At 67.6% G+C, this 57069-nt stretch carries 46 protein-coding genes, 1 pseudogene and 1 riboswitch (1 of these 48 only partly in view); of the genes and pseudogenes, 22 read left to right on the top strand and 25 right to left on the bottom strand.

Annotated elements, in window-relative coordinates; genetic code table 11:
- Positions 1–605: the start of a methyl-accepting chemotaxis protein gene (locus ACM0O9_RS18085; RefSeq protein WP_095378358.1), read on the bottom strand. 1522 nt of this gene lie to the left of the window's left edge; the window shows 605 of its 2127 coding nt (coding positions 1–605); the start codon lies at positions 603–605; its stop codon lies beyond the left edge, outside the window.
- 233 nt (positions 606–838) lie between these two features.
- On the opposite strand from ACM0O9_RS18085, the gene ACM0O9_RS18080 reads away from it, so the two are divergent.
- Both ACM0O9_RS18080 and ACM0O9_RS18075 read left to right on the top strand, forming a co-directional pair.
- Positions 839–1801, top strand: coding sequence for a L,D-transpeptidase family protein (locus ACM0O9_RS18080; RefSeq protein WP_414604048.1), 963 nt, complete (start codon positions 839–841; stop codon positions 1799–1801).
- A 4-nt stretch (positions 1802–1805) separates the two neighbouring features.
- Positions 1806–2486, top strand: a complete 681-nt coding sequence (locus ACM0O9_RS18075; RefSeq protein WP_164093586.1) for a M23 family metallopeptidase — start codon at positions 1806–1808, stop codon at positions 2484–2486.
- Here ACM0O9_RS18075 and ACM0O9_RS18070 read toward each other — a convergent pair.
- The 5 genes from ACM0O9_RS18070 to hflK form a co-directional block, all read right to left on the bottom strand.
- The gene (locus tag ACM0O9_RS18070; protein WP_095378356.1) at positions 2416–3084 is read right to left on the bottom strand and encodes a hypothetical protein; all 669 of its coding nucleotides are present in this window, start codon (positions 3082–3084) and stop codon (positions 2416–2418) included. The genes ACM0O9_RS18075 and ACM0O9_RS18070 overlap by 71 nt on opposite strands.
- 132 nt (positions 3085–3216) lie before the next feature.
- Positions 3217–4509 (bottom strand): adenylosuccinate synthase, encoded by a 1293-nt coding sequence (locus ACM0O9_RS18065; protein ID WP_005418326.1) that lies wholly within the window; start codon positions 4507–4509, stop codon positions 3217–3219.
- A gap of 274 nt (positions 4510–4783) precedes the next feature.
- Positions 4784–4969 carry a DUF2065 domain-containing protein gene (locus ACM0O9_RS18060; protein ID WP_005414170.1) on the bottom strand — a complete coding sequence of 62 codons (186 nt, stop codon included), beginning with the start codon at positions 4967–4969 and terminating at the stop codon, positions 4784–4786.
- Positions 4970–5036: 67 nt separating this feature from the next.
- On the bottom strand, positions 5037–5900 hold the full coding sequence (gene hflC, locus ACM0O9_RS18055) for a protease modulator HflC (protein ID WP_005414169.1): 864 nt from the start codon (positions 5898–5900) through the stop codon (positions 5037–5039).
- Positions 5897–7030, bottom strand: a complete 1134-nt coding sequence (hflK, locus tag ACM0O9_RS18050; RefSeq protein WP_005418335.1) for an FtsH protease activity modulator HflK — start codon at positions 7028–7030, stop codon at positions 5897–5899. The genes hflC and hflK overlap by 4 nt, the downstream gene beginning before the upstream one ends.
- 153 nt (positions 7031–7183) lie before the next feature.
- Between hflK and ACM0O9_RS18045 the strand changes: the two genes are divergently transcribed.
- Positions 7184–8179 (top strand): YhdH/YhfP family quinone oxidoreductase, encoded by a 996-nt coding sequence (locus tag ACM0O9_RS18045; RefSeq protein WP_188239623.1) that lies wholly within the window; start codon positions 7184–7186, stop codon positions 8177–8179.
- An 88-nt stretch (positions 8180–8267) separates the two neighbouring features.
- Positions 8268–8639: a twitching motility response regulator PilH gene (gene pilH / locus ACM0O9_RS18040; RefSeq protein ID WP_005410644.1), complete on the top strand. Its 372-nt coding sequence runs from the start codon at positions 8268–8270 to the stop codon at positions 8637–8639.
- 80 nt (positions 8640–8719) lie between these two features.
- Here the strand turns inward: pilH and ACM0O9_RS18035 are convergent, their stop codons facing one another.
- Positions 8720–9607, bottom strand: a complete 888-nt coding sequence (locus ACM0O9_RS18035; protein WP_005418339.1) for a DnaJ C-terminal domain-containing protein — start codon at positions 9605–9607, stop codon at positions 8720–8722.
- Positions 9608–9868: 261 nt separating this feature from the next.
- On the opposite strand from ACM0O9_RS18035, the gene ACM0O9_RS18030 reads away from it, so the two are divergent.
- Both ACM0O9_RS18030 and ACM0O9_RS18025 read left to right on the top strand, forming a co-directional pair.
- Positions 9869–10351 (top strand): peroxiredoxin, encoded by a 483-nt coding sequence (locus tag ACM0O9_RS18030; protein ID WP_005418341.1) that lies wholly within the window; start codon positions 9869–9871, stop codon positions 10349–10351.
- Between the two features lie 29 nt (positions 10352–10380).
- Entirely contained in the window at positions 10381–10956 is a 576-nt protein-coding gene (locus tag ACM0O9_RS18025; protein WP_065178220.1) for a ferritin-like domain-containing protein, read from the top strand.
- 115 nt (positions 10957–11071) lie between these two features.
- On the opposite strand, the gene pbpC is transcribed toward ACM0O9_RS18025, so the two are convergent.
- The 9 genes from pbpC to prpB form a co-directional block, all read right to left on the bottom strand.
- Positions 11072–13453, bottom strand: coding sequence for a penicillin-binding protein 1C (gene pbpC, locus ACM0O9_RS18020; RefSeq protein ID WP_414604245.1), 2382 nt, complete (start codon positions 13451–13453; stop codon positions 11072–11074).
- A gap of 49 nt (positions 13454–13502) precedes the next feature.
- Positions 13503–18410 (bottom strand): alpha-2-macroglobulin family protein, encoded by a 4908-nt coding sequence (locus ACM0O9_RS18015; protein ID WP_414604246.1) that lies wholly within the window; start codon positions 18408–18410, stop codon positions 13503–13505.
- 160 nt (positions 18411–18570) lie between these two features.
- Positions 18571–20031 carry a bifunctional 2-methylcitrate dehydratase/aconitate hydratase gene (locus ACM0O9_RS18010; protein ID WP_414604247.1) on the bottom strand — a complete coding sequence of 487 codons (1461 nt, stop codon included), beginning with the start codon at positions 20029–20031 and terminating at the stop codon, positions 18571–18573.
- A 124-nt stretch (positions 20032–20155) separates the two neighbouring features.
- Positions 20156–21334 (bottom strand): 2-methylaconitate cis-trans isomerase PrpF, encoded by a 1179-nt coding sequence (prpF, locus tag ACM0O9_RS18005; RefSeq protein WP_065196951.1) that lies wholly within the window; start codon positions 21332–21334, stop codon positions 20156–20158.
- Positions 21335–21337: 3 nt separating this feature from the next.
- Positions 21338–21700, bottom strand: coding sequence for a type II toxin-antitoxin system RelE/ParE family toxin (locus ACM0O9_RS18000; protein WP_164229818.1), 363 nt, complete (start codon positions 21698–21700; stop codon positions 21338–21340).
- Positions 21697–21939: a type II toxin-antitoxin system ParD family antitoxin gene (locus ACM0O9_RS17995; RefSeq protein ID WP_139727505.1), complete on the bottom strand. Its 243-nt coding sequence runs from the start codon at positions 21937–21939 to the stop codon at positions 21697–21699. The genes ACM0O9_RS18000 and ACM0O9_RS17995 overlap by 4 nt, the downstream gene beginning before the upstream one ends.
- A gap of 100 nt (positions 21940–22039) precedes the next feature.
- A complete protein-coding gene (acnD, locus tag ACM0O9_RS17990; RefSeq protein ID WP_065178213.1) occupies positions 22040–24658 on the bottom strand; it encodes a Fe/S-dependent 2-methylisocitrate dehydratase AcnD in 2619 nt (872 codons plus the stop codon).
- Positions 24659–24755: 97 nt separating this feature from the next.
- A complete protein-coding gene (prpC, locus tag ACM0O9_RS17985) occupies positions 24756–25913 on the bottom strand; it encodes a bifunctional 2-methylcitrate synthase/citrate synthase (protein WP_005418357.1) in 1158 nt (385 codons plus the stop codon).
- Positions 25914–25948: 35 nt separating this feature from the next.
- Positions 25949–26842: a methylisocitrate lyase gene (gene prpB, locus ACM0O9_RS17980; RefSeq protein WP_005418360.1), complete on the bottom strand. Its 894-nt coding sequence runs from the start codon at positions 26840–26842 to the stop codon at positions 25949–25951.
- Positions 26843–26996: 154 nt separating this feature from the next.
- Here prpB and prpR point away from each other — a divergent pair, with 154 nt between their 5' ends.
- The gene (gene prpR / locus ACM0O9_RS17975; protein WP_414604248.1) at positions 26997–28580 is read left to right on the top strand and encodes a propionate catabolism operon regulatory protein PrpR; all 1584 of its coding nucleotides are present in this window, start codon (positions 26997–26999) and stop codon (positions 28578–28580) included.
- Positions 28581–28664: 84 nt separating this feature from the next.
- Here the strand turns inward: prpR and pdxH are convergent, their stop codons facing one another.
- On the bottom strand, positions 28665–29264 hold the full coding sequence (pdxH, locus tag ACM0O9_RS17970; RefSeq protein ID WP_414604249.1) for a pyridoxamine 5'-phosphate oxidase: 600 nt from the start codon (positions 29262–29264) through the stop codon (positions 28665–28667).
- A gap of 40 nt (positions 29265–29304) precedes the next feature.
- Here pdxH and ACM0O9_RS17965 point away from each other — a divergent pair, with 40 nt between their 5' ends.
- Complete coding sequence (locus ACM0O9_RS17965; RefSeq protein ID WP_065178209.1) at positions 29305–30132, top strand: kinase; 828 nt, start codon at positions 29305–29307, stop codon at positions 30130–30132.
- 6 nt (positions 30133–30138) lie between these two features.
- On the opposite strand, the gene ACM0O9_RS17960 is transcribed toward ACM0O9_RS17965, so the two are convergent.
- Complete coding sequence (locus ACM0O9_RS17960; RefSeq protein WP_005410663.1) at positions 30139–30342, bottom strand: dodecin family protein; 204 nt, start codon at positions 30340–30342, stop codon at positions 30139–30141.
- A 98-nt stretch (positions 30343–30440) separates the two neighbouring features.
- Between ACM0O9_RS17960 and ACM0O9_RS17955 the strand changes: the two genes are divergently transcribed.
- The 5 genes from ACM0O9_RS17955 (at position 30441) to mdtD (ending at position 35044) form a co-directional block, all read left to right on the top strand.
- Positions 30441–30983: a shikimate kinase gene (locus ACM0O9_RS17955; RefSeq protein ID WP_095378343.1), complete on the top strand. Its 543-nt coding sequence runs from the start codon at positions 30441–30443 to the stop codon at positions 30981–30983.
- Positions 30980–32092, top strand: coding sequence for a 3-dehydroquinate synthase (aroB, locus tag ACM0O9_RS17950; protein WP_005418377.1), 1113 nt, complete (start codon positions 30980–30982; stop codon positions 32090–32092). The genes ACM0O9_RS17955 and aroB overlap by 4 nt, the downstream gene beginning before the upstream one ends.
- Before the next feature lie 102 nt (positions 32093–32194).
- The gene (locus ACM0O9_RS17945; RefSeq protein ID WP_053498927.1) at positions 32195–32434 is read left to right on the top strand and encodes a WGR domain-containing protein; all 240 of its coding nucleotides are present in this window, start codon (positions 32195–32197) and stop codon (positions 32432–32434) included.
- 25 nt (positions 32435–32459) lie between these two features.
- Positions 32460–33542, top strand: a complete 1083-nt coding sequence (gene hemE / locus ACM0O9_RS17940; RefSeq protein WP_032954409.1) for a uroporphyrinogen decarboxylase — start codon at positions 32460–32462, stop codon at positions 33540–33542.
- Positions 33543–33634: 92 nt separating this feature from the next.
- Positions 33635–35044 (top strand): multidrug transporter subunit MdtD, encoded by a 1410-nt coding sequence (gene mdtD, locus ACM0O9_RS17935; protein WP_005418383.1) that lies wholly within the window; start codon positions 33635–33637, stop codon positions 35042–35044.
- A gap of 371 nt (positions 35045–35415) precedes the next feature.
- Here the strand turns inward: mdtD and ACM0O9_RS17930 are convergent, their stop codons facing one another.
- Both ACM0O9_RS17930 and ACM0O9_RS17925 read right to left on the bottom strand, forming a co-directional pair.
- A complete protein-coding gene (locus ACM0O9_RS17930; protein ID WP_065178207.1) occupies positions 35416–38943 on the bottom strand; it encodes a hybrid sensor histidine kinase/response regulator in 3528 nt (1175 codons plus the stop codon).
- Positions 38944–39039: 96 nt separating this feature from the next.
- On the bottom strand, positions 39040–42582 hold the full coding sequence (locus tag ACM0O9_RS17925) for a hybrid sensor histidine kinase/response regulator (RefSeq protein WP_414604260.1): 3543 nt from the start codon (positions 42580–42582) through the stop codon (positions 39040–39042).
- Between the two features lie 164 nt (positions 42583–42746).
- Here ACM0O9_RS17925 and ACM0O9_RS17920 point away from each other — a divergent pair, with 164 nt between their 5' ends.
- From ACM0O9_RS17920 to ACM0O9_RS17910, 3 genes are read left to right on the top strand one after another with little or no spacing between them, the layout of a single operon-like run.
- A complete protein-coding gene (locus ACM0O9_RS17920; protein ID WP_329846121.1) occupies positions 42747–43379 on the top strand; it encodes a YceI family protein in 633 nt (210 codons plus the stop codon).
- A 10-nt stretch (positions 43380–43389) separates the two neighbouring features.
- On the top strand, positions 43390–43962 hold the full coding sequence (locus tag ACM0O9_RS17915) for a cytochrome b (protein ID WP_005418388.1): 573 nt from the start codon (positions 43390–43392) through the stop codon (positions 43960–43962).
- 3 nt (positions 43963–43965) lie between these two features.
- Positions 43966–44538 (top strand): YceI family protein, encoded by a 573-nt coding sequence (locus ACM0O9_RS17910; RefSeq protein ID WP_005418389.1) that lies wholly within the window; start codon positions 43966–43968, stop codon positions 44536–44538.
- 71 nt (positions 44539–44609) lie between these two features.
- Here ACM0O9_RS17910 and ACM0O9_RS17905 read toward each other — a convergent pair whose 3' ends face one another.
- Entirely contained in the window at positions 44610–44840 is a 231-nt protein-coding gene (locus ACM0O9_RS17905) for a glutaredoxin family protein (RefSeq protein WP_032954410.1), read from the bottom strand.
- A gap of 100 nt (positions 44841–44940) precedes the next feature.
- On the opposite strand from ACM0O9_RS17905, the gene ACM0O9_RS17900 reads away from it, so the two are divergent.
- On the top strand, positions 44941–46323 hold the full coding sequence (locus ACM0O9_RS17900) for an L-serine ammonia-lyase (protein WP_235649989.1): 1383 nt from the start codon (positions 44941–44943) through the stop codon (positions 46321–46323).
- Between the two features lie 175 nt (positions 46324–46498).
- Positions 46499–47494, top strand: coding sequence for an alpha/beta fold hydrolase (locus ACM0O9_RS17895; RefSeq protein WP_235649988.1), 996 nt, complete (start codon positions 46499–46501; stop codon positions 47492–47494).
- A 108-nt stretch (positions 47495–47602) separates the two neighbouring features.
- Here the strand turns inward: ACM0O9_RS17895 and ACM0O9_RS17890 are convergent, their stop codons facing one another.
- Genes ACM0O9_RS17890 through metX form a run of 3 tightly spaced genes read right to left on the bottom strand, consistent with a single transcriptional unit; the run spans position 47603 to position 50930 of the window.
- Complete coding sequence (locus tag ACM0O9_RS17890; RefSeq protein WP_235649987.1) at positions 47603–48670, bottom strand: homoserine dehydrogenase family protein; 1068 nt, start codon at positions 48668–48670, stop codon at positions 47603–47605.
- Positions 48667–49902 carry an O-succinylhomoserine (thiol)-lyase gene (locus tag ACM0O9_RS17885; protein WP_005418398.1) on the bottom strand — a complete coding sequence of 412 codons (1236 nt, stop codon included), beginning with the start codon at positions 49900–49902 and terminating at the stop codon, positions 48667–48669. Before ACM0O9_RS17885 ends, ACM0O9_RS17890 begins: the two co-directional genes overlap by 4 nt.
- Positions 49899–50930, bottom strand: coding sequence for a homoserine O-succinyltransferase MetX (metX, locus tag ACM0O9_RS17880; protein ID WP_065185432.1), 1032 nt, complete (start codon positions 50928–50930; stop codon positions 49899–49901). Before metX ends, ACM0O9_RS17885 begins: the two co-directional genes overlap by 4 nt.
- Positions 50931–51006: 76 nt before the next feature.
- A riboswitch (SAM riboswitch) is annotated at positions 51007–51125 on the bottom strand.
- A 147-nt stretch (positions 51126–51272) separates the two neighbouring features.
- Between metX and ACM0O9_RS17875 the strand changes: the two genes are divergently transcribed.
- The 4 genes from ACM0O9_RS17875 (at position 51273) to ACM0O9_RS17860 (ending at position 56735) form a co-directional block, all read left to right on the top strand.
- Positions 51273–52157: a M23 family metallopeptidase gene (locus ACM0O9_RS17875; RefSeq protein WP_005418401.1), complete on the top strand. Its 885-nt coding sequence runs from the start codon at positions 51273–51275 to the stop codon at positions 52155–52157.
- Between the two features lie 66 nt (positions 52158–52223).
- Positions 52224–53828 (top strand): peptide chain release factor 3, encoded by a 1605-nt coding sequence (locus ACM0O9_RS17870; RefSeq protein ID WP_005418402.1) that lies wholly within the window; start codon positions 52224–52226, stop codon positions 53826–53828.
- Positions 53829–54040: 212 nt separating this feature from the next.
- Positions 54041–54679: a PAQR family membrane homeostasis protein TrhA gene (trhA, locus tag ACM0O9_RS17865; RefSeq protein WP_005418403.1), complete on the top strand. Its 639-nt coding sequence runs from the start codon at positions 54041–54043 to the stop codon at positions 54677–54679.
- Between the two features lie 82 nt (positions 54680–54761).
- Positions 54762–56735: an AsmA family protein gene (locus ACM0O9_RS17860; protein ID WP_414604261.1), complete on the top strand. Its 1974-nt coding sequence runs from the start codon at positions 54762–54764 to the stop codon at positions 56733–56735.
- A gap of 187 nt (positions 56736–56922) precedes the next feature.
- On the opposite strand, the pseudogene ACM0O9_RS17855 reads toward ACM0O9_RS17860, so the two are convergent.
- Positions 56923–57069, bottom strand: a pseudogene (locus ACM0O9_RS17855) (IS110 family transposase); the annotation flags it as partial.

Genomic DNA, 57069 nt, shown 5'->3' with positions numbered 1-57069 from the left:
ACCAGCAGCGCGACGCCGCCCAGCACCAGCAGCTGCAGCAGGCTGCGCTCGCCCAGGCGGATCGCCTCGGCGGCAGCCTCACGGCTTTCCTTCTCCTCGAAGTCCACGCCATCGGACAGCGCCTTGTTCCAGCCGTTGGCGGCTTCCTGCACCGGCCCCAGGGTCAGCGCCACGGCGCCCGGGTAGTCGCCCTGCTCCATCAGTTCGCTGGTCTGCTTGTTGAGCGGGCGCGCGATGGCACGCTTGGCCGCGATGGTTTCCGCGATGGCCTTGCCCTCCGCATCGCCTGGCAGTGCCTGGTAGGCGGTCCAGCTGGCCTCATAGCGCTTGACCAGATCGGCAATGCGCTTCTCATCGCTGCCGCGGTCTTCGCCTTGGCGGATCAGCATCTCGCGGCGCACCACCATCATCTGGTTGTTGGCGTCGAGCATCTGCGACAACAGGCGCACCTTGGCCACGCTGACGTCGACCACCTGCTGCATCGCGCGCTTCTGCACGACGCTGGCGGTGGCGCCGGTGGCCACTACGGCGGCAACCAGCAGCAGCAACAGGCCAAAGCCCAGCCCAAGACGCCAGGCAACCCTGACGTTCCTCAAGTAGTTCATGGGGGTATCCAAAACGGGGGGATGTGGCCTTATCGGCGGCACGGCAGGCAATCTTGATCACCGCCCATCGACGGCGTCGGCCACCGTTCACCTTGGTGAGTCCCCGTCCCAGCGGCACCTGCCGGTGCCAGCCGGCGGCAATGACATGCCTGCTCATGCGGGCATCAGATCCCTTTCACGGCGGCCCGGCGCCCCCTGCGGGCAAGGTGGCGGCGTACCTGCTGGAGATCCCAATGCGCTCATCTGTGTCTCGATCCACCCTGCTCGCCATCTCGCTGCTGGCGTCGCCGGCCTTCGCGCAGGCGCCGCCGCCCAACCTGCCCGCCCCCATTGCCGAGAAGGCTGGCCCGGACACCGCAGTGCGCTCCGCACTGCATGCCCAGGTGCTGCTGGATCGTGCGAACTTCTCTCCGGGCCAGATTGATGGTGAGGTAGGCAGCAACCAGCGGCGGGCGGTGTCAGGCTTCCAGACGGCACACGGCCTGACCGTAACGGGTGAGCTGGACGACGCCACCTGGAAGGCTCTGCAGGCCGATACGATCACGCCGCTGGCCAGCTACACGCTGACTGCTGAGGATGTCGCCGGCCCGTTCCAGCCGATACCGAAAGGACCCGCCGCCCAGGCCAAGCTGAAATCGCTGGGCTACAGCAGTGTGGAAGAAGCCCTGGGCGAGCGCTTCCACGCGTCCCCAGAGCTGATGAAGATGCTCAATCCCGGCGTGGATCTGACCAGGGCTGGCAGCCGCATCCAGGTCCCCAACATCGCCCCGGCCGCATTGCCGAAGGCAGCCAAGGTGGTCGTCAACAAATCCGACTCGACCCTGCAACTGCTGGATGCCCAGGGCAAGCTGATCGCGCAGGTGCCTGTCTCATCCGGCAGCCAGCACGACCCGTTGCCGATCGGCGAATGGAAAATCCTGGGCGTGTACCGCGACCCGCCGTTCCACTACAACCCCAAGCTGTTCTGGGATGCCCGCAAGGGGGAAAAGAAAGCCACGCTGCCGCCCGGCCCGAACAATCCGGTCGGCCGGGTCTGGATCGATCTGTCCAAGCCGCATTACGGCTTGCATGGCACGCCTGAACCCGGCCACGTGGGCAAGACCGAGTCGCATGGCTGCGTACGCATGACCAATTGGGATGCACTGCGCGTGGCCGACGCAGTGGACACCTCGGTGCCTGTCGTGATGCAGGAGTGAGTCGATGCGTCTTTCGCAACTGATCGTGCTGGGTGTTCTGCTGGGATTGGGTGCAGGTTGGTGGCTGCACCGCGATATGGATGAGCCGGTGACCGACGCGCTGCCGGAAGCGCCATCGACGGTGGCCGCCGCGCCGGTGACGGAACCGGCAGCGCCAGGCGCAACAGCCCCACCCGCCTCCACCGCGCCGCCGGCCGCCCAGGCTGCCGATGCACCGTCCGGCTTGCTGCTGCCGGTGCAGGGCATCCTGCCCTCGCAGCTGCACGACACCTTCAGCGATGCACGCAGCGAGGGCCGCGTACACGATGCCATCGACATCATGGCCGATGCAGGTACGCCGGTGCTGGCGGTGGCCGATGGCACGGTGGAGAAACTGTTCGACAGCGAGCGCGGTGGCCTGACGATCTACCAGTTCGAGCCCAGCGGGCATTGGTGCTACTACTACGCGCACCTGCAGCGCTACGCCGATGGCCTGGCCGAGAAGCAGGTGATCAAGCGCGGCGAGGTGATCGGCTACGTCGGCAGCACGGGCAACGCCAGCGCCGAGGCCCCACACCTGCATTTCGAGGTGCATGTGCTGGGGCCGGAGAAGCAGTGGTGGAAGGGAGAGTCGATCAATCCCTATCCGCTGCTGAAGTCGGCAGCGATGATGCCCGGCGCTGCCAGCGTCGCAATGCCACAGTAAAGACGGCCAACGCAGCTCCTGGAATCATCAGCAACAGCGCCGCCATCTTCCAGAAGAAGAACGGCCACAGCCAGAGGTAGTCGAGGTCGGTCAGCTTCAGCACGTCCATCGGCGGCAGCAGGTCCACCGAGGCCGCACGGCCGGCCAACGCCGGATCGACCTCCAGCACGGTCAGCCGCAGCGAGGAACGGCCTCGCGGCAGTGCGTCACTGCGGCCGTAGCCGAAGTACGAGGCGGCGAACCGGTCTCGCTCGACCGATTCCAGTGCGCGATGGATCTCCGGATCGGTCACCGCCGAGCGGCTCTCCGCGCGGAACTCGGTGCGATCGGTTGGGGTTTCCGCGCGCAGGCGCAGCTCGGGATCGACCGCCGGATCGGCGCCGTCATCCGCATAACGCAGACGCAGTCGCAGCGGGTCGTCGATGAAGCGGTACACCGTGATCTCGGCGGTCGCGCCCGGCTGCAGCACCAGCGGCAGGGTCTGCGTGCGCGAAGCCAGGTAATTGGCGAGCGCGCCCAGCACCAGCACGATGCAGGCCAGCGTCCACAGGCTCCACAGCAGCCACAGAGTCACCCGTGCGACCGTCTCGCCCTTCATGCCGAAGTCTCCGTCATCGCTGCGCTGCCCTGCCGGCTGTGCCGCCACAGTACCGAAAACGAAAAAGCCCCGCTTGCGCGGGGCTTTTCCTTCAGCAACACCAGGCAGGGCCCAGCGCTACCGGTCTCTCACTCAGGCAAACGGATCCTGCAGGACCATGGTGTGGTCGCGGTCCGGGCCGGTCGAAACGATGCTGATCGGGCAGCCGGCCAGTTCTTCCAGCGAACGCAGGTAGGCGCGTGCCGCCGGCGGCAGCTCGTCCCACTGGGTGATGCCGTGGGTGTTCTCGCTCCAGCCCGGGAACTCCAGGTACACCGGGGTGCACTCTTCCCAGCCCTGCGCATCCAGCGGAGCATATTCGGTGCGCTTGCCGTTGTATTCGTAGGCGATGCAGACCTTCAGCTTTTCCATGCCATCGAGCACGTCCAGCTTGGTGATGCACAGGCCGCTGATGCCGTTGATGGCCACGGCGCGCTTCAGTGCGACGATGTCCATCCAGCCGCAGCGACGCGGGCGGCCGGTCGAGGCACCGTACTCAGCGCCGCGGTCACGAATGCCCTGGCCGACTTCGTCGTCCAGTTCGGTCGGGAACGGGCCACCGCCGACGCGGGTGGCGTAGGCCTTGGCGATGCCCAGCACGTAGTCGATCGAATCGGCGCCAACGCCGGAACCGGCCAGCGCGCCACCGACGGTGGTGTTGGAGCTGGTGACGTACGGGTAGGTGCCGTGGTCGATGTCCAGCAGCGCGCCCTGCGCGCCTTCGAACAGCACGCGCTTACCCTGCTTGCGCAGGTCGTGCAGGATGCCGGCCACGTCGGACTTCATCGGCTGCACGTATTCGCCGAAGGCCAGCGCCTCGTCGAAGGTCTTCTGGAAGTCGACCGCATCGGTGTTCAGATACTTGGTCAGCACGAAGTTGTGGTAATCCAGCGCGGTGCGCAGCAGTTCTTCCAGCTGCTTCGGGTAATGCAGGTCGGCGATGCGGATGCCGCGACGCGCCACCTTGTCTTCGTAGGCCGGGCCGATGCCACGGCCGGTGGTGCCGATCGCCTTGCCACCGGCAGCGCGTTCGCGCGCCTGGTCCAGGGCGATGTGGTACGGCATGATCAGCGGCGCGGCCGGGGAGATCTTCAGGCGCGAACGTACTTCCACGCCGGAGGCTTCCAGCTCGGCGATTTCCTTCTGCAGCGCGGCCGGCGAGATCACCACGCCGTTGCCGATCAGGCACAGCGCGTCGTCACGCAGGATGCCCGACGGGATCAGGTGCAGGACGGTCTTCTTGCCGTTGATGACCAGGGTGTGGCCGGCATTGTGGCCACCCTGGAAGCGCACGACGGCGCCGATTTCCTCAGTGAGCAGATCGACGATCTTGCCCTTGCCTTCATCGCCCCACTGGGCACCCAACACTACGACAGACTGACCCATGACGGGCTCCTCGATTTGTTGCGGCCATCGGGGCCGCGGACGGGTAAACCGTGGCGGGGCTGGCCAGCACCTGGAGGGCGGCTCCAGACGGGGAGCGGCCGGCGATGGAAGGCCCAGACACGGAAAAAGCCGAACGGGGAGGCCCGTCCGGCTTTTGTGCATTATCCGGGTTTCCGGGGTCCGCTGCCACCTTTCCGACGGACGGCTTCACCCACCGGTCAGGGGACCGAAATGGGGTCAGATCCCTTTCCTGCGGAAAGGGATCTGACCCCTGCTAATGCCTCACCCACCACAGCAGGCTCAGGCCGGCCAGCAGCACCAGCCCGCCGAAGCTGCGCAGGGCCGGGCTGGGCAGGTCCAGCAGCCGCTCGGCCATACGCTTCCAGGCGAACGGCGCCACGAACAGGAACAGGCCTTCCAGCACCGCGACCAGGCAGACGGCGGCGAACAGATCTTTCATGGGGAACTCCGGAAAAAGCACGGGGCCCGGCGTCTGGCCGGGCCCCGTGGGGTAGTGCCCTGCGACCTCAGCGGTCGTTCTTCAGGTACTGCAGGAACGGGTCGTTCTTGTCGAGCACGATCACGCCATTGCCGTCGGTCATGGAGCCACGGTAGGCCTCCAGGCTGCGGTAGAACGCATAGAACGACGGATCAGCCGAGCCAGCCTTGCCGTAGATGCGGGCCGCCTCGGCATCGCCTTCACCGCGCAGGCGCTGTGCATCACGCTCGGCCTCGGCGATCAGCACGGTGCTGTCGCGGTCGGCCTGGGCACGGATGGTCAGCGACTGCTCCTCGCCCTCCGCACGCAGCTTGGCCGCTTCCTGCTTGCGCTGGGCGCGCATGCGCTCGTACACGTCGTTGATCACCTGGCTGTCAGTCGGCAGGTCCACCTGCTTGATGCGCAGGTCGATCATCTGCATGCCGAGGCCGGCCACCGCCTCGTTGATCCCCTTCAGCTGCTCGGCGATCAGCTCGCTGCGGTCGCCGGACACCAGCTGCTGCAGGGTGCGCGAGTTGATCTGGTTGCGCAGCGAGTCGGTGATGATCGGTGCCAGGCGGGCATTGGCGATGCGCGGATCGCCGCCGGTGGCACGGAAGTAGTCACCTACGTTGGAGATGTAGCCGATGGCGAAGAAGTCGACGCTGACGTCCTTCTGCTCGGCGGTGAAGTAGCGCGCCGGCGCGGTGTCGAGCACCTGGAAGCGGCGGTCGAAGACCTTCACCGTTTCCACCACCGGCACCTTGAAATGCAGGCCCGGCTTGATGTCCGAACGCACCACCTTGCCCAGGTTCAGCACCATGGCGGTCTGGTCCTCACGGACCACGTACACCGAGCCGAGCAGGCCCAGCACCACCGCCACGATCACGGCGATCCAGATAGGACTCTTCATCGGCTGCCCTCCTCACGGCCGCTCGGTCGCCCGGTCGGGCGGCCCACCGGCCGGCCCGGATCACGGGAAGCTTCCACCGCTGCACCCGGCAGCGACGGCATCACCACGTCCGGGTTCGCCACTGCGGCCGGGGCCGAGGTGGTGGGACGGGTATCGCCGGTCATCGGCACGTAGATCAGCTGGCGGCCATCGCCGCCGATCACCTTGCGGTTCTCGCTAAGCACCTGCTGCACGGTCTCCAGCCACAGGCGCTTGCGGGTCACTTCCGGGGCGTCCTTGTACTGGGCCTGCAACAGGCTGAAGCGCTGCGCGTCACCCTCGGCCTTGGACACCACGGCCTGCTTGTAGCCTTCGGCGGTGGTACGGGCGCGCGAGGCCTGGCCCCGGGCTTCCGGCACGACCTTGGCAGCGTAGGCCTGGGCCTCGTTGATCAGGCGTTCCTTGACCTGCTGGGCACCGTTGACCTCGTCAAAGGCCGGCTTCACTTCTTCCGGCGGACGGGCGTCCTGCAGGGTCAGGCCGGTCACGGTCAGGCCGGTCTTGAACGCCTTCAGCAGTGCCTGCAGGCGCTCCTCGGCGGCCACGGCCAGCGGGCCACGGTTGTTCAGCACGGCGTTGAGGTCGGCACGGCCGACTTCCTCGCGCACCGCGCTCTGCGCCGACTGCTCCAGCACCTGGTTGGCATCGACGGTGCCGAACAGGTACTGCTGCGGGTCGTCGATGCGGTACTGGACGTTCAGCGAGACGTTGACGATGTTCTCGTCGCGGGTGAGCACCGGCACCTGGATCGAGAACGTCTTGATCTCGGTGGCGTTGACCTTGGTGACCGATTCGATCGGCCACGGCAGCTTGAAGTTCGGACCGGGCTGCAGGATGCGCGAGAACTGGCCGAAGCGCAGGACCACGCCACGCTGCTGTTCGCCGATCAACTGGAAGCTGGAGAACAGCACCAGCAGCACCACGGCCGCCACCACCCAACGCACGATGCCGCCGTCGAACAGGTCCTTCAGCGGCCCGGGCAAACCGCCCCAGCCACCACCATTGCCACCGCCGCGTGACCCGAACGGCCCGCGTCGATTGTCCTCGGGGCCTTGTCCGCCCTTGTTGCCGCCGGGTGTATTCCAGGCCATGCACGCTCCATCAAGATGTGGGCTGCGGCGCGGGCCCTTCCCGCGGCGCCAGCCGTGAAACCATTACCGATCATACAAGATGGGGCGGATCGGCAGGATCGAAAGGGGGGCAACGGGGTAAGGTGGCGTTTTCCTCGAAGTCAGGCAATGCCGATGGCCCCCACCCCCCCGTTCACCGCCTTCCGCATCGAAAACGACGACGCCGGTTACCGCAGCGGCCTGGCCCAGCTCAAGGTCGAAGACCTCAGCCCCGGCCAGGTTCTGATCCGCGCCAGCTGGTCCTCGGTCAACTACAAGGACGCCCTGGCCGGCACCGGCAAGGGAAAGATCCTGCGCCGCTTCCCGCTGGTGGGGGGCATCGACGTAGCCGGCACCGTGGTCGCCAGCACCGATCCGGAATGGCGTGAAGGCGACGCGGTGCTGGCCACCGGCTGCGGCCTCAGCGAGACCCGCGACGGCGGCTACAGCCAGTATGTGCGGCTGGAATCGCGTGCGGTGATCGCCCAGCCGACCGGGCTGAGCCCACGCGAGGCGATGGTGCTGGGCACCGCCGGCTTCACCGCGGCGTTGGCGCTGCTGCGCATGCAGGACAACCGGCAGAGCCCGGAACTTGGACCGCTGGCGGTCACCGGCGCCAGTGGCGGCGTCGGCGCGCTGGCACTGTCGATCTTCAGCCGCGCCGGCTACACGGTGCATGCGATCAGCGGCAAACCCGACCAGACCGGTTTCCTGCACGCCATCGGCGCCACCGAGGTGCTGCCGCGTGAGGCCCTGGCCGACACCGGCCCACTGCAATCGGCGCGTTTCGGTGGGGGCCTGGACAATGCCGGCGGCGCCATGCTCGCCAGCCTGCTGGCGCAGACCGCGCCCTACGGCAGCGTGGTCAGTGCCGGCCTGGCGGCCAGCCCGGCGCTGGACATGACCGTGATGCCGTTCATCCTGCGTGGCGTGTCGCTGCTGGGCGTGTCCTCGGCCAATGCGCCACGCGGGCTGCGCGAGGATGTCTGGGCGCGGCTGGGCAACGAATGGAAACCGCAGCACCTGGACCGCATCTGTACCGCCGAGGTTGGCCTTGATGGCCTGCCGGCCGTGTTCGAGCGGATGCTGGCGGGCGGCTCGCTGGGCCGCACCGTGGTGCGGATCGACTGAACGTAGCAGGCAGGCGACGGACGGCAGATGCGCCCCTCCCGCCGGTAATGAGCCCGCACTACACTGCGGGCATTACATGGGGAACAACATGGCACGCATTCTGATCGTCGACGACTCACCGTCGCAGCTGTTGGGGATACAGCGCATCGTCGAGAAGCTCGGGCACCAGATCCTGACCGCCACCGATGGCGCCGCCGGGGTCGAAACCGCCAAGGCCGAGCTGCCCGACCTGGTCCTGATGGACGTGGTGATGCCCAATCTCAACGGCTTCCAGGCCACCCGCACCCTCGCCCGCGACGAGGCAACCCGGCATATTCCCGTGATCCTGGTGACCACCAAGGACCAGGATACCGACCGCATGTGGGGCATGCGCCAAGGCGCCAAGGCCTACATCACCAAGCCGTTCTCGGAAGACGAGCTGTCCGAAGTGCTGGAGCGCGTGTTCGCCGGGCAGGGCTGAGACGCGCGCGGTAGTGCCGGCCGCTGGCCGGCAATGATGTGTGATTGCCGGCCAGCGGCCGGCACTACCGGAAGGCGTGCTCAGATCGTCTCGCCAAACGCCTTGGCCAGGTTCCGGTAGGCCTTCTTCTGCGCCTCGTCGGTCGCGGCCGGGGCCACGATCTCGATCTCGACGATCTGGTCGCCATCCGGATTGCCCGGCAGGCCACGCCCGCGCAGGCGCAGCTTGCGCCCGGCATCGGAGTCGGCCGGGATCTTCAGTTCCACCGCGCCGCCCAGGGTCGGCACGCTGATGCTGGTGCCCAGCGCGGCCTGCCACGGCGTGACCGGCAGGGTGTAGAGGATGTTGCGGCCATCGACCTCGAACTGCGGGTGTGCGGCGTACTCCACTTCCAGCAGCAGGTTGCCGCCATGGTTGCCCTGCCCCGCCAGGCGGATCACCTGGCCCGGACGGATGCCCTTGGGCACGCGCACGTCCAGCTGCTTGCCGTTGACGGTGATGCGCAGGCTGTCGCCGCTGTAGGCCGCTTCCAGCGGTACCGACAGCTTGGCGCGGGTGTCGCGGTTGGGCGCATGGCCCTGGCTGCTGAATCCCGGGCCAGGGCCGGCACCGCCGCGCTGGCGCGCGAACAGGCTTTCGAAGAAGTCGCTGAAGCCGCCGTTGGCGCCACCACCCCCGAACACTTCCTCGAAGTTGAAACCACCGGCGCCGCCGTAGTTCGGCGGCACGTTGAACTCCTCGCCCGGGCGATAGCCCTGCGCGCGCAGCTGGTCGTAGGCCGCACGCTTTTCCGGGTCGCGCAGCGCCTCGTAGGCCTCGTTGACCGCCTTGAACTTGTCTTCGGCCCCGGCCTCCTTGCTGACGTCCGGGTGGTACTTGCGTGCCAGCCGGCGGTAGGCGGTCTTGATCTCCGCCTCGCCCGCGCTCGGTTCCACCCCCAGGGTGGCGTAGTAATCCTTGAATTCCATCCAGCTACCTCGATCTGCTTCGGCCGCGCCGGTGGCGCCGCCCCGGGTTCATTCTACGCGCCGGCGATGCTACGCCGTCGCTCGTGCGGCCCCGGTGAGGCCGACTGATCCTGCGCAATGCGGTTGCCATCGCCCTGCCCCAGGCTATGGCTGGAAGCCCGCTCCGCAAAGCCTGAAGATGGGCCCTGCACGCCGGTTTTCCAATGTCTTGACGTCCCTGTCCCATCCGGCCCACTACGCTGCCCCAGCAAGGAGTTCCCCATGACCATCCATGTCGGCGACCGCATTCCGGAAGTCACCCTCAAGCGCATCCGCGAGGGCATTGAAACGCTCGATACGCATTCGCTGTTCGACGCGCGCAAGGTGGTGCTGTTCGCTGTGCCCGGCGCGTTCACGCCGACGTGCTCGGCCCGCCACCTGCCCGGCTACGTCGAGAAATTCGAGGCCTTCCGCCAGCGCGGCATCGATGTCTACTGCATGGCCGTCAACGACCCGTTCGTGATGAAGGCCTGGGCCGCCGATCAGCACGTGCCCGACGGCCTGCTGATGCTGTCCGACGGCAATGCCGAACTGACCCGTGCGCTCGGCCTGGAGCTCGACGCCAGTGCCTCGGGCATGGGCATCCGCTCGCGCCGTTTCGCCCTGTTCGTGGTCGACGGCGTGGTCCGCGCCGCCTGGGTTGAACAGCCCGGTCAATTCGAAGTGTCTTCGGCCGACTACGTGCTGGAGCACCTGCCCACCTGATCTCCCACCGCAAGAGGAAACGGCCAGCCATGTCCAGCAAGCCAGCCAAAGCCCCCAAGCCCACCGCGCAGATTCCCGGCATCAGCGAGCGCACGGCCCTGCGCCAGCGTGCCCGGCGCAACATCGAGGATGGTGCGATCACCGACAGCTACAGCGCCGACCGCAAGGTGGTGATCAAGCTGCTCAACGACGCACTGGCCACCGAGTACGTGTGCGTGCTGCGCTACTACCGGCACTACTTCATGGCCAAGGGCATGCTGGCCGACGCGGTGAAAGCTGAATTCCTTGAACATGCACAGCAGGAACAGGCGCATGCCGGCAAGCTGGCCGAGCGCATCGTGCAGCTCGGCGGCGAGCCCGACTTCAACCCGGATACGCTGACCGCGCGCTCGCATGCCGAATACAAGGAAGGCAGCGACCTGCGCGACATGGTCCGCGAGAACCTGGTGGCCGAACGCATCGCCATCGACAGCTACCGCGAGATGATCAACTTCATCGGCGACCGCGATACCACCACCAAGCGCATCCTCGAAGAGATCCTGGCACAGGAAGAGGAACACGCCGACGAGTTCGCCGATCTGCTGGATGGGTGGATCGGGGAGTGATCCGGTAGATGCCCACCCTGGTGGGCGCCTTTGCCGCGTGCCAACCAAGGTTGGCACCTACCAGAGCACGGCGGTGTCGTTGGCGCTGGACCGCGCGCCGCGCATTGCCCGGCGCCTACCGGAGGACAGTGAACCGTACCTGCGTCCACGCGCCGTCTGCGGCCAAGGCGGTCAGGGTATGCGCACCGGGATCGGCGAACTCGCGCTGCATCAACTGCGCGCCGTGGGTCTGCGCGATCCAGCGGCCGTCCAGCAACCAGTCCACCGCCTGCTCGCTGCCCAGCGCGCGCAGCTGCAGGCGCACGCCGTGTTCCGAATTAGGCGCGCGCGCCAGCGTGGCGCCGTCATTGAGCCCGTCCACATGCAGCGCGACGCTGGCCTCGCGCCCGTCGTCGCGGCAGTCTGGCGACAGTCCCGGCAACTGCGAAGCCTCGCGCGTGGCCTTGGGCAGCCACGGTGACAGCAACGCCGGCCAGCGCGCGATCTCGCGGGCGACTTCTTCGTGCGGCAAGCGGCAATCAGCAGACACGCGCAGTCCGCTGCGGGCATCGGCCAGGTAACGCTGCCGGCCCGGCTGCCAGCGCCGCGCCTCGCGTTCGGGGAAGGTCGGCGGTGCGGCGCCATCGAGCAGGTAGGCTGGCATCCGCCGCTGGCACAGTGCGGCCGGCAGTCCCTCGGCACGTTCGCCAGTGGGCCAGCAGATGTCTTCCTGGCTGACACTGGCCGGCATCGGCGCGGCCGCCGAATCACCACGCTGGCGCGGCAGGCTGTCCACCACTTCGAACATCAGCGGCAGCGCGGTGACCGCGCCGTACTGGCCCGGCAACGGAGTACCGTCCGGCCGGCCCACCCACACGCCCACCGTGTAGTGGCGGGTACTGCCGATCGCCCATGCATCGCGGTACCCGTAACTGGTGCCGGTCTTCCACGCCACGCGCGGGCGGCCACCGACATCGAACGTCCCGGCGCTGTACCCCGGGCGCGGGTTTGATTCGAGCATCTCGCGCACGATCCAGCTGGCGCCCGGCGAGGCCAGGCGCCGCTCGATCATCGGCTCGTCGTCGGTGTAACGCACGCGGCCGGCGATACCGCTCCGGTTGAACGCGGCGAACGCGCCGACCAGGTCTTCCAGGCGCGCGCCGGTGCCGCCCAGGATCAGCGACAGGTTGGGCGAACTGCCCGGCGGGAAGCGCAGTTGGATCCCGGCGTGCGACAGGCGGGCAGCGAAGCGCGCCGCGCCGACCCGCTGCAGCAGATCCACCGACGGCACGTTGAGCGACAGCCGCAATGCGCTGGAGGCACCGATGGGCCCATTGAAGGCCATGTCGAAGTTGCCGGGGCGGTAGCTGCCGAAACTCTGCGGTGCATCGACCAGAAGGCTTTCCGAATGGATCAGGCCATCGTCCAGCGCCATCGCGTACAGGAACGGCTTGAGCGTGGAGCCTGGCGAACGCCAGGCCTGCACCATGTCCACGTGACCCAGCCGCTGGCGGTCACCGAAGGACAATGTACCGACATAGGCGCGTGCCTGCAGGGTCCGGTTGTCGACCACCAGCAGGGCCGCCGAGGTACGCTCGGGCAGCGTCGAGAAGTAGCTGGCCACGCGCTCTTCCAGCGTGCGCTGCAGGCCGATGTCGATGCTGCTCTGGATGCGTGCCTGGCCCGGATGCGCCGAGTGCAGGCGCTGCGCCAGCAGCGCGGCGTGCAAGGGAGGGCGTAGCGAACGCGCCACCACGTTCTCGACGCGCGCATCCTCCACTTCTTCCGGTGTCCACGCGCCCAGCTCGGCCATGCGTGACAGCACCTTGTCGCGCGCCTTCTGCGCAGCTTCCGGATGGCGGTCCGGGCGCAGCCGGCTGGGCGCCTGTGGCAGCACCGCCAGCAGCGCAGCCTCGGCATGCGACAGCTGCGCCGCCGGCTTGCCCAGATAGGCCCAGCTGGCCGCTTCCACGCCTTCGATGGTGCCGCCGTAGGGTGCACGCTCCAGGTACAGGGCAAGGATCTGCTGCTTGCTCAGGTGCACCTCAAGCTGCACCGCACGCAGCATCTGCTTCAGCTTGCCCCACGGGGTGCGTGAGTGCGGATCAAGAATGCGCGCGACCTGCATGGTCAGGGTCGAACCGCCGGACACGATGCGGCCGCCGCGCAGCAGCTGGCCGCTGGCCCGCAGGATCGCCAGCGGGTTGATGCCCGGATGGCGCCAGAACCAGCGGTCTTCATAGGTCAGCAACGCCTGCAGGTACAGCGGTGAGACGCTGTCGATCAAGGCTGGATAGCGCCACACGCCCTCGGCATCGGCAAACGCGCGCAATGGCGTGCCGTCGGCAGCCACCACCAGGGTGCTGGTATCACGCTGCTTCGGCAGCGGCGGCGGGAAGGCGAAATCCAGCACCAGCAGCAGCGCCAGCGTAGCGGCCATGCCCCAGCGCAGCCATGGCCACAGCGGCCGCCACCGGCGGCGCAGGGCCGCCAGCCGATTCGTCATCGTGTTCTTCATTGCGGGTTGCCAGCAGGACGGGCCGCGCCGTCGCGGCCCGTCCGCGCGGTCACGGCTGTACCACCGTGATCGTGGTCGGGTTGCTGCGGCCGACGCCGCGCAGCTGCGGCCGGTACATGTCCTCCACCAGCGGCGGCGGCACCGAGTAGGTTCCCGGCGTCACCGCGCGGACCAGGTAGAACACGTTGGCCTTGCTGCCACGCGAGAGCTTCAGCGCGGCCACGTAGCGGTCGTCGCGGAACTCCTCGTGCTTGGTATCGGCGGCCTCACCACGGTCGCTGATGGTGATGCCATCGACCACCACGTCGGCCCACTGCTTGGCATCGCCCAGGTTGAAGTTCTCGATCTCCAGGCCCGCCGGCAGCAGGTCGGTCAGCAGTGCATCGGGCATCGTGGTGTCGGCGGTGACGGTGACGCGCACGATCAGCGCTTCGCCTTCCTTCAGCGGGCGCGGCGACCACGGCTTGCCATCGGTACCGAAGTAGCTACGTTCAATACCCACTACGCTGTTGTCCGGTGCGGGCGCACTGCGCGGGATGCCGGCCACATCAATGCTGGCGAACATCGGCGGCTGCCCCTGCGGGGTGAAGCGCACGCCGCTGGCCAGCTCGCTGGCGCTGAAGTTGCGGCCGAACAGCTTGCGCTCGCCGATGGCTTCGGTGCTGCCACCGATCACCAGCTCACCGGCCACCAGCGCCTTCTGGTTGGCGGCCAGGGCCTTGCCGAGGCGGGCAATCGCCACCTGTTCCTGCGTGCTCAGCCACATCCAGCCGGCATTGCGGCGCGCATCCAGGCCACGGCCAAGATCCACCGCACGCGCATCCCAGGCGGGCTTGGCCAGCTTGTTCTCGTGGGTCAGCGCGATCATCAGTGCATCATCGCGGATCGCACTGCCGTAGTCGCCGAAGTACGACGGACGTTCGCTGCTGGACTTGGCGAAGGCCGCCGCCAGCGCGGCCTGGCCACGCTTGGCATCACCCTGCAGCGACAGCGCCACGCCCAGGTGGACCAGCGACAGGCCACCGACCGCCTTGCTGCGTTCGTTGTCGTACAGCGTGCGCAGGGTACCCAGCGGTGCACGATTGACCCGGGCCAGCACGTAGCCCGAATACGCCTGGTTGGCGAACTTCAGCTTCTCGCGATCCTCCTGGCCATAGAACTGATTGCCGCCGGACAGCAGATCCTCGCTGAGCCGGTTGAGCGCCTTCTGCAGCACGTTGTCGGGCACGGCGAAGCCGGCGTCCTTGGCATCAAGCAGGAACTCGGTGATGTACGGGGTCAGCCATGGGTTCACGTAGCCATCGTCACCCCACATCGAGAAGTTGCCATTGGCCACCTGCATCGACGCCAGGCGACCGAACGCACCTTCCATGCGCTCTCTACGGGTTTTGGCATCCAGGCCATCGGCGCCGAGCATCGACGAGGTGGCCTGGTCCAGGATCAGCGCGGCGTAACCCTTGCTGGTGGTCTGCTCGGCACAGCCATATGGATAGTTCAGCGCGCCCTGCAGTGCACTGGCGAACGGGATCGGCGGCAGCGGGCTGACCAGCAGGCGGGCATTCACCGACTCGGACATCAGGCCCTCGGTCAGGCTGTTGTCGAGGCTGACCGCGGCCAGCGGATCGAGCGTGCGCACCTGCGAACGCAGCACCTGCGGCCACGCCGCACGCACCGGCAGGTCGTAGCGGCGATCAGCCTTGAAGCCGTTGCCGTCCACCCGCACCCGCACCTTGGCCACGCTGTGGCCCTCGCGAGCCGACAATGGGAAGCTCAGCGTGGTCTTGGCGTCGGCATTCAACTGCACGCTGCGGCTGCCCTCGCCCAGGTTCAACGGGCCTTCGCTCTCCACCTTCACGTTGAACTGCCCCGGCTTGCCGGTGAAGTTCTGCACGTCCAGGGTCACGGTGCTGCGGTCGCCCGGGGCCAGCACGCGCGGCATGCTGGCTTCGGCCAGGATCGGGGCGCGCACAATGGTTTCCACGTCACGCTTGCCGTACTGGTCATCGCTGTAGACCAGCGCCGACACGCGCAGGGTGCCGTTGAAGTCCGGCACTTTCAGCCGGATGCGGGCATTGCCCTTGGCATCGAGCTGTACCGGGCCGGAGAACAGGTCCACGGTCTGCACGCGCGCGGTCGGGCGCTTGGCCTGCGGCAATGCCTGCAGCGCCATGTCGCCGCCGAACTTCAGCTTGCCGCTGCCACCATCGAAGCTCTCGATCACCCGGCTGTAGATGTCGTAGGCATCGATACCGAGGCGACGCTGGGCAAAGAAGTGTGCACCGGCATCGGGCACCGGGAAACGGGTGATGTTGAGGATGCCCACGTCCACCGCCGAAACGGTGACGTGCGCGGTCTTGCCGGCCAGCTGCGGCGCACTGACGGTTACCGGCAGGTCCTGCTCCGGGCGCATCTGCTTGGGCGCGACCAGGCCGACGGCCACCGTGCGGCCCTTGCGGTCCATCGGCACGTGCACCACGCCCACCGCGCGGGCCGGGGTGATCTTGCTCGGCGCACTGCCGCCACGGAACACCAGCGCGGTGATGTAGACGTCGTGGCGCTCCCAGTCGGCGGTGACCGGGATCTTGAAGGTCGAACCCGGCTTGGCCTCGATGTCCTGCACATACAGCATGCGGTCGGTCTCGACCATCAGGATGCCCTTGCCGGCGTGCGGCGGGGTCACCGTCACCTCCAGGGTGTCACCGGCCTTGTAACCGGTCTTGTCCAGGCCCAGCTTGACCTTGTCCGGGCGCGCATCCAGGCCACGGTTGTCATCGCCCCAGCTCCAGCCGGCACGGAACGGATAGCGGCTGGTCAGGCCGGTGGACGGATCGAACACGTCCACCCGGTACTCGCCCCACTCCACCGGGAAATCAAAGGCGACCGCGCTGTTGCCGGCATCGACGGTGCGGGTTTCCTTGTTCTCGAAACGGCGGGTGAAGTCGTAGTCCCAGCGGTTGTCGTTGAAGGTCCAGTGGTAGTCGCGCAGCTCGCGCACCAGGGTGATCTTCAGGCCCTTGGCCGGCTGCGGCGTACCAGCGGCATCCACGCGCATCAGCTCGAAGCGCGCGTTGCCGTTGGAATCGGCGCCATCGTCCGGGTTGAACAGCGGTCGCACGCCGACCAGCGCATTGGCCGGCCACATCACCCGCTTCAGGGTGCGGGTGACTGTGCGGCCGCCGGTTTCATACAGGCTGCCGGACAGCACCACGGCGATCGGCGCCTTGGCCTTGGCGGCCTCTTCCGGCAACGCCACATCCTCGCGCAGCTGGCCATTGGCCGGCAGCGTGGTGTCGATCACGTCCTTGGCCTCGCGCGGCAGCTGCAGGGTCGGGTCACCGAAGAAATAGCCCGGCAGGCCTTCCACCGGCTTCTGTTCGGCGGCCACCGCCATGCGTGCGGTGAAGCGGTTGCCATCGGCCGGTGCGCCATACAGGTAGGCGCCATTGGCCTGCAGGCGCAGGTCCTCACCCGGCTTCAGCGTCTTCTGCGCGCTGTCCAGGTCCAGCTTCATGCGTTCGGGCAGGAACTCCTCGATGCGCAGGGTCATGCCCTGGATCGCTTCCTTGCTGGCCGGGTCGGTGCGGAACTCGACCTGCCAGCGCCCGGTCGGCGCCTCGGTGGGGATCACCTGCTCGAAATTGATGTAGCCCTGGTCACCCGGCTGCAGCCGGGTCTCGCGGAAAGTCTTGCCATCGGGCTGCTTCAGGCGCAGGAACACGGGCTGGGCCTTGACCGGTTTGCCGTCGTTGTCACGCAGCAGCGCGGACAGGCGCACGGTCTCGCCCGGCCGGTACAGGTCGCGCCCGGACCAGGCATAGACATCGAACCAGGCGTTGTCACGGCCAGCCACGGCGAATTCGCTCAGGTCCAGCGCCGGCTGGTTGAACGGCAGGAAGCTGGTGTCCTTGCCACTGCTGGCGACCAGCACGTGGGTGGCATCCAGGGTGTAGTTCAGCAGCGCATTACCATTGCCGTCGGTGCTGCCCTTCAGCACCACCTCGCCCTTGGCGTCGAGCACGCGCAGGTCAATGCCCTTCAGTGGCGCGCCGTCCTTGAGACCGGCGGTGTGCACGAACAGCTTGTCCTTGTAGGCGCGGGTATGCAGGCCGATGTCGCTGACCGAGAAGAACGCGGTGTCGAACTCGCCTTCGTAGTCACCGGTACGCTTGAGCAGGGCGAAGTACAGGCCCGGCTCCTGCAGTTCCTTGATGTCCTGGGTGGGCAGGTAGGTCAGCACCCGCTCGTTCTGCTTGCCGCCAAGGATGAAGCGGTTGACGTAGACCGGCTCGGCCAGCTTGTTGATCGGGCTGCGCTCGTAGTCGCTGCTCAGCTCCCAGCTGCCACGGCGGCCGCCGCGCTGGTACTGGCTGAAGAAGGTCGGAAGATCCTTCTCGCGCACGCGCAGGAATTCGACGTCGACTTCCGGCACGTTCACCGAGACCACCGGCAGGCCACGGCTGTCCTTGGCAGGCAGCACGCTGCCCTGCGAGGCGAAGCCAACCACCGGCTTCAGCTCGCCGCTGAACACCTTCTGCTTCAGTTCCTTGCCCAGGCGGCTGCCATCGGCGGCCAGCAGGTCCGGCGAGACCACCAGGCTGAACTCCTTGCCGGCCTCGACAAACGGGTAGCGCAGGGTCAGGCCGTCATCGGACAGCGTCCAGCTGCTGTCCTCGGTGCCGACCTTCTCCTCGAAGCGCACCAGCGTGTCGAAATCCTGGGTGCCGACCAGCGGGCGCGAGAACTCCAGCGCCAGCGACAGGCCGTCATTCTTCTGGTCCGGGTAGGCCCGCAGCAGGGTGAATTCCTTCACCTGCTCGGCCTTGGTGGTGATCGCCTCGCCACTGGCCTTGGGCAGCTGCCCGCTGTCGTTGCGGCAGCCGGCCAGGCCCAGCAACAGGCCTCCTGCCAGTACCGCCGCCGCCCATCCCCACCGCTTCCGCCGTGCCGGACCGCTCATGTCGTCACTCCTTGATCGAGGTGGCCATTATAGGCAGGCCGCGTCAAGGCGTTGGCGCCCCGGCGGTCGGAAACCCGGTTCCGCCCGGGACCCGCTAGCCGCCAACCTTGGCTGGCGCCCCCCCACATGCCAACCAAGGTTGGCATCTACCAGAGCGGCCTCACCCCGGCTGGTACAGGTCCACATAGTCGGTCACCGGCATTGCCGCCAGCGCCACCGGATCCAGCGATGCCGCCAGGATGCGCTGCTGCTGGACTGTCGGGAAGCGGTGGGCCAGGTGCCGGCGGAACTTGTCCATCAGCAGCGGAATGCCTTCCTCCCGGCGTCGGGCATGGCCGAGCGGGTATTCCACCAGTACCTCGGGCAGCTCAGTACCGTCGCTGAAGCGCACGCCCAGGCCGTTGGCAATGCTGCGCTTGTCCGGGTCCAGGTAGTCGGCGCTGAGTTGCGGATCCTCATGGCAGGCCATCTTCGCCCGCAGGGCATCGATGCGTGGATCAGCGGCAACGTCGTCCTCGTAATCCTCGGCCACCAGCCGCCCGTGCAGCAGCGCGATGGCGACTATGTACTGCACGCAATGGTCGCGGTCGGCCGGGTTATGCAGCGGGCCCTGCTTGTCGATGATGCGGATGCAGGCTTCCTGGGTCCGGATCGCGATATGCGCGATGTCCTCGACCCGCCGCCCCATCGCACGCAACTGCTGGTGCAGCATGATGGCCGCCTCCACTGCGGTCTGGCCATGGAACTCGGCCGGGTAGCTGATCTTGAACAGCACGTTCTCCATCACGTAGCTGCCCAGCGGTCGCCCCAGCGTCAGTGCCTTGCCATGCATCGACACCGCTTCAAAGCCCCAGGTCGGCGCGCTGAGCACGCTGGGGTAGCCCATCTCGCCACTGGCCGCCATCAGCGCCAGGCGCACGCCACGGCTGGTCGCATCGCCAGCTGCCCAGCTCTTGCGCGAGCCGGTGTTGGGTGCGTGCCGGTAGGTGCGCAGGGACTGACCATCGACCCAGGCCAGCGACAACGCATTGAGCATGCGCTCGCGATCCAGGCCGAGCAGCTGCGCAACCACAGCGGTGGTGGCCACTTTGACCAGCACCACGTGGTCCAGCCCGACCCGGTTGAAGGAATTCTCCAGCGCCAGCACGCCCTGGATCTCGTGCGCCTTGATCATTGCCAGCAGCACGTCGCGCACGGTCGGAGGTGGGCGCCGCAGAGCCTGCGCGTTGCGCCCCAGCCAGTCGCAGACGGCAAGGATGCCACCCAGGTTGTCCGAAGGGTGCCCCCATTCGGCCGCCAGCCAGGTATCGTTGAAATCCAGCCAGCGCACCATCGCGCCGATGTTGAAGGCGGCCTGCACCGGGTCCAGCACGTAATGCGTACCCGGAACGCGCGCGCCGTTGACCACGCTGATGCCCGGCACCAGTGGACCAAGCAGTTTGCTGCAGGCCGGGAACGACAGCGCTTCCAGGCCGCAGCCCAGCGTGTCGAGCAGGCAGTGGTGCGCGGTCTGGAACGCCAGCGGTGAGTCGATGCGCGCGTCGCGCACGTAGTCGACGATGCCCACCAGCAGCGCATCCCACGCTGCACGCTCGTTAGATGGGGTGTGGCTGTCGGACATCATCGATCTCCTCGTTGCGGTGCACGGTCGCCCGTGCACCATGCCAACCAAGGTTGGCATCTACCAAAGCAATCTGTCTCTGCGGCCCGGTAGTCGCCAACCTTGGTTGGCGTTCACCAACGCATCACTCGACCGGTACCCGCACCTTGCCTTCCATCAGCACGCGGGCGCTGCGGCTCATGATGGCCTTGGTCACCGTCCATTGGCCGTCAACGAGACCGGCCTGCGCACCCACGCGCAACGTGCCGGAGGGATGGCCGAAGGTCACCGCTTCGCGTTCGCTGCCTCCAGCAGCGCGATTGACCAGCGTGCCCGGAATCGCTGCCGCGGTGCCGATCGCCACGGCAGCGGTACCCATCATCGCGTGGTGCAGCTTTCCCATCGACAACGCACGCGCATGCAGGTCGATCGCCGAGGCCGGAATGACCTTGCCACTGGACGACACGTAGTCCTGCGCCGGTGCCACGAAGGCCACCTTCGGCGTGTGCTGGCGGGTCGCCGCATCTTCCAGGTTCTTGATCAGCCCCATGCGCAAGGCGCCGTAGGCGCGGATCTTCTCGAAGCGCTCCAGCGCCCCCTTGTCCTCGTTGATCGCAGGCTGCAGTTCGGTGCCGGTGTAGCCCAGGTCGGCCGCATTGAGGAAGATGGTCGGAATGCCGGCGGTGATCATGGTCACCTCGAAACTGCCCACGCCCGGCACGTCCAGGGTGTCGACCAGGTTGCCGGTCGGGAACATCGCGCCCGCATCGCCGTCATCGGACGGATCGATGAACTCCAGCTGGATCTCGGCGGCCGGGAAGGTCACGCCATCCAGCTCGAAATCACCGGTCTCCTGCACTTCGCCATCGCGCATCGGCACGTGGGCGATGATGGTCTTGCCGATGTTGGCCTGCCAGATGCGCACGGTGCACAGGCCGTCGCGTGGCACGCGGGACGGATCGATCAGGCCGTTGGCGATCGCGAACGGACCCACCGCAGTGCTGAGGTTGCCGCAGTTGCCGCTCCAGTCGACGAAGGCGGTGTCGATCGAGACCTGGCCGTACAGGTAGTCCACATCGTGGTCCGGCACCGACGCGGTGGAAATGATCACGCATTTACTGGTGCTGGAGGTGGCGCCGCCCATGCCGTCGGTCTGCTTGCCATACGGATCGGGCGAGCCGATCACGCGCATCAGCAGCGCATCGCGTGCGGCGCCCGGCACCTGCGCGGCGTCGGGCAGGTCCTGCAGGCGGAAGAACACGCCCTTGCTGGTGCCACCGCGCATGTAGGTGGCGGGAATACGGAGTTGCGGGAGGAAAGTCATGGATCAGTATCCTGGGTGCGACGAACCAATATCGGGGTTGAGCTCCTCGTCTTCGAGCAGTGCTTCCATACCCCGCGAAGCATTCCAGATGCGCACGATGGAAACGTGCGCAAGTAGCTCCACGTAGTAGACCAGGTAGCCGTCGAAGCGACGAACCGGATGAAAACGCAACGGCGCTGGCAGCGAGGGCAACAGATCCGCATGCAATGTGGAACCAGCACCCGGGTGAGCCTCGATCAGCTTGACGACGGACTCCACCGCATCGATGAAGCCGACTTCCAGCACTTCTCCGCCCTGATCTGCATACCAGGCTGCTGCCTGGTCGAGATCTAGAACCGCTGCAGGAGACCAGTGCGAAGGTCTCACTTGCGGTTCCGAGCACGCTCACGGAGCTTGTCGAAGTGATCCGGCGCCAGAGGCGCCGAAGGACCAGAAGACAGCCCCTCGGCAATCAGCTGCTTGAGCAGTTCTTCGGCCTTGCTGCGCTGGCGCTGGCGGATCAGGTCGCGCACATAGTCCGACGTGCTGGAGTAGCCGCCTTCGCGCACTTCTTCGTCCACGAACTGCTTGAGCGGATCAGTCAGCGAAATGTTCATGGTGGCCATGAGACTCTCCATTGGCAGTTTTTGCCAAGTCAGTGTGCGCCCTGCCCAGGTGTCGGACAAGCCCGCCCCCGGCCTCCGGGGGCAGGCATTCAGGCCGGTATCACGCCACCTTGGCGCCTTCCAGGAAGTCCTGCGCGAAGCGCTGCAACACGCCACCGGCCTCGTAGATCGCCACTTCCTCGTCGCTGTCCAGGCGGCAGGTGACCGGCACGATCACGTCCTGGCCGTCGCGGCGGTGGATGACCAGCGTCAGCTCGGCGCGCGGGGTGCGCTCGCCGACCACGTCGAAGGTCTCGGTGCCATCGATGCCCAGGGTCAGGCGGGTGGTGCCCGGCTTGAACTCCAGCGGCAGCACGCCCATGCCGATCAGGTTGGTACGGTGAATCCGCTCGAAGCCCTCGGCCACGATCGCCTCCACGCCAGCCAGGCGCACGCCCTTGGCGGCCCAGTCACGCGAGCTGCCCTGGCCGTAGTCGGCACCGGCAATGATGATCAGCGGCTGCTTGCGCTCCATGTAGGTCTCGATGGCTTCCCACATGCGCATCACCTTGCCTTCCGGCTCCACGCGCGCCAGCGAACCCTGCTTCACGCTGCCGTCGTCGTTGCGCACCATCTCGTTGAACAGCTTCGGGTTGGCGAAGGTGGCGCGCTGCGCGGTCAGGTGGTCGCCGCGGTGGGTCGCGTAGGAATTGAAGTCCTCTTCGGGCAGGCCCATCTTCGCCAGATACTCACCGGCGGCACTGGAGGCCAGGATCGCGTTGGACGGCGACAGGTGGTCGGTGGTGATGTTGTCCGGCAGCACCGCCAGCGGGCGCATGCCCGACAGCGTGCGCTCACCGGCCAGTGCGCCCTCCCAGTACGGCGGGCGACGGATATAGGTGCTCTGCGGGCGCCAGTCGTACAGCGGGCTGACCGTCGCGCCGTGCTCCACGCGCACATTGAACATCGGGTTGTAGACGCGGCGGAACTGCTCCGGCTTGACCGAGGCCTTGACCACGGCGTCGATCTCGGCGTCGCTCGGCCAGATGTCCTTCAGGCGCACCTCGTTGCCGTCGGCGTCCACGCCCAGCACGTCCTTCTCGATGTCAAAGCGCACGGTGCCGGCGATGGCATAGGCGATCACCAGCGGCGGCGACGCCAGGAAGGCCTGCTTCGCATACGGGTGGATGCGGCCATCGAAGTTGCGGTTGCCCGACAGCACAGCCGTGGCGTACAGGTCACGGTCGATGATCTCCTGCTGGATGGCCGGATCGAGCGCGCCGCTCATGCCGTTGCAGGTGGTGCAGGCGAAGGCGACGATGCCGAAGCCCAGCTTTTCCAGGTCCGGCAGCAGGCCGGCCTCTTCCAGGTACAGCTGCACCGCCTTCGAGCCGGGCGCCAACGATGACTTCACCCACGGCTTGCGCAGCAGGCCGCGCTCGTTGGCCTTGCGTGCCAGCAGGCCGGCAGCGATCACGTTGCGCGGGTTGGAGGTGTTGGTGCAGCTGGTGATGGCGGCGATGATCACCGCGCCATCCGGCATCAGCCCCTGTGCCTGCTCGGCCTTGCCCGCTGCCAGCTTGGCCTCGTCGGCGATGCCGCGCTCGGCCAGCTCGGCGGTCGCCACGCGCTTGTGCGGGTTGGACGGGCCGGCCATGTTGCGCACCACGCTGGACAGGTCGAAGCGCAGCACGCGCTCATACTGTGCGGTGGCCAGGTCGTCAGCCCACAGGCCGGTGGTGCGCGCATAGTTTTCCACCAGCGCCACCTGCGATTCCTCGCGCCCGGTCAGGCGCAGGTAATCGATGGTCTGCCCGTCGATGTAGAACATCGCGGCGGTGGCGCCGTATTCGGGGCACATGTTGGAGATGGTGGCGCGGTCACCGATGGTCAGTGCCGCCGCTCCCTCGCCGAAGAATTCAAGGTACGCGCCGACCACGCGCTCCTTGCGCAGGAATTCGGTCAGCGCCAGCACCACGTCGGTGGCGGTGATGCCCGGCTGCGGCCTGCCGGTCAGCTCGACGCCGATGATATCCGGCAGTCGCATCCACGAGGCACGACCGAGCATCACGTTCTCGGCTTCCAGGCCGCCCACACCAATGGCGATCACGCCCAGCGCATCCACGTGCGGGGTGTGGCTGTCGGTGCCCACGCAGGTGTCGGGGAAGGCTACGCCGTCCTGCACGTAGATCACCGGCGACATCTTCTCCAGGTTGATCTGGTGCATGATGCCGTTGCCCGGCGGAATCACGTCCACGTTCTCGAACGCCAGCTTGGTCCAGTCGATGAAGTGGAAGCGGTCTTCGTTGCGGCGATCCTCGATCGCGCGGTTCTTCTCGAACGCCTGCGGATCGAAACCACCACACTCCACCGCCAGCGAGTGATCGACGATCAGCTGCACCGGCACCACCGGATTCACCTTGGCCGGGTCGCCGCCCTTGTCGGCGATCGCATCACGCAGGCCAGCCAGGTCGACCAGTGCGGTCTGGCCGAGGATGTCGTGGCACACAACGCGCGCCGGGAACCACGGGAAATCCAGGTCACGGCGGCGCTCGATCAGCTGCTTCAGCGAATCGGCGAGCGTGGCCGGATCGCAGCGGCGTACCAGGTTCTCGGCCAGCACGCGCGAGGTGTACGGCAGGGTGGCATAGGCGCCGGGCTGGATTGCATCGACGGCGGCGCGCGCGTCGAAATAGTCCAGCGCGCTGCCGGGGAGGTTCTTGCGGTAATCGGTATTCATGGGCTGGCGGAATGCTTGGGGCGGGCCGGGTGCCGGCGGTGCGGCGGCGAAAGCATCCGGCCGGCACGCGGCCGGCCGGATGGGGACAGCAGGTGGATCAGACGCGCTTGTCGATGGCGACGAAGTCGCGGTCTTCCGGACCGATGTAATTGGCGCTCGGGCGGATGATCTTGCCGTCGATGCGCTGCTCGATGATGTGCGCGCTCCAGCCGGCGGTGCGCGCGATCACGAACAGCGGGGTGAACATCGCGGTCGGCACGCCCATCATGTGGTAGCTGACGGCGCTGAACCAGTCCAGGTTCGGGAACATCTTCTTGATGTCCCACATCACCGATTCCAGGCGCTCGGCGATGTCGTACATCTTCATGCTCGACTGTTCTTCGGACAGCTCGCGGGCCACGTCCTTGATCACCTTGTTGCGCGGATCGGAGACGGTATAGACCGGATGGCCGAAGCCGATCACCACTTCCTTGCGCTCGACGCGGGCCTTGATGTCTTCCTCGGCCTCATCCGGATTGTCGTAGCGCTTCTGCACTTCGAACGCCACTTCATTGGCGCCGCCGTGCTTCGGGCCACGCAGTGCGCCGATGCCACCGCAGATCGCGCTGTACATGTCGCTGCCGGTACCGGCGATGACACGACAGGTGAAGGTCGAGGCGTTGAACTCGTGTTCTGCGTACAGGATCAGCGAGGTGTGCATCGCCTTCACCCACGAGTCCTGCGGCTTCTCGCCGTGCAGCAGGTGCAGGAAGTGGCCACCGATCGAGTCATCGTCGGTTTCCACGTCGATGGCACGGCCGTTGTGGCTCCAGTGGTACCAGTACAGCAGCATCGAGCCGAGGCAGGCCATCAGCTTGTCGGCAATGTCGCGCGCGCCCGGATGATTGTGGTCATCCTTCTCCGGCGCCACGCAGCCGAGCACGGACACACCGGTGCGCATCACGTCCATCGGGTGTGCCGACGGCGGCAGTTCTTCCAGTGCGGCCTTCACCGCGGCCGGGATGCCACGCAGCGACTTCAGCTTGGCCTTGTACGAAACCAGCTCGGCGCGGGTTGGCAGCTTGCCGTGCACCAGCAGGTAGGCGATTTCCTCGAACTCGCTGGTGTTGGCCAGGTCCAGGATGTCGTAGCCACGGTAATGCAGGTCGTTGCCACTGCGGCCCACGCTGCACAGCGCGGTGTTGCCGGCGGCGGTGCCGGACAGGGCGACGGACTTCTTCGGCTTGAAGGTCGGGGTTGCGGTCGTATCGTTCATGTTTCCCTCCGAAACTTGATGGTGCAGGGTACTGCTTATTTCTTGGCGGCGAACAGCGCATCGAGCTGCTGCTCGAAGGCGTGGTAGCCGATGCGGTCGTAGAGTTCTTCGCGGGTCTGCATGGTTTCCACCACGTTGCGCTGGTGGCCATCGCGGCGCACCGCCTGGTAGACGTTCTCGGCCGCCTTGTTGGCCGCGCGGAACGCCGACAGCGGGAACAGCTGGATCGCAACACCGGCCGAAGCCAGTTCATCGCGGCTGAACAGCGGGGTGGCACCGAATTCGGTGATGTTGGCCAGCACCGGCACCTTCACCGCGTCGACGAAGCGACGGTAGGTGTCCAGGTCGTAGGCCGCCTCGGCGAAGATACCGTCGGCACCGGCCTCGACACAGGCAATGGCGCGCTCGATGGCCTTGTCCACGCCGTCCACCTGGATGGCGTCGGTACGCGCGATCAGGAAGAAGTCCGGATCGGTCTTGGCATCGGCGGCAGCCTTCACGCGGTCGACCATTTCACCCTGCGAGACGATCTCCTTGCCCGGACGGTGACCGCAGCGCTTGGCGCCAACCTGGTCTTCGATGTGGCAGGCGGCCGCGCCGGCCTTGATCAGCGATTTCACGGTGCGCGCGATGTTGAACGCACTCGGCCCGAAGCCGGTATCGATGTCCACCATCAGCGGCAGGTCGCAGACATCGGTGATGCGGCGCACGTCCACCAGCACGTCTTCCAGGGTGTTGATGCCCAGGTCCGGCAGGCCCAGCGAGCCCGCGGCAACACCGCCGCCGGACAGATAGATGGCGCGGAAGCCGGCGCGCTTGGCCAGCAGGGCGTGGTTGGCGTTGATGGCGCCGATCACCTGCAGCGGCGATTCGGCAGCAAGCGCCTCACGGAAGCGGGCACCGGCGGAGAAAGGGGCGGAAGCGGTCATGCGGCAATCCAGGTTGGAGAACGGATAGGTAGGCGCAAGCACCATGCCAAGCTGCAAGCCGTTGATTTCACGGGGATGACCGCCACGCAATAGTGAAACGTATGAAACACTGAAACGGATGTATCATGAAACATCACGTCGACCTCCAGCCGCCATGTACCTGCCCCGCTCACCCCTGCGCCACGCCGACACCGACCCCGGTCGCCCGGTGATCTGGACGGTCAGCGTCTCGCGCCTGACCGGCCTGCTCGGCGATGTCATTCCCGAATTCGATCGACGCGCGCGCATCGAGCAGATCAACCTAGGTTTCGAGGAAGCGGTAGATGTGATCGGTCAACGCCTGCGCCGCGAGCATTGCGACGTGGTCATCGCCGGCGGCTCCAACGCGGCCTGGCTGCGCGGTCGGCTGGAGCTGCCACTGGTGCCGATCCAGGCCAATGGCTTCGACCTGATGGAAGCGTTGGCCCGTGCCCGCCGCATCGCCAGCCGCATCGGCCTGGTCACCCACGCCAGCGACGTACCGGCGTTCAGCAACTTCCAGCAGAGTTTCGGCCTGGATATCGAGCACCGCCGCTTCGTCACCCGCGAGGATGCGCGCGACTGCATCGCCGACCTGCGCGCCAACGGCATCGAGGTCATCGTCGGCACCGGCATGGCCATCGACCATGCCGAGCAGGCCGGCCTGCCGGGGGTACTGCTCTATTCGGCCGACTCGGTGCGGCAGGCGTTTGAACATGCGCTGGAGCTGACCCAGGCGCTGGCCCGCTCCAGCGGCAACCGAGCCGCCCCGCGCCGGCGCCCGGCAGCGCGTGCCGACACGCATGAACTGCTCGGCGACAGCCAAGCGATGGCCCAGGTGCGCGCACAGATCGCGCTCTACGCACCGCACGACAGCACGGTGCTGGTCACCGGCGAAACCGGCACCGGCAAGGAACTGGTAGCGCGTCAACTGCACGCCGCCAGCGGCCGTCGCGGGCGCTTCGTGGCGCTGAATTGCGGCGCCATCAGCGAATCACTGCTGGAAGCCGAACTGTTTGGCTACAGCGATGGTGCCTTCACTGGTGCACGGCGCGGTGGTCGCGTGGGCCTGGTCGAGGCCGCCGATGGCGGTACGTTGTTCCTGGATGAGATCGGCGAACTGCCGCTGCCGTTGCAGACCCGCCTGCTGCGCGTGCTGGAAGAACGCGAGGTGCTGCGTGTCGGCGCTACCGAACCGACCGCAGTCGACCTGCGCGTGGTGGCCGCCACCCTGCAGTCGCTGGAGCAGCGCGCGGCGACCGGCAGCTTCCGTCGCGACCTGTATTACCGGCTGGCCGCGCTACGCATCGCCCTGCCCCCGCTGCGTGCGCGGCGCAGTGACATCCCGCTGCTGGCACAGCACTTCTTCCGCCAGCTGCGTGGCATCGACGCGCCATTGGATGAGGATGCACTGGCGTTGCTGAACGCGGCCGAGTGGCCGGGAAACGTGCGCGAACTGCGCAATCTGGTGGATCGACTACGCATCCACTGGCAGCCGGCTGAAGGGCCTATTGATGCTTCGCGACTGCTGCAGCTTGCGCCCGAGCTGGCAAGCGAAGGCGCGACGGCACTGCCGCTGGAAAGCAACGGCAAACGCCCGCCGCGTGCGCAGCTGGAAGCATTGCTGCAGGAACATCGCAATGACCGCGAGGGCATGGCACAGGCGCTGGGCGTATCACGCACCACGCTATGGCGCTGGCTGCGCGCGGAGGGTCTGTAGAGCCGAGCCCATGCTCGGCTGCTTCTGCAGGGACAACAGCCGAGCATGGGCTCGGCTCTACAGCAGCCCCGGCACCGCCCTGACTTACGGATACAGCAGTCGCTTGCTCCAGCGCCCTTCAGCACCGGCTTCATAGCACCAGCGCTCGTGCAGGCGGAACTGCGCGCCGTACCAGAACTCGATGCGGTTAGGCACCACGCGCAGGCCGCTCCAGCCGTCCGGGCGCGGCACGTCCTGGCCCTCGAAGCGGGCTTCGACCTCGGCCACGCGCGCGTCGAATTCCTCGCGCGTGGCCAGCGTCTTCGACTGCTGCGAAGCCCAGGCGCCGATCTGGCTCATCCGCGGGCGGCTGGCGAAATAGGCGTCGGCCTCGGCATCGGCCACCTGCTCGACGCGACCCTCGATGCGCACCTGGATGCCGGCCTCGCGCAGGCTGCGCCACAGGAACAGCAGTGCAGCCTGCGGATTGGCCTGCAGCTCCCGGCCCTTGTGGCTGTCCAGGTGGGTGTAGAACACGAAGCCACGCTCATCGAACGCCTTCAGCAGCACGGTGCGCGCCGACGGACGGCCGTGCGTATCGGCGGTGGCCACGGTCATGGCGTTCGGCTCGACCTCGCGGCTCTGCCTGGCCTCTTCGAACAGGCTGGCAAACGTGGACAGGGCTTCGGCGTACAGGTCGCTCATGATTGCGTTCTTCTCACACGGATTGGGCTATTGTGGCTGCATGGCCGCTGCTGCGTATATGCCCCAGGTGAAAGGATTCCCCGAAACATTGGCCGAACAGGTGCTGGACGACGCACTGGGCAGTGGCGCAGCGGTTCCAGTATTGGCGATCAGCGGCCTGCAGGGGAGCGGCAAATCGACGCTGGCCGCGCAGGTCGTGGCCCGCGCCCAGGCACGCGGCCTGAACGCCGCCACGCTGTCGATCGACGACGTCTACCTGACCCGCGCACAGCGGCAGCGGCTGGCCCGCCAGGTGCATCCACTGCTGATCACCCGGGGCCCGCCGGGCACCCATGACCTGCCGCTGGCCCACGCAGTGCTGGATGCGGTGGCCGCGCGCCAGCCCTTCGCGATGCCGCGTTTCGACAAGCTGGCCGACGAACGCCTGCCCGAAGCGCAATGGCCGCACCTGCACCAACCGCTGGACCTGCTGGTGTTCGAAGGCTGGTTTCTGGGCACGCCCGCGCAGGATGACAACGCGCTGGACAGCCCGTTGAACGCGCTGGAGCGCGAGGCCGACGCCGATGGCCGCTGGCGGCGCTGGTGCAACCAGGCGCTGGCCCGCGACTACCCGGCGCTGTGGCAGCGCTACGACCGGCTATGGTTCCTGCAGCCGCCGGATTTCTCGGTGGTACCGCGCTGGCGCTGGCAGCAGGAGCAGAACCTGCAGGCCTTTCAGCCAGGCCGGCACGGCATGAGCCGGCCACAGCTGGAACGCTTCGTGCAGTACTACGAGCGGGTCAGCCGGCAGGCACTGCGGGCGCTGCCGGCGCTTGCCGATCACGTGGTGGTCCTGGACGGCCAGCGACAGGTGCAGGACGTGCGCTGAGCACGCCTATTCCACCAGGAAGGTCACCCGCAGGTTGACCCGCCATTCGGTGATCTCGCCGCTGCCATTGGTGACCACCTTGGTCTCGTTCACCCAGGCGCCCTGGATGCCCTTGACCGTCTCGGAGACCTTCTTCAGCCCGCTGCGCACGGCGTCCTCCACGCTCTTCGGCGAGGAGGCGGTGATTTCGATGACCTTGGCGACCGTCATGGCCTGTACTCCGGCTGGCGCGGGAGACCCCGCTGGAACGCCTACCCTGACGTGAAGAACGTAAAGGCCAGGGCACGGAGGTGTTAGCATCAGAGGGCATGAATCCTGCTCCGAACCTGATCCTGATCGGCCCGATGGGCGCCGGCAAAACCTGCATCGGCCGCCGCTTGGCCGAGCGCTTCACGCTGGACTTCGTCGATGTCGACCAGGCCATCGTCGATGCCGCCGGTGCCAGCATCCCGACCATCTTCGAGCACGCCGGCGAAGCCGGTTTCCGCAACCATGAACGCGAGGCCCTGGCCCGTGTGCTGGAAGGCCGCGGCCAGCTGGTCTCCACCGGCGGCGGCGCGGTGCTGGACCCCGACAACCGTGCACTGATCGCCCGCCGCGGCTTCGTGGTCTACCTGCGGGTCAGCGTGACCGCGCAGCTGGAACGCCTGGCCCGCGACAAGGGCCGGCCGCTGCTGCAACGCCCGGACCGCGAGCAGGTGCTGCACGACCTGGCCGCACACCGCGACCCGCTATACCGCGAACTGGCCGACCTCACCCTCGATACCGACCCGTACACCGCTGCCGATGCGACTGCCCAGCTGGTGGTCAAGCTGGCCTCGCAATGGCAGCGCCAGGACCTGACTGCATGACTTCCCCCGCCCTGCTGCAGGTCGCCGTTGGCGGCGACCGCCCCTACACCATCACCATCGGCGCCGGTGCCCAGGCCGATGGCGCTGCACTGGCCGCGCACGTTCGCGGCCGCCACGTGCTGCTGCTCAGCGACAGCGAAGTCGCCCCGCGCTATCTGGCACCGGTGAAGCAGACCCTGCTGGCCGCGCGCCCCGACCTGATCATCGGCGAGCACGTGCTGGCCGCCGGTGAGGCCTCCAAGACGCTGGCCGAATTCGGCCGCGCGATCGAAGCGCTTGCGGCGCTCGGCGCCACGCGCGACGCCTGTGTCTTCGCCCTCGGCGGCGGCGTGGTCGGTGACCTTGCCGGATTTGCCGCCGCCTGCTGGATGCGCGGCGTGGACTGCGTGCAGCTGCCGACCACCCTGCTGGCGATGGTCGATTCGTCGGTGGGCGGCAAGACCGCCGTCGACATCCCGGCCGGCAAGAACCTGGTCGGCGCCTTCCATCCGCCGCGTGCGGTCATCGCAGATACCCGCGTGCTGGCCACCCTGCCGCCGCGCGAACTGCGTGCAGGCCTGGCCGAAGTGGTGAAGTACGGTGCGCTGGGCGACGCGGTGTTCTTCGAATGGCTGCAGCAGCATGCCGATGCGCTGGTCGCCGGTGAAGACCACGTGCTTTCCGAAGCCATCGCGCGCAGCTGCCGGCACAAGGCCGCCATCGTCGAGCGCGATCCGTTCGAGAAGGGCGAACGTGCCCTGCTCAACCTCGGGCATACCTTCGGCCATGCCATCGAAACCGAGCAGGGCTACTCGGCTCCAGGCCGCGATGCGCTGAACCATGGCGAGGCGGTGGCGGTGGGCATGGTGCTGGCGGCGAAGCTGTCCACCGACCTCGGCCTGGCCGACGATGCCGACCGCGCTCGCCTGCAGGCACTGTTGGAACGCCTCGGCCTGCCGGTGGCGATCCCGGCCGGGCTGGACCCGCAGGCCCTGCTCGGCCGCATGCGCCTGGACAAGAAGAACGTGGCCGGCCGCCTGCGCCTGGTGCTGTGGCGCGGCATGGGCCGCGCCGAAGTGGTGCCGGACGTCGATGAGGCGGCGGTACTGAAGGTGCTGTCAGCCAGGTAGAGCCGGCCGCTGGCCGGCTCCTCCACGCATGAAGTTGCCGGCCAGCGGCCGGCACTACCACGTTGCGGCAGGGGTCACCCCTGCCCCGCTACAATCGGCGCCATGCACGTCTACCTGCAACATCCCGACGCCGGTGCGCAGGCACCGCGTTTCCTGCGCCTGAGCCTGCAGCCGGACCTGTTCGGCGGCTGGGAGCTGCTGCGCGAGAGCGGCCGCGTCGGCAGCCGCTCGCAGCTGCGGCGCGAGCTGTTCCTGCAGGCCGACGACGCCCGCCACGCCTTCGAGAAGGCCCGCGATGCCGAACTGCATCGCGGCTTCCAGATCCTTTCGCACGGCGACTGACGCCGCTGCTCCTCCCGTCCAAGGAATGCCCATCGTGACCAGCCCTCTCCGCAACGATCGCCTGCTGCGCGCCCTGCGCCGCGAACCGGTGGACTGCACCCCCGTCTGGCTGATGCGCCAGGCCGGCCGCTACCTGCCGGAATACCGCGCGACCCGGGCCAAGGCCGGTAGCTTCCTGGCCATGGCCAAGACCCCGGAGATCGCCTGCGAAGTCACCCTGCAGCCGCTGCGCCGGTTCCCCCTGGACGCAGCCATCCTGTTCTCGGACATCCTCACCATTCCCGATGCGATGGGCCTGGAGCTGTACTTCGTCGAAGGCGAAGGCCCGAAGTTCCGCCATCCGGTGCGTGATGAAGCGGCCATCGCCAAGCTGGCGGTGCCGGACATGGAGCAGGACCTGGGCTACGTGATGGATGCGGTACGCCTGATCCGCCGCGAGCTGGACGGCCAGGTGCCGCTGATCGGCTTCTCCGGCAGCCCCTGGACGCTGGCCTGCTACATGGTGGAAGGCGGCGGCAGCAAGGATTTCGCACGCATCAAGGCGATGGCGCTGAACCATCCGCAGGCGCTGCACCGCCTGCTGGAGGTCACCACCGAAGCGGTGATCGCCTACCTCGGTGCGCAACGCGCGGCCGGTGCGCAGGCGCTGCAGGTGTTCGACACCTGGGGTGGCGTGCTGTCCCCGGCGATGTACCGCGAGTTCTCGCTGCGTTACCTGCAGCGGATTGCACAGGGCCTGGATCGCGGCGAAGGCAGCGAGCGCACGCCGCTGATCCTGTTCGGCAAGGGCACCGGCCTGCACCTGGAAGCACTGTCGCAGACCGGCGCCGATGCACTTGGCCTGGACTGGACGCTGGACCTGGACGAAGCAATGCGCCGCACCGGTGGTCGCGTCGCGCTGCAGGGCAACCTCGACCCGACCACGCTGTACGCCTCGCCGGATGCGATCGCCACGGCCGCAGCGCGCGTGCTCGACACCTATGCCGCCGGCAACGGCGGCTCGCGCGAAGGCCATGTGTTCAACCTCGGCCACGGCATGTCGCCGGACATGGACCCGGCGCATGTGCAGGTCCTGGTCGACGCGGTGCACGCGCACAGCCAACGCTGAGCATTCCGCATGCCATCACGGCGCGATGTTGATCGCGCCGTGACCCGCAGTGCGCGATCATGGCGGCCCCCACGCTGCACCGGCCACACCCCATGTCCACATCGCCATCGACCTACAACCGCCAGCGTCCCCTGCTGTGGCTGGTGTCCCTGGCGATCTTCATGCAGATGCTGGACTCGACCATCGTCAACACGGCGCTGCCAGCGATGGCGGCCAGCCTGGGCGAGAGCCCGCTGCAGATGCAGTCGGTGGTGTTCAGCTATGCGCTGGCGGTCGCCACCTTCATTCCCGCCTCGGGCTGGATCGCCGACCGCTATGGCACCCGGCGCACCTTCCTGGTGGCGATCATCCTGTTCACCCTCGGCTCGCTGGCCTGCGCGTTGGCCCAGCACCTGCACCAGCTGGTCGGCGCGCGCGTGCTGCAGGGCATCGGCGGTGCGATGCTGCTGCCGGTCGGTCGGCTGGCGGTGATGCGCTCGGTGCCGCGCGAGGATTTCCTGCGCGCGATGAGCTTCATCGCCATCCCCGCGCTGGTCGGCCCGCTGATCGGCCCGACGCTGGGCGGCTGGCTGGTCGAGATCGCCTCATGGCACTGGGTGTTCCTGATCAACCTGCCGATCGGCGTGATCGGTTTCATCGCCGCGATGAAGATCATGCCCGACCATTACGCCAGCCATCGCACCCGTTTCGACCTGCGCGGCTACATCATGCTGGCTTTTGCGATGGTGGTGCTGTCGCTGGCCTTGGACGGCATCTCCGGACTCGGCACCCCACACGCGCTGGTGATGCTGATGACGGTCGCGGGCCTGGCTGCGCTGGTGGGCTACTGGCTGCATGCCGCCAATTCCACCGCACCCTTGTTCTCGCTGGCCCTGTTCCGCGTACCCAGCTACCGCATCGGCATCCTCGGCAACCTGTTCTCACGCATCGGCAGCAGTGCCATGCCGATGCTGATCCCGCTGCTGCTGCAGGTCGGCCTCGGCCTCGGCCCGATGAACGCCGGCCTGATGATGGTGCCCGTAGCGGCGGCTGGCATGGTGTCGAAGAAACTGGCAGTGAAGCTGGTCGAACGTTACGGCTACCGCCGCGTGCTGATGACCAACACCGTGCTGGTGGGGCTGGCAATGGCCAGCTTCATCCTGATGACACCTGGCCAGCACCTGGCCTGGCGCCTGGTGCAGCTTGCGTTCTTCGGCGCGGTCAATTCACTGCAGTTCACCGTGATGAACACCGTGACGCTGCGCGACCTTGACCGCGAATTCGCCAGTTCCGGCAACAGCCTGCTGTCGATGGTGATGATGCTGGCCGCCGGTTTCGGCGCTGCGGCGGCCGGCAGCCTGCTGGCCGCGTTCGGCAATCACCTGGACAGCAACAGCGCGACCGCCGCGCTGCATGCCACATTCCTGTGCGTGGGCGCGATCACCCTGACCTCGACGATGATCTTCTGGCAGCTGCCTGACACCAAGCCCGAACCGCGGCAGGTCGAGCACGTCGCGGAGTGAGGATGGTTCGGCAGGGCCTGCGGCCCTGCACCCGCGGTAGTGCCGGCCGCTGGCCGGCAACAGCAACAGCCAAAGCGGCATTCCGTGGGTTGGCGGGGCGGTGTCGCAGTGCGGGGACGCCGCAAGTACGTCCCTGTAGGCTTGTCAGCCGCATCCATGCGGCTGACACCCCGCACTGCGACACCGCCCCACCTCTGACGGATTCCGGCGGCTCTTGGTAGGTGTCGACCTTGGTCGACACATCTGTCAGATATCGAAATCGATCTGGGGTCAGATCCGTTTTCCTACGGGAAACGGATCTGACCCCACGCCATTTCAACAGCTCGCAGAATTCTGTCGAAGGCGGGGTGGGTCCACAGGCCCTGCAGAACCTACCTACCCGTGGCCCTGGCGATCGCTTCCACCAACAGCTCACCAGTCACCGGCTTGCGCAGGAAGCCGCCAATGCCGGCTGCTTCCACCTGCTGCTGCAGGTCCGGATCGGTCCGCGCCGTCACTGCCAGCAGCGGCAGCATGTAGCCCTGGTTGCGCAGGTGCTGGGCCAGCTCGAAACCACTCAGGCCCGGCAGGTCCAGATCCAGCAGGCCGACGTCGAAATCGCCGGCACTGATCTCGCGCAGCGCCGCCAGCGCATGGCCGGCATGCACCACCTCGTGGCCGCGTGCGCTCAACAGGCCACGCACCACGTCGGCCACGGTGGCATCGTCCTCGACCAGCAGCACCCGCAGCGGCGGCATGTTCGCCGCTTCGTCGCGATGCCCCTCGGCCGATGCCTCGGCATCGCTGTTCACCACCAGCGGCAACGGCAAGGTCACGCCGAAACAGGTGCCCCGACCCAGCTGGCTCTCCACCTGGATCCGCCCCTGCATCGCATGCGCCAGCTCGCGGCAGATCGCCAGACCGAGGCCACTGCCACCGTACTGCGCGGCGGTTCGTGCACCATCGGCCTGCTCGAAGCGGCGGAACAGGCGCTGCTGTTGTTCCTGGCTGATGCCCGGGCCGGTATCGCGCACCTCGAAGTGCAGCGCACGCAGCTCGCCATCGCAACGTGCATGCAGGGTGATAGTGCCGCGGCTGGTGAATTTCACTGCGTTCGACAGCAGGTTGAGCAGGATCTGCCGCACGCGCATGGCATCACCGGTCGCCTGCAGGCCCGCAGGCAGCTGGTTGTCGAGGACGAAGCGCAGGCCCTTCTGTGCAGCCAGCGGGCCCATCAGCGCCGCCAGATCCTGCAACAGGCCATTCAACGCAAACGACTGCGACTGCAGTTCCAGGCGCCCGGACTCGATCCGCGCCAGGTCCAGCGCATCGTTGACCAGGTGCAGCAGGTGCTCGCCAGCATGCCGGATCGACTGCGTGTAGCCACGCTGCTGCGGGTCCAGTGGCGAGGCAAGCAGCAGCTCGCTCATGCCCAGCACGCCGGTCATCGGCGTGCGGATCTCATGGCCAAGGTTGGCCAGGAAGCGGGTCTTGGCCGCCGACGCCTGCTCGGCCAGTTCCTGCTTGTGCAGCGCCAGCTGGTAGGCGTGCCGCCGCTGCAGGCGGCGTCGGTACAGCCAGGCAAACCAGCTGGTCAGCAGCAACCCGACCGACGCCAGCACCAGCAGGCCGGACAGGCTGCGCCACCACGGCGGCTGCACGCGAAATTCCAGGCTCTGCACCCGCGACCACACATGGTCGGCCGACCGGGCCTGTACTTCCAGCCGGTAGCTGCCCGGCGCCAGGCGCGAGAACAGGCGCTCGCCGGCCGGGCCGACTTCGACCCAATCGGGGTCGTAGCCGGCCAGGCGGTAGCGGTACGTATTGGACGCCGAGTCGGCGAAGGACAGCAATCGCGCGACGATGCGCAGGTCGCGGTCGCCATCGGCGATCTGCAACGGCGCATCGTGGGTCATGTCCAGCACCTGCTCGTTGCGGCGCACTTCCACCCGCTCGATCACCAGCGGGGCGCGACGGACCGAAGGCCGTACCTGCTCCGGGTCGAACACCACCGCGCCCGCTGCCGTTCCGGCCACCAGATGGCCATCGGCCGCTGCGATCAAGGTGTGCTCGCGGAATTCCTGGCTTGGCAGGCCGTCGTGCACGCCGTACAGGCGCACGCTCTGCCCATCGGCACTGACACGTACCAGGCCGCGTGCGCTGGTCGCCCAGGCCACGCCCTGCGCATCCACCACCAGGCCGGAGGCGGAGATCGCCGGATAGCCCTGTTCGGCACCGACCACCGCCTGCCGTTCCAGGCGTCCCTGGCTCCAGCGGTAACGGGACAGGCGACCATCCTCGGACAACCAGACCTGGCCGTCACGGCCCACATGCAACGCATGGATCGCCGTTGCCGGCGCACCCGGCACCGGCTGGAAGCGCTCGCTTTCCGGCAGCCACTGCAACAGGCCACGGCTGCTGGCCAGCCAGATGTGGTCCTGCGGACCGCATTCCACATCGAGGTTGAGCTGGCCCTGCTGCAGGCCGCGCTGGCCATTGTCCAGCTGGCGCCGCACGTGGCCGTCGAGATCGCGCTGCTGCACGCCTGCGGGCAGCATCAACCAGAGGCTGTCGCCGTCGCAGGTCATCATCGCTTCGACCACCCCTTCCATCGCCGCATCTGCACCGGCATCACGGCCCCAACGACGCAGTTCGCGCCGTTGCGGGTCGTAGCGCACCAGCGCATCGGTCGATCCAATCCAGACCTGGCCACGCCGGTCCTCACGCACCGAGGTCAACCAGTGCATGCCGTTGACCCAGGTGCGATGCTGCTCGATCCTGCCGGTCTTCGGATCGAAGCGGTCCAGCGCGCCATGGCTGCCCACCGTCCAGACGCCGCCGTTGCTGGAGGGGCTGGTACCCAGCACGAGCGCATTGCGCAGCGAGCTGGGGTCGTCCTCCAGGCGCGACAGCACCGAGAACTGCCACCAGCGTGGCAGCAGGTGCCACAGCCCGGCATTGGTGCTGGCCAACCAGATGCCACCTTCGCGGTCCTCGTAGGCACCGGTCCAGTTCGGCCGTACCGGACCGCGCGCGATCGCGCTGTACAGCGGCACGGTCTGGTACTGGCCATCGACCGCACGCCCCAGCCCGGTGCGTGTATCCAGCCAGTGCCCGCCCTGCTCGTCGCGCAGCATCATGCCCAGCACCTGCTCGCCCGGCGGCAGCTTCCACGGGGGGGCTTCGAAGCGGCCATCCGGGCGGCGCACGGTGGCGCCGGCCATCGTGCTGATCCACAGGCTGCCATCCGGTTCGGCGGTCAGTCCGTTGATCAGAAGGCTGGGGATGATGTCCGTACCGACACGCTCGAAGTCGGTCCCGGTCCAGCGCGCCACGCCATGCTTGGTGCCGATCCACAGGCTGCCATCGGCCAGCGTGGCCAGGTAGGGCACCGACGACGAAGGCAGGCTGCGCGGATTGTTCGGCTCGGGCAGGAAGCGCTGCAGGCGATCCTGGCTGTCCAGGCGGTACAGGCCGCCTTCGTGGGTACCGAACCAGATCGAGCCATCAGGCGTGCTGGCCAGGCTCCAGACCGTGTTGGTACCCATCAACGGCTGGCTGCTGCGGTCGTAGAAGTGCAACTGGCGGCGGTCGGCCGACATGCGCACCAGGCCGGCGTTCTCGGTGCCTATCCACAACTGGTTGCGGGCATCGACCAGCACCGTCCAGATGCGGTTGTCACGCAGTCCATCCTCGGAACGCCACACGCGGTAGGTGCGGCCGTCATAGCGGGCCAGGCCATCGTTGGTGGCGATCCACAGGTAACCGTAGCGATCCTCGGCCATGCGGTTGACGGTATTGGACGGCAGGCCATCGAACACCGTCACCTGCCGCGGGCTCGGAGGCACCGGCTGTGCCGCAGCGGGCAACGCGCAGCACAGGAGGACCAGCAGCAGCATCGCCGCCCGCAGATACACCACCGATTGCCTCCTCACGCTGGTCCTGATGATTCCCGCGCTGCGGGCGTCGGCATGGTAAACCGAAAGTCGCGCCGTTCACGCCCGGCGTCGGCGTCGTCACGCAGTCGCCTGTCGTTTCGCACGCGCCTGGGCGATGGCCGTCACCAGCAGGTCGCCGGTCACCGGCTTGCGCAGGAAGCCATCGAAGCCTGCGGCCAGCACCTGGGTTTCGGCATAGGCATCGGAACGGGCGGTCACCGCCACCAGCGGCAGTTCATAGCCCATGGTGCGCAGCTGGCGGGCGATGGCCGTACCGTCCAGCGCGGGCAGATCGAGATCGAGCAGGCCGACGTCGAAACCATCGGTGGCGATCTCCGACAGCGCGCCCAGGCCATGCAGCACGTGGACCACCTCATGCCCGCGCACGCGCAGCAGGCCGGCGATGACCTCGGCCACCGTGGCATCGTCCTCGACCAGCAGGATGCGCAGCGGCGGCAGTTCCGGCAGGGCCGCCACGTCGCCCGCTTCGCTGGCGGCCTGGCGCGTCCAGGGCAGGGGCAGGCGCACGCGGAACCGCGCGCCCTTGCCAGGCTGGCTGTCCACTTCGATGCGCCCCCCCATCGCCACCGCCAGTTCCTGGCAGATCGCCAGCCCCAGACCACTGCCGCCGTAGCGCGACGCGGTACGCGGGCCGTCGGCCTGTTCGAAACGATGGAACAGGCGCTGCTGCTGCTCGGCATTGATGCCCGGGCCGCTGTCATGCACTTCGAAACACAGGCCGCCCTTTTCTTCCAGGCGTACGGCCAGGCCGACGTGGCCGCGCTCGGTGAATTTGATCGCGTTGCCGAGCAGATTCAGCAGGATCTGGCGCACGCGCATCTCGTCGCCACTGACACTGATCGGCCCGGGCGGGTCTTCGCCGCGCTGGAACACCAGCTGGCGTTGCTGCGCGATCGGCTGCATCAGGCCCTGCACCTGGTCCAGCAGCTCCCCCAGATCGAACGGGCGCAGGTCCAGCTCCAGCCGCCCGGCTTCGATCCGGGCCAGGTCCAGGGCATCGTTGACCAGCCGCAGCAGATGGCTGCCGGCCTGCTGGATGGACCCGGCGTAGCCGCGCTGCACCGGATCCAGCGGAGTCGCCAGCAGCAGTTCGCTCATGCCCAGCACGCCAGTCATTGGCGTGCGGACTTCGTGGCCCAGCGTAGCCAGGAAACGGCTCTTGGCCTGCGAGGCCTGCTCGGCCAACTGCTGCTTGTGCACCGTCAGCTGCCATTGCTGGCGGCGGCGCAGCCGCGCGCGGATCGACCAGACCAGAACCACCAGCAGCAACGACCCCAGCAGGATGTAGCCGAATATCGCCATGCCGCTGCGCCACCACGGCGGCAGCACCTTCACCTGCAACTGCTGCGAAGGTGTCCACGCGCCCCGGGCAGTCGCGGCCTGCACCTCGATGACATAGCGGCCGGTCGGCAGCCGCGACAGGGTGCGCTGGCCATCGCCCCCCTGCTCCACCCAGTCCTGGTCGTAACCCTGCACGCGGAAGCGATACCGGTTGCCCTGCGGGCTGGCATAGGAAAGCAGCCGCGCATCGATCTGCAGATCGCGGTCGTCCGGTCCCAGCAGCAGGGTGCCGGTGAGCGGCAGCGGTTGCCAGCCGCGTGCGTCGTCGCGCCGCACCCGCACTTCGGCGATCACCAGCGATGAAGGCGGCAGCATGGTGTCGTCGGCATTCACATCAAAGGCGACCAGGCCGGTCTGGGTAACCGCCAACACGCGGCCATCGGCGTTCACCGCAGGTGGCCGACCGGTGAACTCGGCATCGGACAGGCCATCGCGTTCGTTGAACTGTTGCAGGCGCCGCGTCTTCGGGTCCCACCGCAGCAGGCCGCGCGGCGTCGTGGCCCACAGCTGGCCATTGTCGGCCAGCGCCAGCCCCCCCATGGTCACCGGCGGCACGCCCGCACTGCCGTCGATGCGCTGGATCAGGCGCAGGCTCATGCCATCCCACTGGTAGCGCTCGAAGGCGCCTTGGCGCGCCAGCCACAACTGCTGCGGATCGATCCATGCCAGATCGTAGATCGGGCCGCGCGAAACGCCGGGCACTGCCTCGAAGCGTCCGGCCTGCTCACGCCAGATGCCCATGTCGCCCATCACCCAGGCCCGGCCGTGGGCGTCGAAGCGGATCTGCTCGATCGGCGCATCGGCCGTCCCGCGGAAATGTTCCAGCGGATGACTGTGCAGCAGCCGGCCCTCTGCATCGCGCTGCTGCAGGTCCAGGCCCATCACCGACACCCACACCGTGCCATCAGGGGCCTGCCGCATCAGGTCGATGCGCTGGCGCAGGTCGGCACTGCCATCGATCCGCAGATCACGCAATGCGCCGGTGGCCGGATCGTAGACGCTGATGCGGCCGCCGCGTCCCAGCCACAGGCGACCATCCGGGCGCGGCAGCACCGACCACACCACGCCGTTGCCGAGCTGCCGGTCGCTGGCCAGCAGGCGCAGGGTGCCCTGCGCATCAAGCTGGTACACCCCTCGCGCCGAGCCGACGTAGTAGTTCTTCCCGTCGCTGGCCGCGCTCAACAGGTACTGGCTGTCCAGCGGCTTGCCGTCGAGCTGGTTCCAGATCGAGAAGCGCCGCCAGTCCGGTGGCAGATAGGCCAGGCCCTGGGTCAGCAACGCCACCCACAGTCCGCCCTCGTGGTCCTGCAGCAGGTCAAGCACACCGCTGTGCGCGGTCAGGAAGCCGCTGCCGCGGTCCCCCTCCAGCCGGCGCAACGCCGCCGCATCCCCTCGCAACAGGCCATCGGAGGTACCCGCCCAGTAGCCCCCCTGGCGATCGGCCAGGACCAGGGCCGACCGCAGCTGGGCACTGTCGGCCCATCGCGGGCGACTGACCCGGTCCTGCCCATCGATGCGGTAGAGGCCATCGTTCTGGCTGCCTACCCAGATCGAACCGTCTGCATCACGGCTCAACCGGAGCACGCTCAGCCTCCCCAGTTCCCGCGCGGCCACCGGCTCGAAGCCGCTGCCGTTCCAACGCGCCACACCGGCTTCGGTGCCGACCCACAGGCGGCCCCGCGCGTCGACCAGGCTGGTGAAGATGCTGTTGCTGGGCAGGCCACCCGGGCGCGCGGGATCATGGGTGTAGAGGCGCACGCTGCCGTCTTCGCCGAAACGGCAGACGCCATGGTTGTTGGTCCCGATCCACAAGGCGTCGTCGACATAGGCCAGTGCCCAGAACTGCCCCTGGCAGGTGGAATTGACCGTATCGAAGGTCTGGAAGCGCTCGCGGTCGGCATCCAGGCGTGCCACGCCCTTGCCATTGATGCCCACCCAGACCCGGTCCAGCGGGTCGATCAGCAGGGTCTCGATCTCGTTGCCAGGCAACGAGCCCGGCTGTTCCGGGTCGTGCTCCCAGACCCGCAGGCTGTTGCCGTCATAGCGGGCGAGTCCACCATCGGTGGCGGCCCAGACGTGGCCCTGGCGATCCTCGGCCAGCGCCACCACCATGCGAGACGGCAAGCCTTCGGCGGCACCGAAGCGGCGCAGGCGTGGTGTTTCTGCCATGTCCAGGGTCGCAGCCGCCGTGGCCATCGCCACCAGCAGCAGTCCCATACCTGCGATGCCACGGCACCACAGGCGCCAGCCGCTCGTCATCCTGAACCCCCTGTCCTGCGCCGATTGTCACACAGGGCCGGGGTCATGGCTGCAACAGCCTGTTTCCAGCGGCGGCACCACCACGAACTGTTGCACCCATGCACGCAACGTTGGCAGGGGGCTGTGCGTATGATCGCAGCGTCCCCTTCCGGAGCCCGCCAACGATGCGTCCCTGCCTGGCCCTGTTGCCGATGCTGCTCGCCACCGCCCCTGCCTGGGCGGCCGCTGACACCTATCGCCTCGATCCGGTGCACACGCGGGTGCTGTTCTCGATCGACCACGCAGGCTACTCGCAGGCCATGGGCACGGTATCGGGCAGCGAGGGGCGCGTGCGGTTCGATCCCGACAACTGGCGCGACGCCACCGTGGAAGTGGATATTCCGGTGTCGCGGCTGGACCTTGGTGATGCCAAGTGGAACCAGGCCACCTTGGCCCGCAGCCTGCTCGACGGCGAGCGCTTCCCGACCGCGCGGTTCGTCTCCACCAAGGTCGAACCGATCGATGCCAGGCGCGCCCACGTGATCGGCACGCTGACCCTGCGCGGGGTCAGCCAGGAAATCACGCTGGATGTGACCCTCAACACCATCAAGCGCTATCCGCTTCCCCCGTTCCGACGCACCGCCGGTTTTTCCGGCAGCACCACGCTGAGCCGGCGCGCGTTCGGCATCACCGCCTGGCCGGGCGTCATCGGTGATGCAGTACAGCTGAGGATCGAGGCGGAAGCCACCCTCGACCGCAGCGACGCCCCGGGAACTCCCGCTCCCGTTCCACACTCCGACCCCAAGACGGCCCGCTAGAGGACCCCTCATGACCGCCAAGAACACCCCCGCCGCCTGGGGGAGTGTCAGCCAGATCCTGCACTGGTTGATCGCACTGCTGATCCTCGCCCTGGGCGTGGTCGGCCTGACCATGGGCGAACTGCCCAAGACACCCAAGTACTTCTGGGTCTACACCGCGCACAAGTCGATCGGCATCACCGTGCTGGCGCTGGTGCTGTTCCGCCTGGGCTGGCGCCTGTATGCCGGGGCACCGAAGCCGGTGCCGGGCGTGCCCAGCTGGCAGGAACGCATCGCCAGTGCCACCCACGTGCTGCTGTATGTGCTGATGTTCGCCATCCCGCTGTCGGGCTGGCTGTACGATTCGGCCAGCGGCCTGCGCCCGTTCCGTTGGTTCGGCCTGGTGGACGTGCCCAAGCTGAGCGGCCCCGACCCGCAGGTCGTCGCGGTGTCCCATGCCCTCCACGAATACGGCTTCTGGCTGTTGATCGCGGTGGTGCTGGCCCATGCCGGCGCTGCCTTCTACCACCACCTGTTCCAGCGCGATGCAACGCTGTCCCGCATGTTGCCGCGTGGCTGGCTCGCCTCCCCTCAGAAGGATTGACCGATGAACCTGAAACTGACCACTCCGGCCGCCGTGGCCGCCGCCCTGGCCGGCATGCTGGCCACCGCTCCGGCACTCGCTGCCGATTACGCGCAGGCTCCCGGCGCCGGTTCGATCCTGGTGTTCGCCACCAAGTACGACGGCGAAGTGTTCACCGGCAGCTTCCCTGGCTTCGCGACCAAGCTCAGCTTCGACCCGGCCAACCCGGCTGCCGGTTCGCTGGATGTGGTGATTCCGCTGGCAGGCGCCAAGAGCGGCAACAGCGATCGTGACTCGACCCTGCAGGGCGCCGACTTCTTCAACGTCGGCAAGTTCGCCACCGCGCGCTACACCGCCAAGGGCTTCCGCGCCATGGGCAATGACCAGTTCGCCGCCGATGGCACCCTGGAGCTTCGTGGTGTCAGCAAGCCGGTCACGCTGACCTTCACCTGGAAGCCGGGCACCCAGCCGGTGCTGACCGGCAAGGCCACGGTCAAGCGCCTGGACTTCGGCGTCGGCGGCGGTGACTGGGCCGACACCAAGACCATCCCGGACGAAACCGCGATCAGCACGATCGTGAAGTTCGACGCGAAGTAAACCGCATCTGGTAGTGCCGGCCGCTGGCCGGCATCACCGGGAACAGAGGGGTTGCCGGCCAGCGGCCGGCACTACCGATCGACGGCCAACCACGCCTGAACCGTGGCCGCGTCGAACGGCCAGTCCAGCTCGCGGTCGCCGCGCTCGTCACGCAGCACCGGCACCCGCGTGCCATAGCGCGCTTCCAGCGCCGGCTGGTCGTCCAGGAACACCGATTCGAACTCCGGCGCCCGTGCCCTGGCCAGCTCGGCCAGGGCCATGTCGCACAGGTGGCAATCGTCACGTTGGATAAGGGTCAACACCGGCCGGGCTCCCGTGGCGGAAATGCTGCGCCGCAGCCATGGAAGTGCGGCGTGAACCGCTAGAATAGCGATCTCTTCCGGTACCCGCAGTACGGCAACCATGGCTGTCAGCACGTTCGACGTTTTCAAGATCGGCATTGGCCCGAGTTCCTCGCACACCGTCGGGCCGATGAAGGCCGCCGAGCGATTCATCCATCGCTGGCTGCTCGACCCGGGCCGCCTGCACGAGGTCGCGCGCATCCGCGCCGATGTCTATGGCTCGCTGGCACTGACCGGCCGCGGCCACGGCACCGACAAGGCGATCCTGCTGGGCCTGGAAGGCCAGCGGCCGAACCTGATCGATCCGGACATCATTCCGGCCACGCTGGAGCGCATCCGCAGCAGCAAGCGCATCCAGCTGATTGGCCAGCACGAGATCGCCTTCGACGAGAAGCGCGACCTCGGCATGAACAAGCGCCAGAAGCTGCCCTACCACACCAACGGCATGCGCTTCACTGCCTACAACGCCGACGACGAAGTGATCGCCACCCGCGACTATTATTCGGTCGGCGGCGGCTTCGTGGTCAACCAGGACGACGCGGCCGATGATCGCATCGTGCCCGACGAGACCCCGCTGCCCTACCCGTTCAAGAGCGGCGACGAGCTGCTGGCGCAGACCGCGCGCAGCGGCCTGAGCATTGCCCAGCTGATGTTCGAGAACGAGAAGTGCTGGCGCAGCGAAGACGAGATCCGCGCGCGGCTGCGCGAGATCTGGAGTGCGATGCAGTCGTGCGTGGCGCGCGGCATCCGCGAGGAAGGCGTGCTGCCGGGTGGCCTGAAGGTGGGCCGTCGTGCGCCGGCGTTGTACCGCGAACTGTCGTCGAAGCCGGAAGCGGCGATGCGCGACCCGCTGACCACGCTGGACTGGGTCAACCTGTACGCACTGGCAGTGAACGAGGAGAACGCTGCCGGTGGCCGCGTAGTGACTGCGCCGACCAACGGTGCGGCCGGTGTGCTGCCGGCGGTGCTGCACTACTTCGATCGCTTCTGCCCGGGCGCGAACGAACAGCGCGTGTTCGACTTCCTGCTGACCTCGGCGGCGATCGGCATCCTCTACAAGGAAAACGCCTCGATTTCCGGCGCCGAAGTGGGCTGCCAGGGCGAGGTTGGCGTGGCCTGCTCGATGGCGGCCGGTGGCCTGGTCGCGGCACTGGGCGGCAACCCCAGCCAGATCGAGAACGCCGCGGAAATCGGCATGGAACACAACCTGGGCCTGACCTGCGACCCGATCGGTGGCCTGGTGCAGATTCCCTGCATCGAACGCAACGCGATGGGCGCGGTGAAGGCGATCAATGCCTCGCGCATGGCGATGCGTGGCGACGGCAAGCACAAGGTGTCGCTGGACAAGGTGATCAAGACCATGCGCGATACCGGCCGCGACATGCAGGACAAGTACAAGGAAACCAGCCGCGGTGGCCTGGCGGTGAACGTCATCGAGTGCTGATGACCCTGGGTAGAGTCGACCGCTGGTCGACTATCGCGTGCAGCGCGGGATTTTCGCGGTCTGATCGAAGAGCAGTCGACTGACAGTCGACTCTACCCCGTTGTCCCTGGCCGGTCGGACGACACCGTCACCGCGTTCCGGTTAGGCTCGGGGCTCCCCCACCCCGGATTGCCCCATGCGCGTGATCGCTGCCGCCCTGCTTGCCTGCCTTCCGCTGACCGCCCTGGCCGCCCCCACCTACGGGCCGCGGCTTGAGGGCTTCGACTACGGCTATCCGGTCAAGACCTTCGCACTGGAATCGCAGCGGCAGCCGCTGGAAATGGCCTACCTGGACATCGCGCCGAAGAAGGCGCCCATCGGTGTGGTGGTGCTGCTGCACGGCAAGAACTTCTGCGCCGCCACCTGGAAGGAATCGATCAAGCCACTGGTTGCCGCCGGCTATCGGGTGATCGCTCCGGACCAGGTCGGCTTCTGCAAATCCAGCAAGCCCGAGCGCTATCAGTACACGTTCGCACAGCTGGCAGCCAATACCCATGCCCTGCTGCAGCAGCTGCAACTGGGCGACGTGCCGGTGCACCTGGTCGGGCATTCGATGGGCGGCATGCTGGCCGTGCGCTACGCGCTGATGTACCCGCAGGACCTGCGCAGCCTGTCGCTGGTCAACCCGATCGGACTGGAAGACTGGAAGGCGCTGGGCGTGCCCTGGCGCGGCGTCGACGCGTGGTATGCCGGTGAAATGAACATCAGCTACGACAGCATCCGCCGCTACCAGCTGGATGTGTACTACGACGGCAAATGGAAGCCGGCCTACGAACCCTGGGCGCGGATGCAGTCAGGCATGTACGAAGGGCCCGGCAAGCAGGCCGTCGCATGGAGCCAGGCGCTGGCCTCGGACATGGTGTTCAACCAGCCGGTGGTCTACGAACTGAAGAACCTGCAGGTGCCGACCACGCTGTTCATCGGCCAGAAGGACCGCACCGCGATCGGCCGCGACCTGGCGCCGGCTTCGGTGAAGGCGACGCTGGGCAACTATCCAGCGCTCGGCAAGGCGGCGGCCGCAGCGATTCCCGGCGCGACGCTGGTCGACTTCGCCGAACTGGGCCATTCGCCGCAGGTGCAGGACCCGAAGCAGTTCAACAGCGCCTTGTTGAAGGCGTTGAAATCCCGCTGATCAGCTAGCGTGCTCGTGTAGAGCCGAGCCCATGCTCGGCTTATCCAGCAGGAGGGGATCTCGCCAGGAGCAGCCGAGCATGGGCTCGGCTCTACAAGAACTGTGCGATCAGCCGACGATGCGCAGCACGTCATCCAGCAACGCGGCGGCGGTGACTTCCGCGCCCGCACCCGGGCCCTGGATCAACAGCGGCTGGCGACGGTAGCGATCACTGTGGATGGCGACGCGATTGTCGGTCCCCGCACCCTGCGCCAACGGGTGATCGGCCGGCAGCTCGCGCAGGCCCACCTGCGCACCCCCACCGTCAACACGGCCGACGAAACGCAACACGCGGCCGTTTTCGCGTGCCCGCTGCCAACGCGCCTGCAGCGGCGCATCCAGCTGCTCCAGCGCAGCCACTGCGACCTCCAGCGGCAACGCGGCCAGCGTTTCAGGTACCAGTGAGTCCACCTGCACCTGCGAAGCATCCAGCGCCAGCCCGCTGCTGCGGGCCAGGATCAGCAGCTTGCGGCGCACGTCCTCGCCGGACAGGTCAAGTCGCGGATCCGGCTCGGTGTAGCCGGCCGCCAGCGCCTCGCGCACCGCCGCCGAGAACGGCGACTTGCCGTCATAGCGATGGAACAGCCACGCCAGCGAACCGGACAGCACGCCCTCGATGGCATGGATGTGATCACCACCGGCCACCAGTGCGCGCAGGCTGCTCAGCAGCGGCAGCCCGGCACCGACGGTGGCGCTGTCACCATAGCGCGCACCACTGTCGGCACAGCTGTCTGCAATGGCCTGCGCGCGTGACAGCTGCGCACCACGGCCCAGCTTGTTGGCTGTCACCACATGCATGCCGCGCGCCAGCCACTGCACGTGACGTGCGGCCACGTCTTCGCTGGCGGTGGCATCGACCACCACATCGCCACGCTCCAGCCCTTCGGTGCTGGCCCACGCCGGCGAACTCTGGCCATCGCGTGGCGCACGTCGCGCCAGTTCCAGCGGCAACGCCAGGTCACGATCGATCTCCAGCGCAGTGCGCGAGTTGGCCAGCCATTGCACGCTCGGCAGTTCCAGCCCGCGAGCCCGCAGCGTCTGGTAGCGCTGCACGAAGGCCGAGCCGACTGTGCCAGTACCGAGCAGCGCCAGGCGTCCCGCGCCCAGCGCCGGAATTTCAGCAGCGAGTGCGCTCATGCATCCACCACCTGTTTGCGGCGTGCGGCCGCATCGATCACGACTTCGGCGCGCTGCAGCGCGGCACCGAGATCGGCCAGCAGGTCGCGCTCGGCCTCGATGCCGACCGACAGACGCAGCAGCCCTTCGCTGATACCGGCCGCTGCGCGTGCTTCGGCGGTCATCGCCGCATGGGTCATGGTCGCCGGATGCGCGATCAGGCTTTCGACGCCGCCCAGCGATTCGGCCAGGGTGAAGCAGCGCAGGCCATCCACGAATGCGCGCACTGCCGCGTGCGGATCTTCACCGGCGCAGTGCGCAAGCTCGAACGACAGCATCGCGCCGAAACCGCTCTGCTGGCGCGCCGCGATGGCATGGCCGGGATGTTCGGCCAGGCCCGGGTAGTACACCCTGCCGACGGCCGGATGCTGGTCCAGCAGGGCAACGATCGAGGCGGTATTTTCCTGGTGCACGCGCAGGCGCGCATCCAGCGTGCGCAGGCCACGCAGGGTCAGGAAGGCATCGAACGGTGAACCCGTCAGGCCCAGCGCGTTGCCCCACCACACCAGCTGCTCGTGCACTGCCGGATCACGCGCGACCACTGCCCCGCCCACCACATCGCTGTGGCCGTTGATGTACTTCGTGGTGGAATGCAGCACCAGGTCCGCACCGAACGACAGCGGTTGCTGCAGCGCTGGTGACAGGAACGTGTTGTCGACCACCACGAGTGCGCCGGCCTTGTGCGCGGCATCGATGACGAAGCGCAGGTCGGTGATGCGCAGCAGCGGGTTGGACGGCGTTTCCACCAGCACCAGCTTCGGCTGGGTGGCCAACGCCTGTGCCAGTGCGCGCGGATCGGTCAGGTCGGCGGTGACCAGTTCAAAGTGGCCCTTCCGGGCCAGCGCATTGAACAGGCGCCAGCTGCCACCGTACGCATCGTGCGGCACCACCAGGGTATCGCCCGGCTGCAGCAGTGCGTTCAGCACCAGGTTGATCGCGCCCATGCCGGTGGCGGTGACCACACCACCGACGCCGCCTTCCAGTTCCGCCAGCGCCTCACCCAGCAGGTCGCGGGTCGGGTTGCCACTGCGCGTGTAGTCGTACTGGCGCTTGTTGCCGAAGCCTTCGAAGCTGAAGTTCGACGACAGCACGATCGGCGGCGTGACCGCGCCATGCGCGGTGTCCCGATCGATGCCCGCACGGACGGCGGCAGTGGTGCGACTACAGGACGGCTCGTTGGCGTGCAGGCTCATGCGGACTCTCCAGAGGTGCGGAAGGCGGTGGCGAGGATCGCGTCGATGCGATCGGTTTCTTTGAGGAAGGCGTCGTGGCCATAGGGCGAACGCAGCACGCGCAGGCTGCCGCGCGGGCCCAGCCCTTCGACCAGGCCGACCAGGTCGGCCAGCGGCACCAGGCGGTCGCCCTCCACGGCCACCACCACGGTCGGCGGCAGGATCGCGGCGGGGTCGACACGGTGCAGGTCGATCGATTCGGACAGGCGCAGGTAGGCGGTCACCGGCGTGCGCGCGACGTACTGCGCGCCGGCGGCGTCGAGGTAGTCTTCGGCGGCCACGCGCACGCGGCCATTGATGACCTCCGGGGCAGCGTCGAAGCGCTCGCCGAATTCTTCCGGGGTGCGGTAGCTGAGCATGGCGAACTGCCGGGCCAGGGCCAGGCCGTGGTCTTCGCCGCACTGCAGCTGGCCCAGCGCAACCGCGCGGCGCTGCAGCGCGCGCCACGCGGCGGCATAGGGATGCGGGCGGTGCGCGCCGCTGGCCAGCACCAGTTGGCGCACGCGGGCGCGGTGACGGATCGCGAACTGCTGGCCGACCAGCGCGCCATACGAATAGCCGACGAAGGCCTTCAGCGTGCGGATGCCGAGATGGTCCAGCAGCAGCGCCAGCGCATCGGCCTGGTCGGCAGTATCGATCGGCACATCCAGTGCACCGTCGGCACCGATGAAATCGAAGGCCAGCACGCGCAGCTGCTGCGGGTCGAGCGCGCGGCCGGCACCCACAAGCGCTTCGGCCCAGCCCTTCTCGCTGAACTGTGCGTTGGACGCCACGTGGCGATGGGCGGAAATGCCACCGGCCAGCACCACCACCGGCGCGTTGGCCGGGCCCACCCACTCATAGCGCAGGCGCACCGGGCTGGGGCCTGCATGGCGCATCGACAGCACCGCGGCGAACTCACCGCGCTCGGCGTGCACGCGGTCTGCGACCGGCACGCTGACGGGGACGAAGGGCTCGGGGCGAATGGCGGTACTGGCAGCGAAGCTCATGGCGGGATCCGGTTGGGGAATCGGCCATCGAGCCTTCGCGGGCCCGCGTTCGAGATGCACGTGGGGTGCATGGTTCGAACCATCTTTCGGTGGACGCCACGGTCCCCGCAGGATTTGGCACCTACGCAGACGCTTGCGCGCCTGCGGGCTGCCCCGGCTTCAAAGGGCCTGTCCCTCTGCCGGTCTCGATGGTGGAGCCACGATGCCAGCCCTTTCCGGCACTGTCAATCCCTTCATGCGGATAAAGCGATAGATATTTCCAGAATCAGTCTGCGAGGGCCGTCCCGGTCGCCCCGTTCAGGATCGGGTACAGTCCCGGCGGTCCTCTCGCTGGAAACGCCGATGCCGCGCCTGCCCCTGTCCTGCCTGCTGTTGCCTCTGCTGGCGAGCGCGACCGCACACGCCGGCGACTGGCGCCAGGGCTGGGGACTGGCTCCCCCTTCCGCGCCTGCCACCCGCGCAGGCAGTGCCGAGGGCGCCGCCCCCATGGCCCGGTTGCGCCTGCAGCCGGTCGGTACGCAATGGCAGGCGCGCATCGACAACGGGTTGGCAGGGCCGCTGCAGATCCAGCTGCGCGCCGCCCCCGGACACCCGGTCGAAGGCCTCCCGGTCGAGTCGCTGATCCAGGGCGACAGCAGCCTGGTGGTCGGCCACCTGCCCGCCCCGATCGATGGCCGCATGCTGGATCTGCGCCTGCAGTCGGTGCCGGGCAACCCTGCCGCACAGGCCGAAGATGTCGGCTATCGCCTGCCGTTCGATGCGGCCCGCCTGCGTGTGGACCAGGCGCCGCAGGGGCGATTCAGCCATGACGACGAGGAGAACCGCGACGCGGTCGACTTCGCACTGCCGGAGGGCACCCTGGTGCTGGCCGCGCGCGAGGGCACGGTGATGCAGATCCAGGATGGCTTCCGTGGCAACGGCCAGGACCGCGAGCGCGATGGTGCCCGTGCCAATTTCGTCCGCGTGCTGCACAGCGACGGCAGCATGGCCCTGTACGGCCACCTCCAGGCCGGCGGCATGCGCGTGCGCCGCGGCCAGGCGGTGGGAGCCGGGCAACCGATCGGCCTGTCCGGCAACAGCGGCTACAGCACTGCGCCGCACCTGCACTTCGTGGTGCAGGTCAACCGCGGCATGGGCCTGCGCTCGGTGCCGGTGCGCATCTTCGCCGGGCAGGGCCAGCTGCAGTTCGCCCGCCACGGCGAGGCCGACGGCGGTATCGGGCGCTGACCGGCCCCGGCCGGTATAATCGGGCGCTTATCTCTTTGAAAAGCGCCCCGGGCGGGCGCCACTGCCATGTCCGAAGTCGCCACCGAAGCGTCGCGTCGCCGCACCTTCGCCATCATTTCCCACCCTGACGCCGGCAAGACCACGCTGACCGAAAAGCTGCTGCTGTTCGGAGGCGCGATCCAGATGGCCGGTTCGGTCAAGGGCCGCAAGGCCGCCCGCCACGCCACCTCCGACTGGATGGCGCTGGAAAAGGAACGCGGCATCTCCGTCACCTCCTCGGTGATGCAGTTCCCGTACGAAGGCAAGATCGTCAACCTGCTCGACACCCCTGGCCACGCCGACTTCGGCGAGGACACCTACCGCGTGCTGACCGCAGTGGACTCGGCGCTGATGGTGATCGACGTAGCCAAGGGCGTGGAAGAGCGCACCATCAAGCTGATGGAGGTGTGCCGCCTGCGCGACACCCCGATCATGACCTTCATCAACAAGCTCGACCGCGAGGGCAAGGACCCGATCGAGCTGTTGGATGAAGTGGAGACCGTGCTCGGCATCCAGTGCGCGCCGGTCACCTGGCCGATCGGCATGGGCCAGCGCCTGAAGGGCGTGGTTCACCTGCTGACCGGCGAAGTGCACCTGTACGAACCGGGTCGCAACTTCACCCGCCAGGACTCGACCATCTTCCCGTCCATCGATGCGCCCGGCCTGGCCGAGAAGATCGGTGCACAGATGCTGGCCGACCTGCGCGACGAACTGGAACTGGTGCAGGGCGCCAGCCATCCGTTCGATCTGGACGCTTACCGCGCCGGCAAGCAGACCCCGGTGTTCTTCGGCTCGGGCGTGAACAACTTCGGCGTGCAGCCGCTGCTGGACTTTTTCGTCGAGCATGCGCCGTCGCCGCAGGCGCGAACCACCACCGGCCGCGAAATCGCACCGGAAGAGAACAAGCTGACCGGCTTCGTGTTCAAGATCCAGGCCAACATGGACCCGCAGCACCGTGACCGCGTGGCATTCATGCGGGTCTGTTCGGGCCGTTTCAGCGCCGGCATGAAGACCTTCCACGTGCGCACCGGCAAGGAAATGAAGCTGGCCAACGCGCTGACCTTCATGGCCAGCGACCGCGAGATCGCAGCCGAAGCGTGGCCCGGCGATGTGATCGGCATCCACAACCACGGCACCATCTCCATCGGCGATACCTTCACCGAAGGCGAAGCGGTGACCTTCACCGGCATTCCCAACTTCGCCCCGGAACTGTTCCGCCGCGCACGCCTGCGTGATCCGCTCAAGCTCAAGCAGCTGCAGAAGGGCCTGGCCCAGCTGTCCGAGGAAGGCGCGACCCAGTTCTTCCGCCCGCTGACCAGCAACGACCTGATCCTGGGTGCCGTCGGCGTGCTGCAGTTCGACGTGGCCGCCTACCGCCTGAAGGACGAGTACGGTGTGGAAGCCACCTTCGAGCCGGTCAGCGTGACCACTGCGCGCTGGGTCCACTGCAGCAACGAGAAGAAGCTGGAAGAGTTCCGCGAGAAGAACGCGCTCAACCTGGCGCTGGATGCGGCCGGCCACCTGGTCTACCTCGCTCCGACCCGGGTCAACCTGCAGCTGGCCCAGGAACGCTCGCCGGATGTGCGTTTCTCGGCCACACGCGAAGCGGCGCACACCGTTTCGGCAGGCTGATGCCACGGGGTCGGAGCCCTTTCCACAGAAAAGGACTCCGGCCCCAGCCGTCGCGGGCGGTTCATCCACGCATGGCGGCGATTGACGGATCACGGGACCAACGGCGCAACCCAGGGATTCACCCACCATACGGTGACGGGCGTGCACGTGCCGCCCATCGCGGCGATGATAGGGGGGTGCGGGTCCCCCTCCCCGCGAACGATGCCTACGCCATGTCCACGACTTCCGTTGCTTCGATCCGCGAAGAAATCGCCAGCGCCCTGACCCATGGCCTCGGTGCCGTGCTCGCCCTGGGCGCCGGCGCGGTGCTGATCACCCTGGCCGCAATCTACAGCGATGGCTGGCAGCTGGCCGGCGCCATCGTGTTCGGCATCGCGCTGCTGCTGCTGTACACCGCGTCCACCCTGTACCACGCCATCCAGCACCCGGTCGCCAAGGGCCGGCTCAAAGTGTTCGACCACTGTGCGATCTACGTACTGATCGCCGGCACCTATACCCCATTCACCCTGATCGGCCTGCGCGGCCCGTGGGGCTGGGGCCTGTTCGCCGCGATCTGGACCCTGGCCCTGGCCGGCGTGGTGTTCAAGCTGTTCTACACCGGTCGCTTCAAGCGCCTGTCCACTGCCATCTACGTGGCCATGGGCTGGCTGGTGATCGTGGCGGTCAAGCCGATGCTGGCCTCGATCGACGGCTGGACGCTGGGCTGGCTGCTGGCCGGCGGCCTGTCCTACACGCTGGGCACCTATTTCTACCACCGCGAATCGATTCCCTATTCGCATGCGATCTGGCACCTGTTCGTCATCGGTGGCAGCGTCTGCCACTTCGTCGCGGTCACCATGCAGGTGCTGTAGCACCGGCCCGTGCGTGGCGCGTGCACGCCGCGCACATGGACGCTTCGCGCCCCGTCCACGATGAGGGGGCAACCATGGCAGCGTGAATGCCGCCGCCTCCCCTGCCACAAAGCGCACGAACCGCTGGCGCCTGCGCCGCCCCGGCCCGCGAGGCCGGCGCTGGCTGACGCTGCTGATCTTCCTGCTCGCGGCGATCCTGGTACTGATCGCACTGTGGGACTGGAACTGGTTCAAGGGCCCGGTTGAGCACGCCGTGCAGGCCCGTACCGGCCGCGCACTTCACATCGGCCATCTGGATGTCGACCTCGGCCGGACCAGCACCATCCGTGCCGATGCGATCACCTTCGCCAATGCCGGTTGGGCCAGGCAGCCGAACATGGCCACGGCCGACCGCGTCGAGATCGATGTGCGCGTGTGGCCCCTGCTGCGCGGCAGCGTGCAGCTGCCGGAAGTGCGCCTGACCCGACCGGACGTGCTGCTGGAAACCGCCCCTCGCAAGGGCGAACCGGGCAACTGGGACTTCCTCGGTGACAGCGCTGGCGGCGCCAGCCCGCAGCTCAAGCGCCTGCGCATCGACGACGGCCGGCTGCAGTTCCTCGACGCACCGGGCCGTACTGATATCCGCGTGGGCGTGCGCAGCGGCCAGCCGAAGCAGGCCGATGCCTCGCCGCCGCTGCTGGTGCAGGGCAAGGGCCACTGGCAGGGAAACCCGTTCACCCTGCAGGGCGGAACCGAATCACCGCTGGAACTGACCAACAGCGACCACCCGTTCCGCATCCACCTCGACGGACGCGCCGGCGCCACCCACGCGGTGGCCAGCGGCACGCTGACCAATCCGTTCCAGCTGCGCGTGTTCGACCTGCAGTTCGCACTCAGTGGCCAGGACCTGGCCGATCTCTACCCATTGCTCGGCATCGCCATTCCGCCGTCCCCGCCCTACGCGCTGAACGGTCGCCTGAAACGCGACCACGACGTCTGGAGTTACGACGGTTTCACCGGCAAGGTGGGCGACAGCGACCTCGGTGGCAGTCTTCAGTTCGAGGTGGGCCGCGACCGTCCGCGGCTGACCGCGACGCTGGAATCCAAGCGCCTGGACTTCGATGACCTGGCCGGCTTCGTCGGCGCGCCGCCGAAGACCGGCGGCGGCGAAACCGCCAATGCGGAGCAGAAGGCCGAGGCCGCACGGGTGGCCGCGCGCGCGCGCGTGCTTCCGGACACGCCCTACAACCTCGGCAAGCTGCGTGCGATGGATGCCGATGTGCGCTGGAAGGCCCACCGCATCAACGCACCGTCATTGCCATTGGACGACATGGATGCCCATCTGCTGCTGGATGACGGGGTGCTGCGGCTGGCACCACTGAACTTCGGCGTCGCCGGCGGCGATATCCGCAGCACCATCCGCATGGACGCACGCCAGCCGCAGATCAGCACTGCGCTGAAGGCGAGCGTGCGCGGCGTTCAGCTGGGCCAGCTGTTCCCCGATGCCAAGCTGGCCGAACAGGCCAAGGGCGGCATCGGCGGTGAGGTGGACCTGAGTGGCCGCGGCAATTCGATCGCCGCGATGCTCGGCAGCAGCAGCGGCAAGGTCGGCCTGGCGATGGGCCGTGGCCATGTCGGCAACCTGGTGATGGAGCTGGCCGGCCTGGATATCACCGAATCGCTGAAATTCCTGGTGACCGGCGACAAGCAGATTCCCCTGCGCTGCGCCTTCGCCGACTTCGGTGTGCGCGACGGCCTGATGACCAGCCAGGCGCTGGCGGTGGACACCACCGACACGATCCTCATCGGCGAAGGCACCGTCAGCCTGCGCGACGAAACCCTGGACCTGCTGTTGAAGCCGCGCCCGAAGGACAAGAGCATCCTGGTACTGCGCTCGCCGCTGCACATTGCCGGCACGTTCAAGGACCCGTCGTTCCGCCCGGACTTCAAGGCGCTGGGCATCCGCGGTGCGGTGGCCCTGGCGCTGGGCAGCATCGCCCCGCCGGCGGCCTTGCTGGCGACGATCGAGCTGGGGCCGGGCAAGGACGCCGACTGCGGCGGGCAGTATGCGAAGTAGGGTTACAGCGTTGTTCGCGGCGCCTGCATTGATGGTGGCTTGAGGGGGACGGGTGACGCAGGCAGGACACGCCGCAAGTACGTCCCTGTAGCAACTGTGTTGACGGAGGGGCCTGGCCCCTCCATGAGACGGGCACGGTAGTGCCGGCCGCTGGCCGGCAGCCTTTTGGGACACGCGCAGGCTGGCTTCAGGCGGGGATCGATCCGCCTTGAGCGTCGCGCACGCGGGCGTTGAGAATCACCAGCATCTTCCGCATCACTGCCACGATGGCCACCTTGCCTTCCTTGCCACGGGCTCGTAGCGACTGGTAAAAATCGCGCAACCGAGGTTCATG

Origin of the sequence: Stenotrophomonas sp. FR012, from assembly GCF_047520565.2 — a bacterium.
GTDB classification, from domain to species: Bacteria; Pseudomonadota; Gammaproteobacteria; order Xanthomonadales; family Xanthomonadaceae; genus Stenotrophomonas; species Stenotrophomonas sepilia.
This window is presented reverse-complemented; position numbering and strand designations above follow the sequence as displayed.

What these genes read in the sequence shown, in the direction of transcription:
- ACM0O9_RS18060 (WP_005414170.1), bottom strand. Translation starts at nt 4,969, where the DNA reads ATGAAAGATCTGTTCGCCGCCGTCTGCCTGGTCGCGGTGCTGGAAGGC.
- ACM0O9_RS18080 (WP_414604048.1), top strand. Translation starts at nt 839, where the DNA reads ATGCGCTCATCTGTGTCTCGATCCACCCTGCTCGCCATCTCGCTGCTG.
- ACM0O9_RS18065 (WP_005418326.1), bottom strand. Translation starts at nt 4,509, where the DNA reads ATGGGTCAGTCTGTCGTAGTGTTGGGTGCCCAGTGGGGCGATGAAGGC.
- ACM0O9_RS18010 (WP_414604247.1), bottom strand. Translation starts at nt 20,031, where the DNA reads ATGTCCGACAGCCACACCCCATCTAACGAGCGTGCAGCGTGGGATGCG.
- prpB (WP_005418360.1), bottom strand. Translation starts at nt 26,842, where the DNA reads ATGACCGCTTCCGCCCCTTTCTCCGCCGGTGCCCGCTTCCGTGAGGCG.
- ACM0O9_RS18035 (WP_005418339.1), bottom strand. Translation starts at nt 9,607, where the DNA reads ATGGAATTCAAGGATTACTACGCCACCCTGGGGGTGGAACCGAGCGCG.
- hflK (WP_005418335.1), bottom strand. Translation starts at nt 7,030, where the DNA reads ATGGCCTGGAATACACCCGGCGGCAACAAGGGCGGACAAGGCCCCGAG.
- ACM0O9_RS18075 (WP_164093586.1), top strand. Translation starts at nt 1,806, where the DNA reads ATGCGTCTTTCGCAACTGATCGTGCTGGGTGTTCTGCTGGGATTGGGT.
- metX (WP_065185432.1), bottom strand. Translation starts at nt 50,930, where the DNA reads ATGAGCTTCGCTGCCAGTACCGCCATTCGCCCCGAGCCCTTCGTCCCC.
- ACM0O9_RS17885 (WP_005418398.1), bottom strand. Translation starts at nt 49,902, where the DNA reads ATGAGCCTGCACGCCAACGAGCCGTCCTGTAGTCGCACCACTGCCGCC.
- ACM0O9_RS17900 (WP_235649989.1), top strand. Translation starts at nt 44,941, where the DNA reads ATGGCTGTCAGCACGTTCGACGTTTTCAAGATCGGCATTGGCCCGAGT.
- trhA (WP_005418403.1), top strand. Translation starts at nt 54,041, where the DNA reads ATGTCCACGACTTCCGTTGCTTCGATCCGCGAAGAAATCGCCAGCGCC.
- ACM0O9_RS17895 (WP_235649988.1), top strand. Translation starts at nt 46,499, where the DNA reads ATGCGCGTGATCGCTGCCGCCCTGCTTGCCTGCCTTCCGCTGACCGCC.
- prpR (WP_414604248.1), top strand. Translation starts at nt 26,997, where the DNA reads ATGTACCTGCCCCGCTCACCCCTGCGCCACGCCGACACCGACCCCGGT.
- acnD (WP_065178213.1), bottom strand. Translation starts at nt 24,658, where the DNA reads ATGAATACCGATTACCGCAAGAACCTCCCCGGCAGCGCGCTGGACTAT.
- mdtD (WP_005418383.1), top strand. Translation starts at nt 33,635, where the DNA reads ATGTCCACATCGCCATCGACCTACAACCGCCAGCGTCCCCTGCTGTGG.
- pdxH (WP_414604249.1), bottom strand. Translation starts at nt 29,264, where the DNA reads ATGAGCGACCTGTACGCCGAAGCCCTGTCCACGTTTGCCAGCCTGTTC.
- ACM0O9_RS17925 (WP_414604260.1), bottom strand. Translation starts at nt 42,582, where the DNA reads ATGACGAGCGGCTGGCGCCTGTGGTGCCGTGGCATCGCAGGTATGGGA.
- ACM0O9_RS17920 (WP_329846121.1), top strand. Translation starts at nt 42,747, where the DNA reads ATGCGTCCCTGCCTGGCCCTGTTGCCGATGCTGCTCGCCACCGCCCCT.
- aroB (WP_005418377.1), top strand. Translation starts at nt 30,980, where the DNA reads ATGACTTCCCCCGCCCTGCTGCAGGTCGCCGTTGGCGGCGACCGCCCC.
- ACM0O9_RS17960 (WP_005410663.1), bottom strand. Translation starts at nt 30,342, where the DNA reads ATGACGGTCGCCAAGGTCATCGAAATCACCGCCTCCTCGCCGAAGAGC.
- ACM0O9_RS18045 (WP_188239623.1), top strand. Translation starts at nt 7,184, where the DNA reads ATGGCCCCCACCCCCCCGTTCACCGCCTTCCGCATCGAAAACGACGAC.
- pbpC (WP_414604245.1), bottom strand. Translation starts at nt 13,453, where the DNA reads ATGAAGAACACGATGACGAATCGGCTGGCGGCCCTGCGCCGCCGGTGG.
- ACM0O9_RS17955 (WP_095378343.1), top strand. Translation starts at nt 30,441, where the DNA reads ATGAATCCTGCTCCGAACCTGATCCTGATCGGCCCGATGGGCGCCGGC.
- ACM0O9_RS17965 (WP_065178209.1), top strand. Translation starts at nt 29,305, where the DNA reads ATGGCCGCTGCTGCGTATATGCCCCAGGTGAAAGGATTCCCCGAAACA.
- ACM0O9_RS17875 (WP_005418401.1), top strand. Translation starts at nt 51,273, where the DNA reads ATGCCGCGCCTGCCCCTGTCCTGCCTGCTGTTGCCTCTGCTGGCGAGC.
- ACM0O9_RS17870 (WP_005418402.1), top strand. Translation starts at nt 52,224, where the DNA reads ATGTCCGAAGTCGCCACCGAAGCGTCGCGTCGCCGCACCTTCGCCATC.
- ACM0O9_RS18030 (WP_005418341.1), top strand. Translation starts at nt 9,869, where the DNA reads ATGACCATCCATGTCGGCGACCGCATTCCGGAAGTCACCCTCAAGCGC.
- ACM0O9_RS17910 (WP_005418389.1), top strand. Translation starts at nt 43,966, where the DNA reads ATGAACCTGAAACTGACCACTCCGGCCGCCGTGGCCGCCGCCCTGGCC.
- prpC (WP_005418357.1), bottom strand. Translation starts at nt 25,913, where the DNA reads ATGAACGATACGACCGCAACCCCGACCTTCAAGCCGAAGAAGTCCGTC.
- ACM0O9_RS17890 (WP_235649987.1), bottom strand. Translation starts at nt 48,670, where the DNA reads ATGAGCGCACTCGCTGCTGAAATTCCGGCGCTGGGCGCGGGACGCCTG.
- ACM0O9_RS17945 (WP_053498927.1), top strand. Translation starts at nt 32,195, where the DNA reads ATGCACGTCTACCTGCAACATCCCGACGCCGGTGCGCAGGCACCGCGT.
- ACM0O9_RS17915 (WP_005418388.1), top strand. Translation starts at nt 43,390, where the DNA reads ATGACCGCCAAGAACACCCCCGCCGCCTGGGGGAGTGTCAGCCAGATC.
- ACM0O9_RS18015 (WP_414604246.1), bottom strand. Translation starts at nt 18,410, where the DNA reads ATGAGCGGTCCGGCACGGCGGAAGCGGTGGGGATGGGCGGCGGCGGTA.
- prpF (WP_065196951.1), bottom strand. Translation starts at nt 21,334, where the DNA reads ATGACTTTCCTCCCGCAACTCCGTATTCCCGCCACCTACATGCGCGGT.
- pilH (WP_005410644.1), top strand. Translation starts at nt 8,268, where the DNA reads ATGGCACGCATTCTGATCGTCGACGACTCACCGTCGCAGCTGTTGGGG.
- ACM0O9_RS17995 (WP_139727505.1), bottom strand. Translation starts at nt 21,939, where the DNA reads ATGGCCACCATGAACATTTCGCTGACTGATCCGCTCAAGCAGTTCGTG.
- ACM0O9_RS18070 (WP_095378356.1), bottom strand. Translation starts at nt 3,084, where the DNA reads ATGAAGGGCGAGACGGTCGCACGGGTGACTCTGTGGCTGCTGTGGAGC.
- ACM0O9_RS18025 (WP_065178220.1), top strand. Translation starts at nt 10,381, where the DNA reads ATGTCCAGCAAGCCAGCCAAAGCCCCCAAGCCCACCGCGCAGATTCCC.
- hemE (WP_032954409.1), top strand. Translation starts at nt 32,460, where the DNA reads ATGCCCATCGTGACCAGCCCTCTCCGCAACGATCGCCTGCTGCGCGCC.
- hflC (WP_005414169.1), bottom strand. Translation starts at nt 5,900, where the DNA reads ATGAAGAGTCCTATCTGGATCGCCGTGATCGTGGCGGTGGTGCTGGGC.